The following is a 57,471-nucleotide window of genomic DNA, read 5'->3' as shown; positions in this document are numbered from 1 at the left end:
CGTCGAACTCAAGGCCCTGAGCCCGCAGGACTTCGAACGCATCCTCAGCGAACCGCATGCCTCGCTCACCGAGCAATACTGCGCGCTGCTGAAAACCGAAGGCCTGAACATCCAGTTCCAGCCGGAAGGTATCAAGCGTCTGGCGGAAATCGCCTGGCAGGTCAACGAGAAGACCGAGAACATCGGTGCCCGTCGCCTGCACACACTGCTCGAGCGTCTGCTGGAAGAGGTATCGTTCAGTGCCGGCGATCTGGCCAGCGCCCACGACGACAAGGCGATCCAGATCGACGCCGAATACGTCAACAGCCACCTGGGCGAATTGGCGCAGAACGAAGACCTGTCCCGTTATATTCTGTAGAGCTGCCAGCTCCGAGCTACAAGCGGCAAGCTGAGTTAAGCTTGCCGCTTGTAGCTTGCAGCTAAAGGCTTTTTTCTATGCTTCCCACCGACATCAAACTGCACAAAGCCTCGAAAACCCTGTCGCTCAAATACGCGTCCGGCGAGGAATACACCCTGCCCGCCGAATTCCTGCGCGTGCATTCCCCCTCCGCCGAGGTTCAGGGCCACGGCAAACCGATCCTGCAATTCGGCAAGCTGAACGTCGGCCTGACCAAGGTAGAACCGGCCGGTCAGTACGCACTGAAACTGACCTTCGACGACGGTCACGACAGCGGTCTGTTCACCTGGGATTATCTGTACGAGCTGGGGCGACGTTATGACGCACTCTGGGCGGATTATCTGGCCGAGCTCAAAGCCGCCGGCAAAACCCGCGACCCGGACCAGTCCGTCGTCAAGCTGATGCTCTAGTCCGCGCCCTGGACTGTTTAGAGGGCATTTTCTAGATTCATCTGTTTGAATGCTCCGCTAAAGCGGCCCGGGATCGGCTGCTTGCGAAAAAAATCAATCTCGGGTAACCAATGGAACTGGCAAGTTCCCTGCAGTGCTCTACGACTGTAAAGCAGCTATGCAGAATCAACGGTCACCCGAGCAGTAGTACCTGGCATTGGCTGTGGAACTGCACAGCAGAAAACCGGGTACTCGTCTCAGGACAATGGAGCGTCGTAGATGAGTAACAAGAATAACGATGATTTGAAGTACCAGGCCTCGGAAAACACCCTGGGGCTGAATCCTGTCGTTGGGCTTCGCGGAAAGGATCTGCTGGCCTCTGCTCGAATGGTGCTGACCCAGGCCATCAAACAACCGATCCATAGTGTCAAACACGTCACCCAGTTCGGCCTCGAACTGAAGAACGTGCTGTTCGGCAAATCCGACCTGCAACCGGCGGGCGATGACCGTCGCTTCGTCGATCCGGCGTGGAGTCAGAACCCGCTGTACAAACGTTATCTGCAAACCTACCTGGCATGGCGCAAGGAACTCCATGCCTGGATCGACGACAGCAGCCTCTCGCCCAAGGACATCGCGCGTGGCCACTTCGTGATCAACCTGATGACCGAGGCCATGGCCCCGACCAACACGGCAGCCAATCCGGCAGCGGTCAAACGCTTCTTCGAGACCGGCGGCAAGAGCCTGCTCGACGGCCTCTCGCATCTGGCCAAGGATCTGGTGCACAACGGCGGCATGCCGAGCCAGGTCAACATGGGCGCGTTCGAGGTCGGCAAGAGCCTTGGCGTGACCGAAGGCGCGGTGGTGTTTCGCAACGATGTGCTGGAGCTGATCCAGTACAAGCCGATCACCGAGCAGGTGCACGAGCGCCCGCTGCTGGTGGTGCCGCCGCAGATCAACAAGTTCTATGTATTCGACCTGAGCCCGGACAAGAGCCTGGCGCGTTTCTGCCTGCGCAACAATGTGCAGACCTTCATCGTCAGCTGGCGCAACCCGACCAAGGAACAGCGTGAGTGGGGCCTCTCGACCTACATCGAAGCCCTGAAGGAAGCGGTCGACGTGGTCACCGCGATCACCGGCAGCAAGGACGTCAACATGCTCGGTGCCTGCTCCGGCGGTATCACCTGCACCGCCCTGCTCGGCCACTACGCGGCGATCGGCGAGAACAAGGTCAACGCCCTGACCCTGCTGGTCAGCGTGCTCGATACAACGCTGGACAGCGACGTCGCGCTCTTCGTCGACGAGCAGACCCTGGAGACCGCCAAGCGCCATTCGTATCAGGCCGGCGTGCTCGAAGGCAAAGACATGGCCAAGGTCTTCGCCTGGATGCGCCCCAACGATCTGATCTGGAACTACTGGGTCAACAACTACCTGCTCGGCAACGAGCCGCCGGTGTTCGACATCCTGTTCTGGAACAACGATACGACTCGACTGCCGGCGGCGTTCCACGGCGACCTGATCGAGATGTTCAAAAACAACCCACTGATCCGCCCCAATGCACTGGAAGTGTGCGGCACGCCGATTGACCTCAAGCAGGTAACCGCCGACATCTTCTCGCTGGCCGGCACCAACGACCACATTACCCCGTGGAAGTCCTGCTACAAGTCGGCGCAGCTGTTTGGTGGCAAGGTCGAATTCGTGCTGTCCAGCAGCGGGCATATCCAGAGCATTCTGAACCCGCCGGGCAACCCGAAATCGCGCTACATGACCAGCGATGAAATGACCGCGAATGCCGATGACTGGCAGGAAAACTCGACCAAACACGCCGACTCCTGGTGGTTGTACTGGCAGGCATGGCAGGCCGCGCGCTCGGGCGAGCTGAAAAAGGCGCCGACCAAGCTGGGCAACAAAGCGTATCCGGCAGGCGAAGCTTCACCGGGCACTTACGTTCACGAGCGGTAACCGACACACCTCGCCCCACACTGTGGGAGCGAGCCTGCTCGCGATGGCGTCGACAGCCGGAACAATGTGCTGACTGATACACCGCTATCGCGAGCAGGCTCGCTCCCACAGGGGATTGAGGCTGACATAAAGATCGACCCACAGGGCCTTGAAGCATGCCGCACCCGTTCATCTTTCGAACTGTCGAGCTGGATGGCCAGACTATCCGTACGGCGGTCCGCCCCGGCAAGCCTCACTTGACGCCCTTGCTGATATTCAACGGCATCGGCGCCAACCTGGAGCTGGTGTTTCCTTTTGTCGCGGCGCTGGATCCGGACCTGGAAGTGATCGCCTTCGACGTGCCCGGTGTCGGCGGTTCCTCGACGCCGAGCCGACCGTATCGCTTTCCGGGACTGGCGAAACTCACCGCACGGATGCTCGATTACCTCGACTACGGACAGGTCAACGTGATCGGCGTGTCCTGGGGTGGCGCGCTGGCGCAGCAGTTTGCCTACGACTATCCCGAGCGCTGCAAGAAGCTGGTGCTGGCGGCGACCGCCGCCGGTGCGGTGATGGTGCCGGGCAAGCCGAAAGTGCTGTGGATGATGGCCAGCCCGCGGCGCTATATCCAGCCGTCCCATGTGATCCGCATCGCCCCGATGATCTACGGCGGCTCGTTCCGCCGCGATCCGACACTCGCCGCCAGCCATGCGGCCAAGGTGCGTTCGGCGGGCAAGCTCGGTTACTACTGGCAACTGTTCGCGGGCCTGGGCTGGACCAGCATTCACTGGCTGCACAAGATCCACCAGCCGACGCTGGTGCTGGCCGGCGATGACGATCCGCTGATCCCGCTGATCAACATGCGCATGCTCGCTTGGCGAATCCCCAACGCGCAGCTGCACATCATCGACGACGGGCATCTGTTCCTGATTACCCGGGCCGAGGCGGTGGCGCCGATCATCATGAAATTCCTCCAGGAGGAACGTCAGCGTGCGGTGATGCATCCGCACCCGACACCGCTGGGCGGATAACCGTCCCGGCACGGATTTATGGACAGCGTTTTGCAACGCGTCTGGACAGGTGCGTGGCAGGAGGCCACGCAGGCAGCAACCCGCAACAGCGTCTATGGTGTTCTGGTTCGGTGTGTTTGTTTTTGGCCTGAAGACGAAGGAGTGTTGAGTCATGCGTGACAAACCAGCGACGGGCGTCGTGCCCAGCCCCGCCGTGTTCATCAATGCACAGAGTGCCATGACCGGTCTGCGCGGCCGCGACCTGATCTCGACCTTGCGCAACGTTGCGGCCCACGGGCTGCGCAATCCGATCCACAGTGCAAAACACGCCTTGAAGCTGGGAGGCGCGCTCGGACGCGTGCTGCTCGGCGAAACCCTCCACCCGACCAATCCGCAGGACAGTCGCTTCGCCGATCCGGCGTGGAGCCTGAACCCGTTCTATCGGCGCAGCCTTCAGGCTTATCTGGCCTGGCAGAAACAGGTCAAGAGCTGGATCGACGAGAGCAGCATGAGCGACGACGACCGCGCCCGCGCACACTTCGCCTTCACCCTGCTCAACGACGCCGTGGCGCCTTCCAACACGCTGCTCAATCCGCTGGCGGTCAAGGAACTGTTCAACTCTGGCGGCCACAGTCTGGTGCGCGGTCTCAGCCATCTGATCGACGACCTGTTGCACAACGACGGCCTGCCGCGCCAGGTGACCAAACAGGCATTCGAAGTCGGCAAGACCGTCGCCACCACCACCGGCTCGGTGGTGTTTCGCAACGAAATGCTCGAGCTGATCCAGTACCGGCCGATGAGCGAAAAGCAGTATTCGAAACCGCTGCTGGTGGTGCCGCCGCAAATCAACAAGTACTACATTTTCGACCTCAGCCCGAGCAACAGCTTCGTCCAGTTCGCCCTGAAGAACGGCTTGCAGACCTTCATGATCAGCTGGCGCAACCCGGATGTGCGCCATCGCGAATGGGGCCTGTCGACCTACGTCGAAGCCGTGGAAGAAGCGATGAACATCTGCCGGGCGATCACCGGCGCCCGTGAGGTCAACCTGATGGGCGCCTGCGCCGGCGGGCTGACCATCGCGGCGCTGCAAGGGCATCTGCAGGCCAAGCGGCAGTTGCGGCGGGTCTCCAGCGCCACCTATCTGGTGAGCCTGCTCGACAGTGAGATGAATACCCCGGCCACCCTGTTCGCCGATGAGCAAACGCTCGAAGCGGCCAAGCGGCGCTCCTATCAGAAAGGCGTGCTGGACGGTCGCGACATGGCCAAGGTGTTCGCCTGGATGCGCCCCAACGATCTGATCTGGAGTTATTTCGTCAATAACTACCTGCTGGGCAAGGAGCCACCGGCGTTCGACATTCTCTACTGGAACAACGACAGCACCCGCCTGCCCGCCGCGTTTCACGGCGACATACTGGACTTCTTCAAGCACAACCCGTTGACCCACCCGGGTGGCCTGGAAGTGTGCGGCACGCCGATTGATCTGCAAAAGGTCACGGTCGACAGTTTCAGCGTGGCCGGCATGAACGACCACATCACGCCGTGGGATGCGGTCTATCGCTCGACGCTGTTGCTGGGCGGTGAGCGGCGCTTCGTGCTGTCCAACAGCGGCCACGTGCAGAGCATCCTCAACCCGCCGGGCAACCCGAAAGCCCATTACGTCGAGAACGGAAAGCTCAGCGGTGATCCGCGCGCCTGGTACTACGACGCCAAGAAAGTCGACGGCAGCTGGTGGCCGCAATGGCTGGAGTGGGTCCAGCAGCGCTCCGGCACCCTGCGCGAAACCCAGATGACCCTCGGCAACGCCAATTATCCACCGATGGAAGCGGCACCCGGCACCTATGTGCGTGTGCGCTGACTGACTCAAGCCCTTTTAAGAAGACTGGATGAAAACAAGCGAACGGATCCTCGAATGTGCCCTGCAGTTGTTCAATGAAAAGGGCGAGCCGAACGTCTCCACCATGGAGGTTGCCAATGAAATGGGGATCAGCCCCGGCAACCTCTACTACCACTTCCACGGCAAGGAACCGCTGATTCTCGGACTGTTCGAGCGCTTCCAGAACGACCTCGCCCCGCTGCTCGACCCGCCCGCCGATGTCGAACTGGCGCCGGAGGATTACTGGCTGTTCCTGCACCTGATCGTCGAACGGCTGGCGCAGTACCGTTTTCTGTTCCAGGACCTGTCGAACCTGGCCGGGCGCCTGCCGAAACTGGCCAAGGGCATTCGCCAGTTCCTCAACGTGCTCAAGCGCACGCTGGCGTCATTGCTGGCGCGGTTGAAGGCGTCGGGGCAGCTGGTCAGCGACACCCAGGCGCTGGGGCAACTGGTGGAGCAGATCACCATGACGCTGCTGTTCTCGCTGGACTATCAGCGGATTCTCGATCGCGAAGGGGAAGTGCGGCTGGTGGTGTACCAGATCATGATGCTGGTGGCGCCGCATTTGTTGCCGCCGGTGAAGGTGGCGACGGAGAGGATGGCTTTGCAGTACCTCGAAGATCACGAGTGAGTCAGGTAGATCGCTGCCCTCACCCTAGCCCTCCCGAAACGTCGGACCGCCCGTAGGGAGAGGGAACCTACGGAGTTGTCTTACGCTAGACATCGACCTGAAAGACCTTATCGATTATGGATTCAATGCTTCACTTTCAGGCCGACGTAAGACTGAAGCATCCCGCAATCGGCCCCCTCTCCCTCCGGGAGAGGGCTGGGGTGAGGGGCTCTTGGATCAGACATAAAAAACGCCCGACCTTCACAGGCCGGGCGTTTTTTTGAGCCCTGAAAAATCAGGACTGACTGGTTGGCGTCGACGGCGTCGATGCAGCAGTCGGAGCAGGCGCCGGGGTTGGAGCCGAGGCGGAGTTCGACGTGCTTGCCAGTGCTTGCGGTGTGGTCACCGGTTTTGGTGCTGCAGCTTTCGGTGCAGCGGCTTTCGGCGCGGCCGGTTTTTTCACTGCAGGCTTTTTCGCCGCAGCCGGTTTGGCGGCAGGCTTGGCGGCGGGTTTGGCTGCTGCGGTTTTCGCTGCTGGTTTGGCTGCTGGCTTGGCCGCAGGTTTAGCGGCTGATTTTGCAGCCGGCTTGGCGGCGGCCTTGGCAGCAACCGGTTTGGCCGCGGCTTTCGCTGCAGGCTTGGCGGCAGCAGTTTTGGCTGCTGGTTTTGCGGCCGGTTTGGCGGCGGCTTTAGCCAGTGGCTTGGCAGCGGTTTTGGCCGCAGGCTTGGCTGCTGCGGTTTTCGCCGCGACAGGCTGAGCTTTCAGGCCGGTGAGTTTTTCGATCTGCTTGGTCAGGGTATCGACCTTCTTGTGCAGATCCTTCACCTCGTTGCGGCTCGGTACGCCCAGGCGCGAAATCGCACTGTTCAGGCGCTTGTCGAAAGCCCCTTCCAGCTGATCCCAAGTGCCCAGTGCGCGATCTTTCACGCCGCTGATGCGCGATTTTGCCGAGCTTGCAGAATCCTTGGCAGCATCGACTTTCTTGCCGACTGCAGCCTTGGTGAGCTTCTCGGCTTTCTCGCCGTCTTTGACCAATGTATCGAAGAGCTTGCTGCCGTCAGTGTCGATCTTCGAGTACACGCCTAAACCAGCCAGCCAGATCTTGCGGGAATAGTCTTCGACTTTTCCGATCCACGAGCTGCCTTCTTTATCGGTGTTCTTTTTACCAGCCATCCCGTTCTCCTTAAGATTTACGCGCGACGCGTTCGAGCAATGCCGTCAGCTCATCGAGCTTAGCAGAGAGTGCCTCAACGTCATGTTTAGACGGAATGCCGATACGATTCAAGGCACTGGCGACACGCGTGTCGAACGCTTTCTCGACCTTGTCGAGCTGAACTTCGACCCGGCCTTTGAAAGAGCTGACTTCGCTCTTGGCTTCATCGATCTCGGCGTTGGCCGCTTCGAGTTTTTCGGTGACGGCTTTTTTGCCTTTCTTTTCAACAGTTTGACCAGCCTTGATCAACTCCTGAAAGTACTCGCTGCCCTCCTGACCGACCTTGGTGTAGGCACCCAGGCCTGCCAGCCAGATCTTGCGGGCATAGGACTTGACGTCGCTCAGAGCGGAAGTCGAAGCGTCGATTTTTTTCTTCAAAATGACTTTGGCCATGGTGCACCTCACGCGCAGAAGGTTTGAGGAACTGCCCTGACGAGTGTCGGGCTCAGGCACAAAGTAGGGAGAAAAATTAGAAACGGCACCCTAACAACTGACATAAAAGGCAGGTGCACGAGAAAAAAACGGGGAGCCCGAAGCTCCCCGTTTTGTCCTGATCAGACCAGCGCTTTATCCAGCGCCTTTTCGATCTCGGCTTTGATCATGCCGCTCATGGCCGACATCATCAGGCCCAGTTCCACGTCGACCCGGATCGAATCCTCGGCCACATGCACCGCGCCCTTCACGCCCGACCGCTTGAGGTTCAGGACATCGCCCGACCACTGCGGCTCCAGGCCATATTGATCGGAGAGTTTCTGCGCCAGTTTGTCGGCTTTCTCGCGGGCTGCTTCCTTGCCCAGGCTGTGGGCACGCTCAACACTGATATGGGCCATTGAATGACTCCTGCTTTTTGAATGGGGCTATGAATGCCTGCAACGAATCTTGACCGCCACTGCGGCAAATCGTCCCGAAGGTTGCCCATCTTACCTTTAGCCATTCCAAGACAAAGCATGGCTTGGGGATTAGAATGTCGCGCATTCTCTTTTGGTGACAGCGATATGACTGATCAGCGCAAAGGCAGCGATGCCGAACCCACCACTCACTTCGGCTTCAAAAACGTTCCGGAAAGCCAGAAAGCGGAAAAAGTCGCTGAGGTGTTCCACTCCGTGGCCGCCAAGTACGACCTGATGAACGACCTTCTGTCGGGCGGCATGCACCGTCTGTGGAAGCGCTTCGCGATCGAACTGTCGGGCGTGCGCGCCGGCAACCGCGTACTGGACATCGCCGGCGGCACGGGCGACCTGACCAAGAAATTCTCGCACCTGGTCGGCCCGACCGGTCAGGTGGTTCTCGCGGACATCAACGAATCCATGCTCAAGGTCGGTCGTGACCGCCTGCTGGACGTCGGTGTTTCGGGCAACGTCGAGTTCGTCCAGGCCGACGCTGAAAAGCTGCCGTTCCCGGACAACCATTTCGACTGCGTGACCATCGCCTTCGGCCTGCGCAACGTGACGCACAAGGAAGACGCCCTGCGTTCGATGCTGCGCGTACTCAAGCCGGGCGGCCGCCTGCTGGTGCTGGAATTCTCCAAGCCGACCAACGCGCTGATGTCCAAGGCCTACGACGCCTACTCGTTCGCCTTCATGCCGCTGATGGGCAAGCTGATCACCAACGACTCGGAAAGCTATCGCTACCTGGCCGAATCGATCCGCATGCACCCGAATCAGGAAACTTTGAAGTCGATGATGGTCGACGCCGGTTTCGACCGCGTGACCTATCACAACATGACCGCAGGCATCGTCGCCCTGCACCGCGGCATCAAACCCTGATGCTGCTGACCGGGCTGCTCGCCAGCGTCGAACTCGGCCTGAACCGCGTGCTGCGTCTCGACAGCACGGCGCTGCCGCGACTGGCGCATCTGACCGGCAAAGTGATTGCCGTGGATTGCCGCAGCCCGGCGCTGCAACTGTTCATCCTGCCGAGCGACGAAGGCCTGATGCTGGCGTCCCACTGGGAAACCGGCGTCGACTGCACCCTGCGTGCCCCCGCTTCGAGTCTGGTGAAACTGGCCCTGAGCAAGGACAAGACCGCGGTGCTGCACGCACCGGAAGTCGAACTCGACGGTGACAGCGGCGTGCTGCTGGAACTGGCGGGCGTGCTGCAGGATCTGGAGCTGGACTGGGAGTACGAACTCTCGCGCTGGCTGGGACCTGTCGCCACGCAACTGGTCGGCGGTCACCTACGCAGCCGCGCCCGCTGGTATCAACAAGGATTTGCCAGCCTCAACCAGAACCTCGCCGAATACCTGGCCGAAGAATCGCGCACCCTCGTCGGGCAGCGCGAAGCCGAAGCCCGCTTCAGCGAACTGGACCGGATCAAACTCGATCTGGAACGTCTCGAGGCGCGCTTCGAGCGCCTTTCCCGATCCCTCGACCCAAGCGATAACGCATGAAGCTGCTCGCCGTCCGCCGTCTGTTGCGCATCCAGCGCGTCGTGATCCGCTACCGCCTCGATGACCTGCTGTTCGATCTGCCTTTGCCGTGGTTTTTGCTGGCGCTGCGCTACGTCTTGCCGTGGCGCTGGTTCCCGCGCAAGCCGCTGGACCTGAGCCGTGGCGCACGCCTGCGCCTGGCCTTGCAGGACCTGGGGCCGATCTTCATCAAGTTCGGGCAGATCCTTTCGACCCGCCGCGACCTGCTGCCAGAAGACATCGCCGATGAGCTGATGCGGTTGCAGGACCGCGTGCCGCCGTTCGATTCGCAGCTGTCGGTCAAGCTGATCGAAGAGCAACTGGGCAAGAAGATCAGCGAAGTGTTCAGCCGTTTCGACGTCGAACCGCTGGCCTCGGCCTCGGTGGCGCAGGTGCATGCCGCGCAGTTGAAGACCGGTGAAGAAGTAGTGGTCAAGGTGATCCGCCCGGGCCTGAAACCGATCATTGCCCAGGATCTGGCGTGGCTGTTCATCCTCGCCCGCGCCGCCGAAAAGGTCTCCGCCGACGCTCGTCTGCTGCACCCGGTGGACGTGGTCAGCGACTATGAAAAAACCATCTACGACGAACTCGACCTGTTGCGCGAGGCAGCCAACGCCAGCCAGTTGAAACGCAACTTCGAAGGCTCGCCGCTGCTGTACGTGCCGCAAGTCTATTGGGACTGGTGCCGGCCGAAAGTGCTGGTGATGGAGCGCATCTACGGGATTCAGGTGACGGATCTGGCGACCCTCGCCGACCAGCGCACCGACATGAAGATGCTTGCCGAACGTGGCGTGGAGATCTTCTTCACCCAGGTATTCCGCGACAGTTTCTTCCACGCCGACATGCACCCGGGCAACATCTTCGTCAGCACCGTCAACCCGTGGAGCCCGCAGTACATCGCTATCGACTGCGGCATCGTCGGCAGCCTGACCCCGGAAGACCAGGACTATCTGGCGCGCAACCTGTTCGCCTTCTTCAAACGCGACTACCGCCGCGTGGCGCAATTGCACATCGATTCGGGCTGGGTGCCGGCGGAAACCAAGCTCAACGAATTCGAAGCGGCGATCCGTACCGTGTGCGAGCCGATCTTCGAAAAACCATTAAAAGATATTTCATTTGGCCAGGTGCTGATGCGCCTGTTCCAGACCGCGCGCCGCTTCAACATGGAAGTGCAGCCGCAACTCGTATTGCTGCAAAAGACCCTGCTGAACATCGAAGGCCTGGGCCGTCAGCTGTATCCGGATCTGGATCTGTGGAACACCGCGCAGCCGTTCCTCGAACGCTGGATGCGCGAGCGCGTCAGCCCGAAAGCCTTGATCGGCAACGTCCAGAGCCAGTTCGAACAACTGCCGCACCTGGCCAACATGGCCCGTGACCTGCTCGAACGCATGTCCCAACCTCACGCCAACGACCCGCCACCGCCGTGGAAAAAGCGCAAGGACGACTGGTTCCTGCGCCTGCTCGGCAGCGCCCATCTGGCGGGCGGTACGATCCTCGCCGCCGGTGGCCCGATGCACGAACTGGGGCATTGGCCCGCCGGGATCATGGTGGCCGTCGGCTTGTATCTGGTCGTTCGCCGATAGCCAGTTCCGTGATCGGCTGGCACACTGTTTCAACGCCTGAGCCCGACTATTGAAGTGTGGGTTCGCTGTCGGAGTCGAAGATGAAAAACTGGCTGGACGAGATCAAGTGGGACGCCGATGGCCTGGTGCCGGCGATTGCCCAGGATCACAAGACCGGACGCGTATTGATGATGGCCTGGATGAACCGCGAAGCCCTGGAGCTGACCGCGGCGGAAAACCGTGCCATCTATTGGTCACGTTCCCGTGGCAAGCTGTGGCGCAAGGGCGAAGAGTCCGGCCACGTACAGACGCTGCATGAGATGCGTCTGGACTGCGACGCCGACGTCATCATCCTGATGGTCGAACAGATCGGCGACATCGCTTGCCATACCGGTCGTCAAAGCTGCTTCTACCGCGTCTTCGAAAACGGCGACTGGAAAACGGTCGACCCGGTCCTGAAAGACCCGCACGCCATCTATTCCGCAGGACACAAACATGAGTGACACCCTGACCCGCCTTGCTCAGGTGCTGGAAGAGCGCAAGGGCGCAGCCGCCGACAGCTCGTATGTCGCCAGCCTGTATCACAAGGGTCTGAACAAGATTCTGGAGAAAGTCGGCGAAGAATCGGTCGAAACGATCATTGCCGCCAAGGACGCCGCCGTCAGCGGCGACTGCAGCGACGTGATCTACGAGACCGCCGACCTGTGGTTCCACAGCATGGTCATGCTCGCCCAGTTGGGGCAGCATCCGCAGGCGGTGCTGGATGAATTGGATCGCCGTTTCGGCCTGTCCGGACACGTCGAGAAAGCCTCGCGCCCGTCCGCCTGAACAACTATTAGAGAGGAACAGCAACATGGGCATTTTTGACTGGAAACACTGGATCGTCATCCTGGTGGTCGTGGTACTGGTGTTCGGTACCAAGAAACTGAAAAACCTCGGCACCGACGTCGGCGAGTCGATCAAGGGCTTCCGTAAAGCCATGAACGACGACGAGAAACCGGCCGATCCGACCGTCACGCCTGCGCAACCGGTGCCGCCGGTCCAGCCGCAAGCCACCGCTCAGGCCAACCCGCCGCACACCATCGACGTGCAGGCGCAGAAAGTCGAAGAGCCGATCCGCAAAGACGTGTGAGCACTGACTAATGTTTGGTATCAGCTTCTCTGAACTGCTGCTCGTCGGCCTCGTTGCCCTGCTGGTGCTGGGTCCCGAGCGTCTGCCGGGCGCTGCGCGCACCGCCGGCCTGTGGGTCGGACGGCTGAAGCGCAGCTTCAACGCGATCAAACAGGAAGTTGAGCGTGAAATCGGTGCCGACGAAATCCGTCGGCAACTGCACAACGAGCACATCCTGTCACTGGAGCAGGAGGCGCGGAAGATTTTCACGCCGGTTCAGCAGGAGCCGACGCCGGTCGAGCACGTGGGTGAGCAGACGATTCACAGCCCTGCAGCTCCAACGCCTGTGGCACCTGCTGTAGCGCCAACCGAACCAGCGCCTGTCGTCGCGCCAGCCCCGGTTGAACACGTAGCTCCAACCGCCGCGCCGACCACACCAGCGCCTCACGACACCACTCTGCCGCCGCGAGCCCCATGAGCGATCTCCCCGAAAACGACCAGCACATGCCGCTGGTTTCGCACCTCACCGAGTTGCGCACCCGCCTGCTGCGTTGCGTGGCGGCGATCTTCATCATCTTCGCCGGGCTGTTTGCCTTCACCCAGCAGATCTACACCTTCGTCTCGACGCCGCTGCGCGAATACCTGCCGGCCGGCGCGACGATGATCGCCACCGACGTGTCGTCGCCGTTCCTGACGCCGCTGAAACTGACGATGATGGTCTCGCTGTTCCTGGCGATCCCGGTGATCCTGCATCAGATCTGGGGCTTCATCGCGCCGGGCCTGTACAAGCACGAGAAGCGCGTCGCAGTGCCGTTGCTGATCTCCAGCATCCTGCTGTTCTACACCGGCATGGCGTTCGCCTACTTCTTCGTGTTCCCGCTGATCTTCAAGTTCTTCGCCTCGGCCACCCCGGCCGGCGTGGAAATGATGACCGACATCACCAGTTACCTCGATTTCGTCATGACGCTGTTCTTCGCTTTCGGCGTGGCGTTCGAAATCCCGGTGGCCGTGGTGCTGCTGGTGTGGATCGGCGTGGTCGACGTCAAATACCTGAAGAAGATTCGTCCGTATGTGATCATCGGCTGCTTCGTGGTCGGCATGATCCTGACCCCGCCGGACATCTTCTCCCAGACCCTGCTGGCCGTGCCGATGTGGATGCTGTTCGAAGTGGGCATCCTGTTCGGCAGTCTGGTCAGCAAACGCGAGCGCCCGGAAGAAACCGTCGACGATCACAACGACCAGCCGCCAGCGACTCAGCCATGAACCTGCTGCTGCTCGAAGAGGCCGACTTCATCGCGGCCGACCGCGTCGTGCTGCGTGATCGGCGCCTGACCCACATGCAGGAAGTCCACCGCTCGGAAGTCGGCGACAGCCTGCGGGTCGGGCGTATCAACGGGCTGATGGGCTCGGCCGAGCTGCTGCGTCTGGACGCGGGCGAAGCCGAGCTGCGAGTCACCCTCGATCAACCGCCGCCGGCCAAACTGCCGCTGACCCTGGTGCTCGCCCTGCCCCGGCCGAAGATGCTGCGCCGGGTGTTCCAGACCGTGGCGACCATGGGCGTGGCGAAGGTGATTCTGGTCAACAGCTACCGGGTCGAGAAAAGCTTCTGGCAGACGCCGTTCCTCGAACCGGAAGCGATTCGCGAACAACTGATCCTGGGCTTGGAACAGGCCCGGGACACGGTGCTGCCGGACATCATCATCGAGAAGCGCTTCAAGCCGTTCGTCGAAGACCGCCTGCCAGCCGTCACCGACGGCACCCTCGGCCTGGTCGGTCATCCGGGCAACTTCCCGCCCTGCCCCCGCGCCCTGAACGAACCGGTAACCCTGGCCATCGGCCCCGAGGGTGGCTGGATTCCCTACGAAATCGATCTGCTGACCAAGGCCGGCCTGCAACCGGTGCAACTGGGCGAGCGAATCCTGCGGGTCGAAACCGCCGTCACCGCGCTGCTGGCCCGGTTGTTCTGAGCGCTTCTGTTCTAAGCACTTCGCCGGACAAAAGGCGTTACAGATTGCCATCATCCGGCCGATACCCTCTCCATAAGTCCAATTAGTGGTCCGAGGGAGTCGTCGCATGTACCGTTGGTTAGCCGAGAGTCTTGGAAACGTCAGCGTTAAACGTAAGCTTGGAATCGGTTTCGGCCTGGTGCTGCTGCTGACCCTGTTGATCACCTTCACCGGCTGGACCGGCATGAGCGGGATCATCAGCCGGGGTGACAAGCTCGGGTTCATCTCCAGCCTCAACGAGCTGACCAAAGACCTGCGCCTGGCACGCCTGGACTATGAAGCCCGCCGTGGCGAACAGGGCCCTGGCGCGGTCAACGACCTGCTCGGCAAGCTCGACAGCGGCCTGCAAAGCGCGCGCGGCATGATCGAGCAACCGTCCGACGTGGCCATGATCGATCAGCAACTGGCGGCGGTCGCCGAGTACAAACGCGCCTTTGGCGACATGACTCAGGCCACCGTGCAGCGTGAAGACGCCCGCAGCAAACTCGGCGCCAGCGCCGACAATGCAGTGGCCAAGGTCAGTGAAGTCGAGAAATCCCTGCTGCAAGGCGACAGCGTCGCGCAATTCAACAGCGTGATCGAACTGAGCAAACTGCTGCAGCAGGCGCGCTATCAGGTGCGCGGCTACACTTACAGCGGCAAGGCCGAGGCCGAACAGCCGGCGCTGGATGCCATCGCCGCCGCCCTGAACAATCTGGAAAGCCTGCCGAGCAAACTGCCCGAGCAACACATCGCCAACCTGCAACAGGCCACCGAATCGCTGAAGGCTTACCGCGCTGCCGTCAGCCAGTTCCGCGACTCCCAGGTGAACAACGCCAAGGCGCTGGCTCGCATGTCGGCCCAAGGCGACATCCTGCTCGACGTCAGTAAGAAACTCACCGAATCCCAGACCATCGTCCGCGACACCGATGCCGCGCACGCCAAAAACATGCTGATGATCGCCACCCTGCTGGCCCTGGCCTTCGGTCTGCTCGCGGCTTGGGCGATCACCCGCCAGATCATCATCCCGCTGGAGCAGACCCTGAAAGTTGCCGAGCGTGTGGCCGCCGGTGACCTGACCCACAACCTGGTATCCCTGCGCCGTGACGAACTTGGCCAACTGCAACGCTCGATGCAGAGCATGACTCAAGGCCTGCGCGAATTGATCGGCGGCATCAGCGACGGCGTGACCCAGATCGCCAGCGCCGCCGAGGAGTTGTCCGCCGTGACCGAGCAGACCAGCGCCGGGGTGAACAATCAGAAAGTCGAAACCGACCAGGTCGCCACCGCCATGAACGAAATGGCCGCCACCGTGCAGGAAGTCGCGCGCAACGCCGAGGAAGCTTCGGAAGCAGCGGTCGCCGCTGACCAGCAGGCCCGTGAAGGCGACAAGGTGGTTGGCGAGGCCATCGCCCAGATCGAACGCCTGGCTGCCGAAGTCGGCCACTCCACCGAGGCCATGGGCGAGCTCAAGCGCGAAAGCGACAAGATCGGCAGCGTGCTCGACGTGATCAAGTCCGTGGCCCAGCAAACCAACCTGCTGGCCCTCAACGCCGCCATCGAGGCCGCCCGCGCCGGTGAAGCCGGACGTGGTTTTGCGGTGGTCGCCGACGAAGTCCGCAGCCTGGCCCAGCGCACTCAGAAGTCCACGGAAGAGATCGAAGAGCTGATCGTCGGTCTGCAGAACGGCACCCAACAAGTGGCGACGATCATGGACAACAGCCGCACCCTGACCGACAGCAGTGTCGAGCTGACCCGGCGTGCCGGTGGCTCGCTGGAAAGCATTACCCGCACCGTCTCGGCGATTCAGGCGATGAACCAGCAGATCGCCGCAGCGGCCGAGCAGCAGAGCGCCGTGGCCGAAGAGATCAACCGCAGCGTGCTGAACGTGCGGGATGTCTCGGACCAGACCTCGGCGGCCAGTGAAGAGACGGCGGCCTCCAGCGTCGAGCTGGCGCGTTTGGGCACTCACCTGCAAACACTGGTGGGCCGGTTCAAGGTGTAAGTGGACGCCCGATCGTTCCCACGCTCCGCGTGGGAATGCATCCTGTGACGCTCCGCGTCACGCTTGCGAAGGGACGCAGAGCGTCCTGGGCGGCATTCCCACGCAGACGGTTCGACGCCTCGACGTGGGAACGATCAGTGATAAAAAAACGCAGCCTGTGGCTGCGTTTTTTTGCCCTGCGTTTAGAGGACTTGCCGCAGGAACGCCTGGGCTCGCGGATCCTTCGGCGCATCGAAGAACTCCGCCGGCGAGGCGTCTTCCAACAGTTTGCCGTGATCGAAGAACAGCACCCGATCCGCCACTTCCCGGGCGAAGCCCATTTCGTGGGTCACGCAAACCATGGTCATCCCTTCCACAGCCAGGTTTTTCATCACGTCCAGCACTTCACCGACCATTTCCGGGTCGAGGGCCGAGGTCGGTTCGTCGAACAGCATTACTTTGGGGTCCATCGCCAGCGCCCGGGCAATCGCCACCCGCTGTTGCTGACCGCCGGACAGGCGCGACGGGTATTCGCGGGCCTTCTGGGCGATGCCGACCTTCTCCAGCAACGCCAGGGCCTTGGCCTCGCTTTCCTTCTGGCCGCGCTTGCGCACGACTTTCTGCGCCAGGCACAGGTTTTCCAGCACGGTCATGTGCGGGAACAGATTGAAATGCTGGAACACCATACCGACTTCGCGGCGATAGGCGTTGACGTCGGTTTTCGGGTCGGCCAGTTGCAGGCCGTCGATGCTCACCGAGCCGGAATCGAATTCTTCCAGACCATTGAGGCAACGCAGGAAGGTCGACTTGCCGGAACCGGACGGGCCGATCACCACCAGCACTTCGCCCTTGGCCACGGAAGTGCTGACGTTATCCACCGCGCGCACCACCTGCCCACGGGTGTCGAAGACTTTTACCAGATCGCGGACTTCAATCACTTTGCGCGAGCCTCCGCTCAAGCCGGCTGGCGATTTTCGACAGCGGCAGGTTGATCAACAGGTACAGGCCGGCGACGCAGAACAGGATCTCGAACGGCGAGAACGACGTGGTGATGACTTCACGGCCGCTTTTCAGCAACTCGGTGATGGCGATCACCGACACCAGCGAGGTGTCTTTGACCAGACTGATGAACTGCCCGGCCAGCGGCGGCAGCACGCGTTTGAACGCTTGCGGCAACACCACATGACGCATCGACTGGCCAGCGCTCAGCCCCAGCGAACGCGCTGCTTCGTTCTGGCCGCGGGCAATCGACTGCACGCCGGAACGGATGATTTCCGCCACGTAGGCGCCGGTGAACAGTGACAGCGCGGCGATCCCGGCGAACTCCCGGGACAGGTTCATTACCGTGCCGATGAAGAAATAGAAAATGAAGATCTGCACCAGCAGCGGCGTGCCGCGCACCAGTTCGACATAGATCGTCGACAGGTCGCGCAGGGTCGGGTTGCTCGACAGCCGGCACAGCCCGGTGGCCAGACCGATCAGCAGACCCAGCACGCCGGACACCACCGACAGCCAAAGCGTGGTCCACAGGCCCCACAACAGCGGACCTGCCGCCCAATGCCGCGTCACGCCCACGACGTCGCCTTCGGCCACATCGTCGCCCTGAGCGAATTGCAGGCTGTTTTCGTCGACGGTCAGGCGCTGCTCGTCACCGGCATCGTTGCGCAGGGTGACCTGCGCGCTGCCACTTTTGCGCACCAGTTCGCTGACGGTGGAAATGTCGGTCGCGCGCTGGGTTTCCTCGGCCTGATAGGCGAAGTACTGCGGCACGCGATTCCAGCGCCATTCGTAGGACATCAGCGACGTGGCGTAATACAACGCGCCAGCCAGGCCGACCAGCACCAGCACAGTCAGGACGTGCCAGGGCCATTGGGCTTTTTTCTGTTTCATTGAATGTTTCTCTGATTCGCTCGTTCCCACGCTCTGCGTGGGAATGCATCCTGTGACGCTCTGCGTCACGCTTGCTAAGGGACGCGGAGCGTCCCGGGCGGCGTTCCCACGCAAAGCGTGGGAACGATCAGCGGGCGGGCCTTATTCCATGTCCTTGAGCCACTCGGTGCTCTTGAACCACTTGTCATGGATGCGATCGTAGGTGCCGTCTTCGTGGATCTGGTGCAGGAAGTTGTTGATGAAGTTGATGCTGTCGTAGTCGCCCTTCTTCAGACCGAAGGCCAGCGGCTCGTAGGTGAACGGCTTGTCGAGGAACACCAGTTTGCCGGCGCCGACCTTGTTCACCGCGACCACGTTGTACGGCGCGTCGTAGATAAAGGCGTCAGCCTTGCCGTTGACCACGTCGAGCACGGCTTCCTGCTCGTTGTCGTAACCGTGGTACTTGGCCTTGGAGATCAGCTTCTTGGCGACCATCTCGCCGGTGGTGCCGAGCTTGGAAGTGATGCGGTAGTCGGCGGTGTTCAGGTCTTTGTAGGACTTGATGGTGCCTTCCAGCTCTTTACGGATCAGCAGGGTCTGGCCGACCACGATGAACGGTTCGCTGAAGTTCAGGCGCAGGTTGCGCTCCTGGGTCAGGGTCATGCCGCTGCCGATCATGTCGAACTTGTCGGTCATCAGCGCCGGGATGATCCCGTCGTAGCCGGTGGAGACCAGCTCCAGCTTGACGCCCATCGCCTTGGTCATGGCTTTGAGGATGTCGACTTCGAAACCGATGATTTCGCCGCGCTTGTTGGTCATTTCGAACGGCATGTAGGTCGGATCCATGCCGACTTTCAACGAGCCACGCTTGACCGCGTCGTCGATGGCGCCGGCCTGCGCCGCATTGACTGCAACCAGTGCCGTGACGCCGACCAGCAGCATCGACAGATACTTCTTCATCTTCAAGTCCCCAAAACCATTGCGTTTGCGGCGCGAAAACCGACAGAAATGGACAAGATTGTCCGGGTGCGCCAATTCGGGGACGGATGCTAACGCACTCGATTTTTTGCACAAGGTTTAATGGACGATTTGTTTAACATTCAAGGGCCGACCCTCACCCCAGCCCTCTCCCCAGAGGGGAGAGGGGGAAAGGGAGCCGATCTTCGTTGTCTTCCAGACCGGAGTTCAACTCGGTATCTCACGTCGGCGTAACTCGAGCATTCAACTCGGTCAGTCCCCTCTCCCTCCGGGAGAGGGTTAGGGTGAGGGGGGCTCTTTTTCTGGACATAAAAAACCCCGCTTTCGCGGGGTTTCTGCATCAGGCCGGTTGCGCCTGCAAGCTCACAGGCTTGAGCGGCAGCAGCGGTGCATGAGGATCAGCTTTCACCGAAGCCCGCCATGCGTCCAGCCACTCGGCATGACCTTCGGCCCACACCTGCTCGTGCAGACGGGCCAGGGCCACCGGATCGCTCAGCAGTTGCAGGCGATCATGGTTGTTCAGCCCGGCCGGGCCGACCTTGATCGCGTGACGCACACGTTCCTGACGTAGCCATTCGATCGGCTCGGCCTGACCGTGACGCGAGGTCGCCAGCGAGCACGCCAGGGCGTTCTGCTGCGGATCGACCACGGCGCGGACGAAGCCGTCGTTCAGTGCGTGCCAGCGGTTTTCGTGGGTGTACTGATCGGTGGCCAGCAGCTCCTGTGGCGGATTGTATTCCTCGGGGATGAGGAACAGGCTTTCGTCACGGGATTTGAGGCCCAGACCGACGCGGCTGGAAATCACCGACACCGGAATCGACAGCATCAGCGAACCGACGATCGGCACCAGCCACCACAGGAAGCTCGGGTTCAGCCAGATCACCAGCAGCGCCCAGAAGAAGCCCAGCAGGGTCTGCGGACCGTGACGCTTGACCGCTTCGCTCCATGGCGTCGAGTCGTCGTCACGCTGCGGAGAATTCCAGGTCGCGGCCCAGCCGAGGAACGCGGCCAGAACGAAACGGGTGTGGAAAATCATCCGCACCGGCGCCAGCAGCATGGAGAACAGCATCTCCAGCAGCATCGACAGGGTCACCTTGAACTTGCCGCCGAACTCTTTCGCGCCCTTGGCCCAGATCAGGATGATGCTCAACAGCTTCGGCAGGAACAGCAGCACGATGGTCGTCGAGAACAGCGCGATCGCCTTGTCCGGGTGCCATTGTGGCCACAGCGGATAGAGCTGACGCGGTTCGAGGAAGTACTGCGGCTCCATCAGCGTGTTCACCGCCAGCAGCGCGGTCGACAACACCAGGAAGAAGAACCACAGCGGCGCCGACAGGTAAGACATCACGCCAGTCAGAAACACCGCGCGGTGCACCGGGTGCATGCCTTTTACCAGGAACAGACGGAAGTTCATCAGGTTGCCGTGGCACCAGCGACGGTCACGCTTGAGTTCATCGAGCAGGTTCGGCGGCAGTTCTTCGTAGCTGCCCGGCAGATCGTAGGCAATCCACACGCCCCAGCCGGCACGGCGCATCAGCGCCGCTTCAACGAAGTCGTGAGAGAGGATCGCACCGGAGAACGCACCCTTGCCCGGCAACGGCGCCAGAGCGCAGTGGTCGATGAACGGCTTCATGCGGATGATCGCGTTGTGACCCCAGTAGTGGGATTCACCCAGCTGCCAGAAGTGCAGGCCGGCGGTGAACAGCGGACCGTACACGCGAGTGGCGAACTGCTGCATGCGTGCATACAGCGTGTCCATGCCCGAAGCGCGCGGCGCGGTCTGGATGATGCCGGCGTCCGGAGTGGCCTCCATCAGGCGCACCAGACTGGTCAGGCACTCGCCGCTCATGACCGAGTCGGCGTCGAGTACGACCATGTACTTATAGTCACCGCCCCAGCGACGGCAGAAGTCGTCGAGGTTACCGCTCTTGCGTTTGACGCGACGGCGACGGCGGCGATAGAAGATCTTGCCGAAGCCCTTCGCTTCACGGCAGACGTCCAGCCAGGCCTGCTGCTCGGCAACGCAGATGTCGGTGTCGTTACTGTCACTGAGGACGAAGAAGTCGAAACGGTCCAGGTCGCCGGTAGCGGCGACCGACTCGAAGGTCGCGCGCAGACCGGCGAACACCCGAGGCACGTCTTCGTTGCAGATCGGCATCACCAGTGCGGTGCGCGCGTCTTTCGGAATCGGCTCGTTGCCGGCACTTTTACCGGAGATCCGGTATTTATCGTGGCCGGTAAGCAATTCGAGGAAGCCCATCAGCGCGGTCCAGAAACCGGCCGACACCCAGCAGAACAGAATCCCGAACATGATCAGGATGCTGGTCTGCAGCGCATATGGCAGCACTTGCGTGGCGGTTTGCAGCAGCGGTTGATGCAGGACTTCTTCCAGATCGACGAACGACCAGCCCTGGTACGGCATGATGCCTTTCATGTACCAGCCGGCGACGATGGTCTGACCCAGCATCAGCACCAGCAGAATGTAGCGACGGATCGAACCGACCGTGCGCCACCGCGCCGCCGGCAGCACATTGGCGTCCTTCGGCGGTTGCGGCGGGTTGGTCCGGCCGGTCAGGCGGCGCCAGCCACGCACCAGAATGTTGGTGCGCCACGGCTCCGGCACGACCTTGGTCCGACGGATCGGCGGCGTGGCCTTCATGCTGACCCGGCCGCTGGCGTCGAGCACCAGCATTTCCGCGTCTTCCAGCTCTTCGGCGGTGCTCAGGGTCAGGCGCTTGCCCACCGAAGCCTGGGCGGCTTCGGTCGGCGCGTCAAAGGTCTTGGACGACAGGCGTTCATGCAATTCGCTGAAGGACTGGCAGCCCGCGAGTTCCGCGCGCTGCTCGTCGGTCATCGGCAGATGCGCCAGGTACTCGGACAGAGTCTCTGGCTGTACTTGAGAGTTACTCATCGGCAGGCAACTGATAGCTCCAGGTCTCGGTCAGGACTTCTTCAGTCGGTGCCGATTCCGGTGTGGCTGGGGCTGCGTCCGCAGCGGCTGGCTGCTTGGCGTCTTTGTTGGCCTTGTCCTTGGCATCTGCAACCGGCTTGGCGTCGGCCTGTTTGGCCTCGGCGGCCTTGGCTTCCTTGTCGGCTTTCTCTTGTTGCTTGGCGGCAACCTTGTCGGCCTTGGCTACCGACGAGTTGGACGTCGGCACCGAAGACTTGGCCAGATCAGCGGTGACCACTGGCTGCACCAGAGCTGCGCGCATCTCGGTGGACTTGCTCGGGTCCTTGATCTTCATCCGCAGGGTCAGGCGCCAGCCCTTGGTTTCCGGGTTGTAGCGCACGCTGTTCTCGACCAGTTCGGCGTTGTCGCCGACGCTGACCTGGCTGCGAACGTCTGCATCCGGGGCCAGGGCGGCCAGGGACGGGCCCTCGAAGTCGACCAGGTAGGCAACGCTGCCATCCGGCTGACGGATCAGGTTCGATTGCTTGACGTCACCGGTCGAACGCAGGGTCTGGTTGACCCAGGCGCTGTCCGGCGCGTGCAGCGCGGCTTCGTCGATGGTCCAGTGCATGCGGTAGGCGAAGTCCAGCGGCTGGCCTGGCTCCGGCAGTTTTTCCGGGCTCCAGAACGCAACGATGTTGTCGTTGGTTTCGTCGGCGGTCGGGATCTCGACCAGATCGACGGTGCCTTTGCCCCAGTCGCCCTTCGGCTCGATCCAGGCGCTTGGGCGCTTGTCGTAGCGGTCGTCGAGGTCTTCGTAGTGGCTGAAGTCACGGCCACGTTGCAGCAGACCGAAACCACGCGGGTTTTCGACGCTGAACTGGCTGACAGCCAAATGTTTCGGGTTGTTCAGTGGGCGCCAGATCCACTCGCCGTTGCCGGCATGGATCGACAGACCGCTGGAGTCGTGCAGTTCACGACGGTAGTTGAGCACTTTCGACGGCTGGTTGGCGCCGAACAGGAACATGCTGGTCAGCGGCGCGATGCCGAGCTTGCCGACCTTGTCACGCAGGTACATCTGGCCCTTGACGTCGACGATGGTGTCGCTGCCCGGACGCAGGATCAGACGGTAGGCGCCGGTCGCACGTGGCGAATCCAGCAGGGCGAAGATCACCAGGTGCTTGTCGCCCGGCTTCGGCTGCTGAATCCAGAACTCGCGAAAACGCGGGAATTCTTCGCCGGACGGCAAAGCGGTATCGATCGCCAGACCACGGGCCGACAGACCGTAGGTGTGACCCTTGCCGACAACGCGGAAGTAGCTCGCGCCCAGCATGGTCATGATTTCGTCTTGCTTGTCAGCCTTGTTGATCGGGTACAGGACACGGAAACCGGCGTAGCCCAGTTGTTCGGTGGCCTTAGGATCGAACTGCAGGTCGCCGAAATCGAAACGGCTAGGATCGTATTTGATCTCTTCGACGGTGTTCGCGGTGATTTCGTTGATTTTCACCGGCGTATCGAAGTGCATGCCCTGATGATAGAAGGACAGCTTGAACGGGGTCTTCTGGTCGGCCCATTCGGCTTTTTCGGTGCGGAAACGAATCTTTTGATAGTCCGCGAATTTCATTTCACGGAATTCGTTTGGCAGGTTGCTGCGCGGGGCTTCGAACTTCTGCCCGGCCAGCTCTTTGGCCTTGGCCGACACATCGTCAAGATTGAATGCCCAAAGCTGGCCGGCGCTGAGCAGGCAGAGTACTGCCGAGCCCGCTACCAGAGCGCTGCGCAAGCGTTTGGCAGACAATTTTGCTGCATTACAGGGACTAACAATCACGAGCAACCCTCGCCGAAAACAGATCAATAAACCAACGGCCAGATGAAGTGCCTGTGAGGGATTCGGTACAAAAAAACCGACCTTTCAGGGCACCCTTGCCAAGTTGGCGAGCATTGTTCCGACTCCGCTGGGTCAAAATGATTCCCCAATCGGATCCGGACAAGTCTCTACCTAAGTCAAAATGGACCAACGAACGCTGATCCCCGTAGCGCGCGATTATCTAGTAGCCCGCGTGACAACGCATCAGGGGTAACAAAGTATTTATCGCGAAAATTCCCTGTTTTCAGTCGAAAAGCCCTTAAAAAGATGTTTCAAGCGCTTTCATGTCTGTAACAGGAAGGTTACCGGGCCATCATTGACCAGGTGCACCTGCATATCCGCGCCGAATCTACCTGATGCCACTGTGCCATGCATCTGTTTCGCTCTGCTTAATAGATAGTCGAATAATTCTTCGCCCAGCGCCGGAGGGGCGGCGGTCGAAAAACTCGGGCGCAACCCGCTTTTGGTGTCGGCAGCGAGGGTGAACTGAGAGACCAGCAGCAACCCGCCGCCCACATCCGCCAGGGACAGATTCATCTTGCCCTCGGCGTCACTGAACACTCGATAGTTAAGCAGCTTATGCAGAAGTTTGTCGGCGCTGGCCGGCGTGTCGTCGGGTTCGACCGCCACCAGCACCAGCAAACCCTGATCGACACTGCCAACCACCTCGCCCGCCACTTCGACCCGCGCGCCTTTCACGCGCTGCAAAAGACCCTTCATGCTTCTTCGGGCGGCAGGTCGAGCAGACGACGGGCCATTTTGCTGGCGGCGCGCACCAGTGCATCGGTGATGCCCGGTTCGGACGCGGCGTGGCCGGCATCGCGGATCACCTGCAGCTCGCTGTTCGGCCAGGCCTGATGCAGTTCCCAGGCGTTGTCGAGCGGGCAGATCACGTCGTAGCGGCCGTGGATGATCACGCCCGGCAGATGGGCGATCTTGCCCATGTCGCGGATCAGCTGGTTCGGCTCAAGAAACGCATTGTTGGTGAAGTAGTGGCATTCGATCCGCGCGATCGACAAGGCGCGCTGCGGTTCGGAGAAACGGTCGACCACCAGCGGGTTCGGCCGCAGGGTCGCGGTGCGCCCTTCCCAGGTCGACCAGGCCTTGGCCGCGTGCATCTGGGCGATCTGGTCGTTGCCAGTCAGGCGTTTGTGGAAAGCGCTGAGCAGGTCGTCACGCTCGTCCAGCGGAATCGGCGCGAGGTAGTCCTGCCAGTAATCGGGGAACAGACGGCTGGCGCCGGCCTGGTAGAACCATTCGATTTCCTGCGGACGGCAGAGAAAGATCCCGCGCAGGATCAGCCCATGCACGCGTTCCGGGTGGGTCTGCGCGTAGGCCAGCGCCAGGGTCGAACCCCAGGAGCCGCCGAACAGCACCCATTTGTCGATGCCCAGGTGTTTACGAATACGCTCGAGGTCTTCGACCAGATCCCAGGTGGTGTTGTTTTCCAGACTGGCGTGGGGCGTGGAGCGACCGCAACCGCGCTGGTCGAAGGTGACAATGCGATACAGGTTCGGATCAAAATAGCGGCGACTCTGGGCGTCGCACCCGGCGCCGGGACCTCCGTGGATGAACACCACCGGCAAACCTTCCGGTGAACCGCTTTCGTCGACGTACAGCGTGTGGGTGTCATCGACGGCCAGATCGTGCCGTGCGTGAGGTTTGATCTGCGGAAACAAAGTCTGCATTGCGCGCTCCGTAAGGGGTCGAGGTCATCCCTGGGGGGACTTCTATTATTCTGCCGTCCGGCATCATAAACCCGATTTACGTCAATGAGCATGCCCGTGCGCTGTCACAATTTGTCAGCCATGAACCCCAGCAGGTTCTCAAAGAGACGATCGACCTCGGCGACCTGATGCCGCGCCCGCAGGCAGCCGTGAACCAGCCCTTCGCCGTAGTACAGCACCGCGTCGACTCCCGCCGCGTTCAGCCGTTCGGCGTAGCACACGCCGTCGTCACGCAATGGATCGAACTGCGCCACGGCAATCCAGGCCGGGGGCAAACCGCTGAAGTCCCCGGCCAGCAACGGCATCGCATAGGCGTTCGGCTTCGCGGTGCCGCGCAGATACAAGGCGTGATAGCAATCGACATCGCTGCTGGCGAGCAACGGCGCATCGGCGCATTCGCTGCGTGACGCTAACTGTGCGTCGCCTCCCATCCCCGGATAGATCAAGACCTGCGCGCCCGGCAGCGGCTCGCCGGCATCGCGCAGCGCCAGGCACAGCGCCGCCGCCAGATTGCCGCCGGCGCTGTCGCCCGCCACCAGCATCCGTCCGGGATCGAACCAGAACGGTCCGCTGCGCAACGCGCGCCAGACGCTCAGGCAATCCTCGAAACCGGCCGGGAACGGATGCTCCGGCGCCAGCCGGTAATCCACCGCCACCACCATTGCCCCGAGCGCCATCGCCAGCTCGCAGCAGATGAAGTCATGGGAATCCAGCCCGCCGACCACCCAACCGCCGCCGTGCAGATACAACACGCACGGCCAGCCACTGGCCGATGGCCGGACAGGCGGGCGATACGAACGCACCGCCACCCCGCTCAACTGGAAATCCACCACCTCCAGACCCGTCGGCCGTTCGGGCGTGAACGCGCGGCACATGGCGTCATAGGATTTGCGCAATCCGCCGAGGCTGCTGTCATCGCTGGCGAAGCTTTCGGTTCTGGCGACGAACGCCGCCATCGACGGCGAGAGTGGATAAGTGCCCATCAGTTTTTCAGGCTGGCCTGAACCGTGGCCACGCCGTCCTTGCCGTCAAAACTGCTGACACCCGCCAGCCAGCGTTGCAGATCTTCGGGATGCTCACGCAGCCAGGTCTTCGCCACTTCCTGAGGGGTCTTGCGCTCCATGATCGGCACCATCAACTGGCTTTCCTGGGCGGCGGTGAAGGTCAGGTTTTCCAGCAGTCGATGGACGTTCGGGCAGCGCTCGGCGTAGTCCGGCGCGGTGACGGTGGAAACGGTGGCGGCGCCTTCGTTCGGGCCGTAGACGTCTTCGCTGCCGGTCAGGTAGGTGATTTTCATGTTGATGTTCATCGGGTGCGGGGTCCAGCCGACGAATACCACGAATTCCTTGCGGTTTACCGCTCGTTGCACGGCGGCGAGCATGCCGGCCTCACCGGATTCAATGATCTTGAAATCCTTCAGGCCGAAGTGGTTGGTTTCGATCATGGTCTTGATCGTGGTGTTGGCGCCGCTGCCGGGCTCGATGCCGTAGATTTTGGCGCCGAGTTGATCCTTGAATTTCGCGATGTCGCCAAAGGTCTTCAGCCCCGCCGCCGCCACGTAATCCGGAACCGCCAGCGTCGCCTGGGCGTCGGCCAGGCTTGGTTTGTCCATGACTTTGACCTGATTGGCGGCGAGGAACGGCGCGATGTTCTTGTCCATCGCCGGTTTCCAGTAGCCGAGGAAGATGTCCAGACGCTTGTCGCGGATGCCGGCGAAGATGATTTGCTGCACGGCGCTGGTCTGTTTGCTTTCGTAGCCGAGGCCGTTGAGCAGCACGTCGGCCATGCCGCTGGTGGCGATCACGTCGGTCCAGTTGACCACGCCCATGCGCACGGTTTTGCAGGATGCATCGTCGGAAGCCAGGGCGCCGGCGCTGAGCAGCGCACTGCCGGTGAGGATTAACGCACAACGAGTGAACAGTTTTTTCATGAGGGATCGTCTCGTGCGGCAGCGGGTTATTGTTCGGATCGGTGTCTTCTTGCACCGTGGCCGAAACATTACGCAGCAGACGAGCGGGAAAAGCGAACTGTGGCGACCGGGATTTGCACGGTGGCGACCCAGGCCGTGCACAAACCTGTGGTCACCACAAAAACTGTGGGAGCGAGCTTGCTCGCGATGGCGTCGTGTCAGTCACCAGAACTTTCACTGTCAGACCGCTATCGCGAGCAAGCTCGCTCCCACAGAGTTTTATGCGGTGTAGTGGGTCTTGCCCCAGGCAAGCAGCCCTTGCAGCAATTCCTTCAGCACCACACGCGTCGGCTCCGCCAGATCGGCGCGGTAGCGGAACGGCTCGAACTCTTCCATGTAGGTGCACTGGCCCAGCTCCAGTTGCACGGCGTGGATGTTCTCGGCCGGGTTGCCGTAGTGACGGGTGATGTGGCCGCCCTTGAAGCGTCCGTTCAGCACATGGCTGTAAGCGTCGTGGCGGGCGCAGATCGCTTCCAGTTGTGTGGCCAGTTGTGGATCGCAACTGGCGCCATTGAAGGTGCCAAGGTTGAAATCCGGCAGCTTGCCGTCGAACAGGTGCGGGATGATCGAACGGATCGAGTGTGCATCGAACAGCAGCGCGTAACCGAACTCGACCTTCAGCCGCGCCAGCTCTTCCTGCAAGGTGCGGTGGTACGGCGTCCAGATCTGCTCCAGGTACGTCGCACGCTCTTCTTTCGACGGCTCTTTGCCTTCCTTGAGCAACGGAATGCCATCGAACAGCGTCGCCGGGAACAGACCGGTGGTGGCGCCGGCGTACAGCGGTTTGTCGTCGGACGGCCGGTTGAGGTCGATGACGAACCGCGAGTACTCGGCCGCCAGGGTGCTGGCGCCCAGTTCGGCGGCGAAGTCGTAGAGCTGCGGAATGTGCCAGTCGGTGTCCGGCAGGCTTTTCGCGTCCGGGATCAACCCGGCCTCGACCGCCGGAGTCAGGCGCACACCGGCGTGGGGCATGCTGATCAGCAGCGGCACGCGACCTTGTTTGAAGTTCAGAACCTTATCCACAACCGCTCTCCTACAGACTTGATTCAACGCCGTGACGGACGACGCGTTTATCCAGTTCACCACCCAGCCAGTACGCCAGATCCGCCGGGCGGTCGATCTGCCAGGCGACAAAATCCGCGACCTTGCCGACTTCCAGCGAACCGTGGGTATCGGCCATGCCCAGGGCTTGCGCCGCGTGAATCGTGGCGCCGGCCAGGGCTTCTTCCGGGGTCATGCGGAAACAAGTGCAGGCCATGTTCAGCATCAGGCGCAACGACAGCGCCGGCGAGGTGCCGGGGTTGAGGTCGCTGGCGATGGCGATTTTCACTTTGTGTTTGCGCAGGGCGTCCATCGGCGGCAACTGGGTTTCGCGCAGGAAGTAGAACGCGCCCGGCAACAGCACTGCGACGGTGTCGGATTCGGCCATGGCGATGGCGTCGGCTTCGTCCATGAACTCCAGGTGATCGGCGGACAATGCGTGATAGCGCGCGGCCAGGCTGGAGCCATGCAGCGACGACAATTGTTCGGCGTGCAGCTTCACCGGCAGACCGAGTTCTTGCGCGGCGATGAACACCCGCTCGACCTGCTCCGGGGAGAACGCCAGGTATTCGCAGAACGCATCCACCGCATCCACCAGGCCTTCGGCGGCCAGCGCTGGCAGCATTTCGGCGCAGATGTGATCGATGTAATCGTCGGCGCGATCTTTATATTCCGGCGGCAATGCGTGAGCAGCCAGACAAGTGCTGCGCACGCTGATCGGCAGTTCGTCGGCGAGGCGACGGATGACCCGCAGGATCTTGCGCTCGCTGGCCAGATCGAGGCCGTAGCCGGACTTCATTTCGACCGTGGTCACGCCGTCGCGCATCAGGCTTTTCAGACGTTTGGCGGCGCTGGCGAACAGCTCGTCTTCCGAGGCCTCACGCGTGGCACGCACGGTGCTGGCGATGCCGCCGCCGGCCGCTGCGATTTCGGCATAGCTGACGCCTTGCAGGCGCTTCTCGAACTCGCCGCTGCGGTTGCCGCCGAACACGGTGTGAGTGTGGCAATCGATCAGGCCGGGGGTGACCCACGCGCCTTGCAGGTCATTGACCGCCGGGTATTCGCCTGACGGCAATTGGCTGCGCGGGCCAATCCACTCGATGAGTGCACCGGACGTCACGATGGCCGCATCCTCGATGATCGAGTAGACGCCTTGCGCCATGGTTGCGACGTGGCAGTGTTGCCAGAGGGTTTTCACTGTGAGCCTCCGTTGGATTCTGTTTGGTGGGCAGCCTTCAAAAGCCCCCTCACCCTAACCCTCTCCCGGAGGGAGAGGGGACTGACCGGGTTGCTCTTTCGAGGTACATCGACCTGAAATTCTTGAGTCGAACTCAGGTTCTGAAAACGATGAAGATCTGCTCCCTTTCCCCCTCTCCCCCTTGGGGGAGAGGGCTGGGGTGAGGGGGATCGGTTTCCCGGACGACAAAAATCCCCCTGAAAAAACGCTTACAAACTAGGCAGCAACTTCGCCGGAACCAGTTCAGTCAGGACCCGCGAAGCCAACAGTTCGGTCGCCGCGTTGATATCCGGCGCGAAGAAGCGGTCCTTCTCGTAGAACGGCACTTCGCGACGCAGAATCCCTCGGGCCAGTTCCAGTTTGGCCGAAGTTTTCAGGCCGTTGCGCAGATCAAGCCCCTGCACCGCCGCCAGCCACTCCACCGCAAGAATCCCGCGGGTATTCTCAGCCATTTCCCACAGGCGCTTGCCAGCGGCCGGGGCCATCGACACGTGGTCTTCCTGGTTGGCGGAAGTCGGCAGGCTGTCCACCGAATGCGGATGGGACAGCGCCTTGTTCTCGCTGGCCAGGGCCGCAGCGGTCACCTGGGCGATCATGAAGCCGGAGTTCACGCCGCCATTGGCCACCAGGAACGGCGGCAGTTGCGACATGTGCTTGTCCATCATCAGCGAGATACGACGCTCGCTCAGGGAACCGATTTCGGCAATGGCCAGGGCCATGTTGTCAGCGGCCATGGCTACCGGCTCGGCGTGGAAGTTGCCGCCGGAAATCACGTCGCCTTCGGCCGCGAACACCAGCGGGTTGTCGGATACGGCGTTGGCTTCGACAGCCAGCACTTCGGCGGCCTGGCGGAACTGGGTCAGGCACGCACCCATGACTTGCGGCTGGCAACGCAGCGAGTACGGGTCCTGCACCTTTTCACAGTTCTGGTGCGAGTCGGAGACTTCGCTGCGTTCGCCCAGCAGATCGCGGTAAGCGGCAGCGGCGTCGATCTGGCCTTTCTGGCCACGGGCGGCGTGGATGCGAGCATCGAACGGCGAACGCGAGCCGAGCACCGCTTCCACCGTCAGACCGCCCAGCGCCAGTGCGCCAGCGAACAGGTCTTCACTTTCGAACAGACCACGCAACGCGAATGCGGTGGACACCTGAGTGCCGTTGAGCAGCGCCAGACCTTCTTTCGCCGCCAGCGTCAGCGGCGTCAGACCGGCGACTTTCAGGGCTTCGGTCGCTTCCATCCACTCGCCCTTGTAGCGCGCCTTGCCTTCGCCCAGCAGCACCAGCGACATGTGCGCCAATGGCGCCAGGTCGCCGGAGGCACCGACCGAACCTTTCAGCGGAATGTGTGGGTAAACCTCGGCGTTGATCAGGGCGATCAGCGCATCGATCACCACGCGACGGATGCCGGAGAAACCACGGCTGAGGCTGTTGACCTTGAGTACCATGATCAGGCGCACCAGCTCATCGCTGATCGGCTGGCCGACGCCGGCGGCGTGGGACAGCACCAGCGAGCGCTGGAGGTTTTCCAGGTCTTCGCTGGCGATGCGGGTGGAGGCCAGCAGGCCGAAACCGGTGTTGATGCCGTAGGCGGTGCGGTTTTCCGCGAGGATCTGCTCGACGCAGGCCACGCTGGCTTCGATCTGCGCGCTGGCGCTGTTGTCGAGGGTCAGCTTGACCGGGTTCTGATAAACGTCACGCAGTTGGGCCAGGCTCAGTTGGCCGGGGATCAGGTTCAGCGCAGTCATTTAAATGCTCCTTTTGAGGCATTGTTATTAACTACCAGTCGCTCCGGAGCATTCCGTTATCCGTCGCCTCTCGTCTTTTGGACGATCCGCGCCTTGGCACGCTGGTATGGGTAGTTGTCAGTGCAGATTGGGTAATGCGTTGTGCAGCAGATCCGGGTCTTTCAGAACGCCTGCAGCAGCGGCGATGTCCGGCGCCAGCCAGCGGTCCTGATCGTAGGCCGGGACTTTTTCGCGCAGCAGTCGCCAGGCGGTATCGGTGCCGGCGCCGAATCGCTGTTCCTTGAGGAATTCAAACGCCTGGGCCGCCAGCAGGTATTCGATGGCGAGGATCTGCGTGCAGTTTTCCAGCGCGCGGTGCAGCTTCAGCGCGGCGTTGGTGCCCATGCTCAAGTGGTCTTCCTGCAGGCCCGAGGTGACATAGTTGTCGAGCACCGCCGGTTGCGCCAACTGGCGGTTTTCCGCGCACAGCGACGCGGCGACGTATTGCACGATCATCATCCCGGAGTTCACCCCCGGATTGGCCACCAGAAACGCCGGCAGACCGCTGACGTGCGGGTTGATCAGGCGATCCAGACGCCGCTCGGCAATCGAGCCGATTTCGGCCATCGCAATCGCCAGCAGATCCGCCGCCAGCGCCACCGATTGCCCGTGCGGATTGGCCTGGGACATCACCCGGAAGTCATCCGGCGTGCCCAGCAGCAACGGGTTGTCGGTGCAGCCGTTGAGTTCGGTTTCGATCTGCTTGATCGCGTGTTCCAGCTGATCGCGGGCGGCGCCGTGCACCTGCGGGATCGAACGGATGCTCAGTGCATCCTGAGTGCGAATGCCTTTGCTCGACGCAATCACTTCACTGCCATCGAGCAAGGCGCGCAAATTGACGCCGACCTGCTGCATGCCCGGATGCGGCTTGAGCGCAATGATCTCGGCATCGAACGCGGCGATCTGGCCGCGCTGGGCCTCGAAGCTCATGGCGCCGATCACGTCGGCCCATTGCAGCAGACGCGTGGAGTCGGCGATCGCCAGGCAACCGAGGCCGGTCATGCACGGCGTACCGTTGACCAGACACAGACCGTCCTTCGCCCCGAGCTGAACCGGTTGCAGGCCCTCTTCGGCCAGCGCCTGCTGCGCAGAAACCACCTGCCCGCGATAGCTGACATTGCCCACGCCCAGCAGCGCGATGCCGATGTGCGCCATGTGGGTCAGGTAACCCACCGAACCCTGCGACGGCACTTGCGGGGTGATGCCGCGATTGAGCAGCGCCAGCAGCGCTTCGACCACCCGACGATGAATGCCGGATTTGCCGTGGCTGTAGTTGCGGATCGCGGCGCACATGATTGCGCGGGTCTGCTCGTCGGCCAGTACCGGACCAACGCCGCAGGCATGGCTGAGCAAGGTGTTGCGCGACAGCTGACTGAGCTGCTCGTCTTTCAGCGAAACGTTGCACAGCGCACCGAGACCGGTGTTCACACCATAGGCGCGCTCGCCGCTGGCAACGATACGCTGGACGATGCCCTGCGCGTTTTCAATGCGCGCCCAGGTCTGCGCCGACAGCTCGAGCTGCGCTCCGTGACGGGCGACTGCGACCACATCCTGCCAACGCATCGTAGCGTCGGCGATAACGACTTTTTCAGCCTGGGACATCACTTACCTCAACCATAATTTTGATGCAGCTTCACCGGCCTCATCGCTGGCAAGCCAGCTCCCACAGAATCTCCGCTGCTCACACAATCCCTGTGGGAGCGGGCTTGCCCGCGATGAGGCCAGTCTGTGCACTGCAAAACTCAGATCAGACCACCGCCGCCCGCCGCTGCACGAAGCGGTCGACATATTCGTCCGCCGGCGAGTGCAGGATCTCTTTCGGCGTGCCGACCTGGATCAGGCGGCCGTCCTTGAGGATCGCGATGCGGTTGCCGATGCGCACGGCCTCGTCGAGGTCGTGGGTGATGAAGACGATGGTCTTGTGCAGGGTCTTTTGCAGCTCCAGCAACTGGTCCTGCATCTCGGCGCGGATCAGCGGATCCAGCGCACTGAACGCTTCGTCCATCAGGATGATGTCGGTGTCCGCCGCCAATGCCCGGGCCAGACCCACACGCTGGCGCATGCCGCCGGAGAGCTGGTGCGGGTATTTGTTTTCGTAGCCCTTGAGACCCACGGTGTTGATCCAGTGCAGCGCGCGTTCGGCGCACAGCTGCTTGGTCTCGCCACGCACTTTCAGGCCGTAGGCGACGTTGTCGAGCACGGTCTTGTGCGGCAGCAGGCCGAAGCTCTGGAACACCATGCTGATCTTGTGCCGACGAAATTCGCGCAAGGCGTCCATGTCGTATTGCAGGATATCCACGCCGTCCACCAGGATCGCGCCGCTGGTCGGGTCGATCAGGCGGTTGAAGTGGCGCACCAGCGTCGATTTTCCGGAGCCGGACAGGCCCATGATCACGAAGATTTCGCCGGTGCCGATGCTCAGGGACAAGTCGTTGACCCCGACCACGCAACCGGTTTCGTTCAGCACCTGATCCTTGGTCTTGCCCTGGCCGACCATCGCCAGGGCGTCCTTGGCGCGGCTGCCGAAAATCTTGAAGACGTTTTTGACTTCGATCTTGCTCACGGTTGCGTTGCTCATTTGCTCACCTCATGCCGTGGCCGACCATACGCCTGGGTAATGCGGTCGATGACCACTGCGAGAATCACGATCGCCAGACCGGCTTCCAGGCCACGTCCGACGTTGAGGGTCTGAATGCCCACCAGCACATCTTCACCCAGGCCACGGGCGCCGATCATCGAGGCGATCACCACCATCGACAGGGCCATCATGGTGGTCTGGTTGATCCCGGCCATGATGCTCGGCAGGGCCAGCGGCAGTTGCACGCCGAACAGTTGCTGCCAGCGGTTGGCGCCGAAGGCGTTGATCGCTTCCATCACTTCGCCGTCGACCTGGCGGATGCCCAAATCGGTCAGGCGGATCAGCGGCGGCGCGGCGTAGATCACGGTGGCGAAAATCGCCGGCACCTTGCCCAGGCCGAACAGCATCAGCACCGGAATCAGGTACACGAAGCTCGGCATGGTCTGCATGATGTCGAGCAGCGGCATCAGCACCGAACGCAGGCGATTGCTGCGCGCCGAGAGAATCCCCAGCGGTACGCCGATCAGCACCGAAATGACCGTCGCCACCATCATCAGCGCGAGGGTCTGCATCAACTTGTCCCACAGACCGACAGCGCCGACCAGGAACAACAGACCGACGATCACGGCGGTGGTCACGACTTTGCGCGTCGCATGCCAGGCCACGACGCCGACGATGGCCAGCATCAACCACCACGGCGCGGCGCGCAGCAGGCCTTCAAGATTGACGATGGCCCACAGCAGGGTGTCGGAGATATGGCGGAACACATCGCCGTAGTTGGTGACCAGCGCATCGACCCAACCGTTGACCCAGTCGGCGATGGAAAAGGTAAAGCTTTCGGGAAACATAAGCGGCTCTCAATCAGGAAACTCAATCAAGCGATTGCGGCGAACACCCCGGCCAGCCTCTCGGTTGGCCGGGAGGAATTCGACCTACAGCGCCGCGTCGATTTTCTTGGCAGCGTCTTCACTCACCCACGCATGCCAGACCTCAGGATGTTCCTTGAGGAAGATTTTCGCCAGTTTTGGCGACTCGATACGTTCCTTCGCCATGCGGCCCAGGTTCTGGTTCAGCAGGTCGATCGGCAGGTTGACCTTTTCCAGCACGGCCACCAGCTCCGGCGCTTGCTCGTGGAAGGTCTTGGACAGACCGACCTTGATGGTCACGGTCTTGTCGACGCCCGCTTTTTCTTCCAGTTTGACTGCGTCGATCTGGCCCATCAGCGGGGTTGGCGACCAGTAGTAGAACAGGATCGGCTCGCCACGCTTGTAGCTCGACAGCACCGCCGCATCCAGCGCCGGACCGGTGCCCGGGCGGAAGTTGGTGTAGCTGTTTTCCAGGCCGTAGCTTTTCAGCATTTCGCTGTTGTCCAGCTCGCAGGTCCAGCCGGCCGGGCAGTTGTAGAAGCGGCCCTTGGAAGGCTCTTCGGCGTCCTTGAAGATGGCGGCGTATTTGCCCAGGTCGGCGATGTTTTTCAGGTCCGGCGCCTTGGCTTCGAGTTTGCGTTTGGCGTCGCCTTCGATCACGTAACGCGGCACGTACCAGCCTTCGATCGCCCCCACCACCGGGGCGCCGACACCGACGACCTTGCCGGCCTTCTCGGCCTTGTTCCAGACCTCGCTGCGGCCAACCCATTCTTCGGCGAAGATCTGGATGTCGTTGCTGCTCAGGGCGTTTTCCATGGTGATGGAATTGCCTGGCAGGCTGTCGGTCTTGCAGTCGTAACCTTTCTCCAGCACCACTTGCAGAACGTCGGTCAGCAGCATGCCGCTTTCCCAGTTCAGGCCGGCGAATTTCACCGGTTTGCCGGACTCGCACCAGCCGGCGGCCTGGGTCGCGCCGGCGCTGGCCAGCAGGCCCATGGAAAGCAATGTGGTCAGCAGGGTCTTGTTCGATTTCATTGTTGTGACGCTCCTAATCATGAATTGGCTTACGGCAGTCAAGAGGCATCCAGCCCTGTCCACGTCCAAATCAGGCCTGCGCCGCAGCGCGACCGGCCCCGCTTGTTTTAGGTTGTACAACGCTGTCCTGCTCGACGGGCAGAATCAGTCGATCGGGTACGGTGCCGTGCCATTTTTTCGCGCAGACGTAGTACAGCGCTGCGGGCAGCACGAGACCGATGATCCAGGAAATATCCACATCCCCCAGGGCCGCTACCAATGGACCGGTATAGAACTTGGTGGAAATGAACGGCAGTTGCACCAGCACCCCGAACACGTAAACGCTGATACCGAGGATGTTCCAGCGGCCGTAGCGACCGTTCGGATCCGCCAGCGCCGGTACGTCATAGCGCTCGCGGGTGATGCAGTAGTAGTCCACTAGGTTGATCGCGCTCCACGGCGTGAAAAACGCCAGCAGGAACAGGATGAAGGACTTGAACGCACCGAGGAATGAATGCTGGCCGAGCAGCGCGATCAGGGTCGCCGCGCCGACGATCACCAGCACGAACACCAGACGCTGCATGCGGGTAACCGTCAGGTGGCCACGGAAGCCGCTGATGATGGTCGCGATGCACATGAAGCTGCCGTAGGAGTTCAGGGTGGAGATGGTGACCTTGCCGAACGCGATGCTGAAATACAGCAGCGCGGCGGTGGCACCGGTCCCGCCCAGACCGACGATGTAAGCGACTTCATGACCGGCGAATTGCCCGTTGGCCGAAGCGGCCGCGAACACACCGAGGATCATCGCCACCTGCGCACCAATTACCGAACCGGCACCGGCGGCGAAGAAGGTTTTCACCGAAGACACCTTGCTCGGCAGGTAACGCGAGTAGTCCGCCACGTACGGGCCGAAAGCGATCTGCCAGGAGGCCGCGAGCGACACCGCCAGCAGGAAACTGCTCCAGCTGAAGTGACGGATTTCCAGAAGTGCGCCGACGTCCACCTGACTCATCAGACGGCTGAACAGGTAAACGAAAGCAATCACGCCAATGGCACTGGCGATGCGGCCGATCCAGTGAATCACCCGATAGCCGAGCACCGTGACCACCACGATGACGCTGGCGAAAAGCAGGATGCCGACGGTGTCGCTGACCCCGAACAACTGGCCCAGCGCCTGACCGGACAACACAGTCCCGGTGGCGGTGAAGCCGAGGTACATCAGGCACACCAGCACGATCGGAATCGCCGCGCCGTAAACGCCGAACTGCACCCGGCTGGAAATCATCTGCGGCAGGCCAAGCTTCGGCCCTTGCGCCGCATGCAGCGCCATCACCCCGCCGCCCAGCAGTTGACCGATCAGCAGACCGATCAACGACCAGAACACATCGCCGCCCAGCACCACGGCCAGAGCCCCGGTGACAATCGCGGTGATTTGCAGGTTGGCACCCATCCACAGGGTGAACTGACTGAACAGACGACCGTGTCTTTCCGCTTCCGGGATGTAGTCGATCGAACGCCTTTCGATCAACGGTTTACTGCCTGCACGATCGGTGTTGCCCGCCATGATTCAACCTCTGTGGATTGTTCTGGTTATTGTTGTTGTGGCCCTGCGGGAGCGAGGGTGCCCGCTCCCGCAGATGTTCACTTGCCGGTGATCATCGGCAGGTTCAGCCCTTGTTCCTTGGCGCAGTCGATGGCGATCTGGTAACCGGCATCGGCGTGACGCATGACCCCGGTGCCCGGGTCGTTGTGCAGCACGCGAGCGATACGCTCGGCCGCTTCGTCAGTACCGTCGCAGACAATCACCATGCCCGAGTGCTGGGAGAAGCCCATGCCGACGCCGCCGCCGTGGTGCAGGGACACCCAGGTCGCACCGCTCGCGGTGTTCAGCAGCGCGTTGAGCAGCGGCCAGTCGGAGACTGCATCGGAGCCGTCCTGCATCGATTCGGTTTCGCGGTTCGGGCTGGAGACCGAGCCGGAGTCGAGGTGGTCGCGACCGATCACGATCGGTGCCGACAGCTCGCCGCTGCGGACCATTTCGTTGAACGCCAGACCGAGCTTGGCGCGCAGGCCCAGGCCAACCCAGCAGATACGCGCCGGCAGACCCTGGAAGCTGATGCGCTCGCGGGCCATGTCCAGCCAGTTGTGCAGGTGGGCGTCATCCGGGATCAGCTCTTTGACTTTGGCGTCGGTCTTGTAGATGTCCTGCGGGTCACCGGACAGCGCAGCCCAGCGGAACGGGCCGATGCCACGGCAGAACAGCGGACGGATGTAGGCCGGTACGAAGCCAGGGAAATCGAATGCGTTTTCGACGCCTTCTTCCTGAGCCATCTGACGGATATTGTTGCCGTAGTCAAAGGTCGGCACGCCCATTTTCTGGAAGTCGAGCATGGCTTTGACGTGGACGGCCATTGATTGCTTGGCGGCCTTGACCACAGCAGCTGGCTCGGTCTTGGCGCGGGCGCGGTATTCGTCCCAGGTCCAGCCGGCCGGCAGGTAACCGTTGAGCGGATCGTGGGCGCTGGTCTGGTCGGTGACCATGTCCGGGCGCACGCCGCGCTTGACCAGTTCCGGAAGGATTTCAGCGGCGTTACCGCACAGGGCGATGGAAACGGCCTTGCCTTCGGAGGTGTATTTGGCGATGCGGGCCAGCGCGTCGTCGAGGTCTTTGGCCTGCTCGTCGACGTAACGGGTCTTGAGGCGGAAATCGATGCTGATCTGCTGGCATTCGATGTTCAGCGAGCAGGCACCGGCGAGGGTCGCTGCCAGTGGCTGGGCGCCGCCCATGCCACCGAGGCCGGCGGTCAGGACCCACTTGCCGGTGAGGTTGTCGTTGTAGTGCTGGCGACCGGCTTCAACGAAGGTTTCGTAGGTGCCCTGGACGATGCCTTGGCTGCCGATGTAGATCCAGCTGCCGGCGGTCATCTGGCCGTACATGGCCAGGCCTTTGGCGTCGAGTTCGTTGAAGTGTTCCCAGGTCGCCCAGTGTGGCACCAGGTTGGAGTTGGCGATCAGTACGCGCGGGGCGTTGCTGTGAGTCTTGAACACGCCGACCGGCTTGCCCGATTGCACCAGCAGGGTTTCGTCTTCGTTGAGGTTGGTCAGGCTCTCGACGATCTTGTCGTAGCACTCCCAGTTACGCGCAGCGCGACCGATGCCACCGTAGACCACCAGCTCTTTCGGATTCTCGGCGACTTCCGGGTCGAGGTTGTTCATCAGCATGCGCAGCGGCGCTTCGGTCAGCCAGCTCTTGGCGGTCAGCTTGTTGCCGCGGGCGGCACGGATTTCGACGTCACGAAACTTAGTGGTTTTGTTGTCAGTCACGAAAAAGACTCCTCAGCGATCAATTCAAACCAACCCTGGCAGTGGGCAAGCAGCCTGTGCGCATCAGTGCGCGACAAGCGAATCAGTGGACGCTGCGGAGAGTCTCGATCGACTCATACGCATACGTCTTTACTTGTACATACAAGCATATGCAATCAAGCGGCCAACTTGTTGGAGGGTCGTTCAACAAAAATCCCGGACAGGGCTGCAGAGCGCCTGATTCAAGGGTTCAGGCGCTCATGAAATTTTTCGCGGGGTGGATTGAGGGTAGCGAGAGGTTGTTACGAAAGCGTGGTTTTGCGCCACACTGGGGCGTTCGGTAACAAGTTGGTGCGCATTTCGGGAACGTCGGGACGAAAAAAAACCGCTGCGTTCAAAGCAGCGGTTTTTGATCGTTCCCACACAGAGCGTGTGAAGGAATCAGCGTGAGGACAGTTCGATCACGCAGCAGCCGGCATTGACGGCAATCTCGGTCAGCCCGGTGTTACCGTCCAGTTGCAGGCAGTCATGGCGGCCGAGTTGCGAGGCGCTGTCACCGACCGTGACCTCCAGCAGTTCACTGACGCTGAAGACCAGCACGGTGCTCGCCGAACTGAAAAACCGCTGTTCGCCGTCCAGCCATTGCAGGCGTGCGCTGTAACGCTGGGGTGAGTAGATCAGGTTGAAGTCGCGGATTGCGCCACCGAGCAAGGTGCAGGACACCTGGCTCTCGCCGCTGAAGGCAAACGGGTCGAGGGGTAACAACGGCCGGGTATCGTCGCCATCGACACACAGGGTCATGCCGTCGCCCTGCAATACCGTGATCACTCGCTGGTAACCGGCGAAGGTCGAAAAGCCGCCGGATTCGGCGATGTCGGCAATCGACAGACGCCAGCCAAAACCGTCGAGACCGGCGCTGGCGTCACGGGTGATTTCCTCGGTGCTGCCGCCGCCGTTTTTCCACGGCATGCGCGGGTAGCCTTCGGCGCGTAATACCTTCAACTCTTTCATTTATGAAACCGACCTTCCAGACGATGACGAGAACCGGGGTGGATCAGGCGCGCCGCCGTCACCGGCTGACGACCCGACCACGTACGACGGCGGATCAGCAGGCACGGCTCGCCTTTTTCGATCTGCAGCAATTTGCATTCGGACGCTTCGGCAAGGATCGCTTCGACCACGTGCTCGCCTTCGGTCAGCGGCGCGACCTGGTTCAGATAGGCGTAAGGCGTTTGCAGGGTGAAGTCCTGCTTGAGGTATTCCGGGGCGACCAACGCGTTGACGAAACGGTCTTCGATCTGCACCGGAATGTCGTTTTCGTAATGCACGATCAGCGAGTGAAAGACCTTCTGCCCTTCGCGCATGTCCAGCGCCAGCGCACGTTCGGAACCGGCGGCCTCTTCTTCCAGTGTGATGACCTGACAGGTGTGGCGATGGCCACGGGAGGCGATTTCGTCCGCGATGTTGTGCACTTCGAACAGCGCCGACTGGCTCTTCGGTTCGGCGACAAAAGTGCCGACGCCTTGCATGCGCACCAGCAGACCGTCGGCGGTCATTTCCCGCAGCGCGCGGTTGATGGTCATGCGGCTGAAACCCAACTGGCTGACCAGCTCGCTTTCCGACGGCACGCGGTAATGCGGCGGCCAGTTACCGCTGTCGATCTGCTGGGTGATCATCTGTTTGACGCGGGCGTACAAGGGCGCCGGACTGTCGCCCATGTTCGCGGCCAACGGGGAGACTGGAGGCGGAGTCGGCACGGTGGATCCCTGTTCATTGGATGAAAGTTGCTAGCTTGCCGGAGTTTACCGGGCAGGCAAACGTCTGTATATGTATATACAAATAACACACGATGGGGTGCTGAACCATGTCCGCCTTCTTTGCCGAACGCGCGCTGCTGCCTAACGGATGGGCCAACAATGTACGTCTCGAGGTCAGCGCCGATGGCGTGCTGACCCGAATCCAGGCCGATTCCACCGCAGATGGCGCCGAACGGCTGAGCGGTCCGCTGCTGCCGGGGATGCCGAATCTGCACTCCCACGCGTTTCAGCGAGCGATGGCGGGACTGGCGGAAGTGGCCGGCAATCCCAACGACAGTTTCTGGACCTGGCGCGATCTGATGTACCGGCTCGTCGGAAAAATCAGCCCCGACCAGCTCGGTGTGATTGCCCGTCAGCTGTACATCGAAATGCTCAAGGCCGGTTACACCTCGGTCGCCGAATTCCATTACGTCCACCACGATCACAACGGCCAGCCATACGCCGACCCGGCCGAACTGGCGTTACGCATCAGCCAGGCGGCCAGCTCGGCCGGCATCGGCCTGACCTTGCTGCCCGTGCTCTACAGCCACAGCGGTTTCGGTGGCCAGACCCCGAACGAAGGCCAGCGCCGCTTCATCAACAGCACCGAAAATTACCTGAATCTGCAATCGCGTCTGCAACCCCTGCTGGCGCAGCAAAAGGCGCAGTCGCTGGGCCTGTGCTTCCACTCGTTGCGCGCGGTCACGCCGCAGCAGATCAGCGAAGTGCTGGCGGCCAGCGACCAGCAATGCCCGGTGCACATCCACATCGCCGAGCAGCAGAAGGAAGTCGATGACTGCCTGAGCTGGAGCGGTCGTCGTCCGCTGCAATGGCTGTACGAAAACACCGAAGTCGATCAGCGCTGGTGCCTGGTGCACGCGACCCACGCCAATCCGGAAGAAGTCACGCTGATGGCCAAAAGTCGCGCCATCGCCGGCCTGTGCCTGACCACCGAGGCCAACCTCGGCGACGGGATTTTCCCGGCGGTGGATTTCATCGCTCAGGGCGGGCGCATGGGAATTGGTTCCGACAGCCATGTGTCGTTGAGCGTGGTAGAGGAATTGCGTTGGCTGGAATACGGCCAGCGTCTGCGCGATCAGCGACGCAATCGCTTGTATGGCGCGGATCAGCCGATGGTCGGCCGTACGCTGTATGACGCGGCGCTGGACGGTGGCGCTCAGGCGCTGGGCCAGCCGATCGGCGCGCTGGAAGTCGGCAAGCGTGCCGACTGGATTGTGCTCGATGGCAGCGATCCCTATCTGGCCACGGCCAGCGGTGACGGGATTCTCAATCGCTGGCTGTTTGCCGGTGGCGATCGCCAGGTGCGCGACGTGCTGGTCAACGGTCAGTGGGTCGTGCGCGAGGGGCGACATGCCGGGGAAGAGGACAGCAATCGCGCCTTTACCCAGGTCCTGCGAGACCTTTTGGGCTGACACAAAAAAACCTGTGGGATTGTCCTCCACAGGTTTTTTTCACCTCTGTTACTGATCGTTCCCACGCTCTGCGTGGGAATGCAGCCCGGGACGCTCCGCGTCCCAAAAGCGGACGCAGAGCGTCCATTGAGGCATTCCCACGCGGAGCGTGGGAACGATCAGAACAGGAGAAGTCAGTTGGACGTCTTGGCCATCTGCTGATCCGAAGTACGCCAGATCAGGCGCGTGGTGTCATAACCCTGCTGACGCGCCTTGCTCAGCAGTTCCTCACGCACCACACCGTTGACGGTCGGCGTGCGGGACAACAGCCACAGGTAGCGACGACTCGGGTCGCCCACGAGGGCGGTCTTGTAGTCATCGCTGACGTACAGCACCCAGTATTGACCCTTCGCCACACCCGGAATCAGACGCGAGAACCAGGTATCAAATTCGACCCACAGCTTGTCGGTCTTGCCCGGCACCTGTGGATAAGCCGTGCCTTTGACTTCTTCCCACGTCCAGTCCGCCGTCAGGCAGCGGTTGTACACCGCGATATTGCCGTCGGGCTTTAGGGAATAACGGGCTTCGGATTGCGCGCAGTTGCGCTGGAAATACATCGGCAGACGCGCCAGTTCGTACCAGGTGCCCTGGTAACGCTTGAGATTGACACTGTTGACCGTCTTCGGCGCCAGCGGATCTTCACCGGACGTGGCGCAGCCGGCCAATACCAGGCCGGCCAAAAGGACAAGCAATAACCGCTTCATTGTTTTTCTCCCGTGGGCGCGTAGCCCCGGTTTACTTCAGGCCTTGGCCGGAAAACATCAGCACTTTGTCACCGGCGTACTGCACGCTGATAAAGCTGTTCTTGTCGCCCCAGGTGCAACTGGACATGCCGAGCGCGCCCGAGCAATCGGTGGGCTTGCCAAGCAGCGTCTCCACTTCGGCCTTGGCCATGCCGGCCGAGAGCTTCGAATAGTTTTCCTGATTGACCTTGCTGCATGCGGCCAACAGCACGCAAAACGACAGAAGGGCGATAGATCGCAGCGACATGGTGTAACTCCTGGAACGGAAGGGGGATGGCATGGCGCCAACCAGAAGCTTAGAAGAGAAAACCCCTGTCTGGTTCCCTGGGAGGATGGCTATTTGTTAGCCCGCTCGTCCGTCTTTCGCCGGTAAATCAGACAGTTTGTAAGGCTATCGAGCATTTCGTCGCTTTTAGCAAAAAGCGCCTAATCTTTGGCGCGCGGCGGTCGAAATAAGAGCAGCGCAAAGCCCCAGAGTGTGGCAAATTGCCACCCTTTCTTGACCAGCCCCTTCGCGGTAGCTCACTTAATGACCAGAAACATGAAATTCAGCCACAAGATCTTGTTGGCTGCCGCCCTCGTGGTGGCCGTTGCGTTCGCCTGTTTCATTTTGTTCAACGACTATCGCCAGCGCGAAGCCCTGCAAAGCAGCACCGAAGCGTCGATGCAGGAACTGGGCAGCCTGACCACCAGCAACATCCAGACCTGGCTGGAAAGCCGCATCCAGTTGCTGCAATCGATGGCGCAACAGGTTGTCGCCGACGGCAACGCCCCGGCCAGCCTGAAACGCATCATCGACCTGCCCGCCTACACCGGCAATTTCCAGCTCAGCTACTTCGGCGGCGCCGACGGCGTGATGTTCTCGGTCCCGGCCGGCAACCGCGCGCCGGATTACGATCCGCGCGCCCGTGGCTGGTACAAGGCGGCCAACGCTGCGCAACAGACCATCGTCACCGAACCGTACATCGCCGCCTCGTCGGGCAAACTGGTGATCACCGTCGCTACCCCGGTGCAGCGCCAGGGCCAGATGATCGGTGTGGCCGGCGCCGACATTGATCTGTCCAGCGTCAGCGCGATCATCAACTCGCTGAACTTCGGCGGCCACGGTCACGCGTTCATCGTCGGCGCCGACGGCAAGATCCTGATCCACCCGGACAGCAAACTGGTGCTCAAGACTCTGGCCGAGGCCTATCCCAACGGTGCGCCGAAAGTCAGCCCGGGCCTGAAAGAAGTCGAGTTCGACGGCAAGACCCAGTTGATCTCCTTCACCCACGTCAACGGCGTGCCGTCGGCCGACTGGTACGTGGCGCTGGTGCTGGACAAGGACACCGCGTTCTCGATGCTCAGCGAATTCCGCACCTCGGCGCTGATCGCCATGGTCATTGCCGTGGTGATCATCATCGCCCTGCTCGGCATGCTGATCCGCGTGCTGATGCAGCCGCTGCTCACCATGGGCCGCGCCATGCACGACATCGCCGAAGGCGAAGGTGACCTGACCAAACGCCTGACCATCCACGGCCATGATGAATTCGGTGCGCTGGGGCTGTCGTTCAACCGTTTCGTCGAGCGCATCCACACCTCGATCCGCGAAGTCTCCTCGGCCACCGGCCAGGTCAACGAAGTCGCCCTGCGCGTGGTCGCGGCGTCCAACTCGTCGATGTTCAACTCCGACCAGCAGGCCTCGCGCACCAACAGCGTGGCCGCCGCGATCAACCAGCTCGGCGCCGCCGCCCAGGAAATCGCCCAGAACGCTGCCCTCGCCTCGCAACACTCAAGCGACGCGCGCAGCCTGGCCGAAGACGGCCAGCAGGTTGTGGATAAAACCATCCACGCGATGCAGCAGCTGTCGGCGAAGATCAGCGACTCCTGCGGCAACATCGAAACCCTGAACAGCAACACCGTGAACATCGGGCAGATTCTGGAAGTGATCACCAGCATCTCCCAGCAGACCAACCTGCTGGCGCTCAACGCCGCCATCGAAGCGGCCCGTGCCGGTGAAGCCGGTCGCGGATTCGCCGTGGTCGCCGACGAAGTGCGCAACCTGGCACACCGCACCCAGGATTCGGCGCAGCAAGTGCAGAAGATGATTGAAGAGCTGCAAGTCGGCGCGCGTCAGGCGGTCGGCATCATGACCGAGAGCCAGCGTGAGAGCGAAAGCAGCGTCGGCATCGCCAACCAGGCCGGCGAACGTCTGGGCAGCGTGACCCAGCGCATCGGCGAGATCGACGGCATGAACCAGTCGGTGGCGACGGCGACTGAAGAGCAGACGGCGGTGGTCGAGTCGATCAACGTCGATATCAACGAGATCAACACGCTGAACCAGGAAGGCGTGGAGAACTTGCAGGCGACGTTGCGGGCTTGTGCGGATCTGGAGCAGCAGGCTGCTCGGCTGAAGCAGTTGGTGGGTAGCTTCAGAATCTGAAGATCAAGAGCTTACCCCCTCACCCCAACCCTCTCCCCCAAGGGGGCGAGGGGAAAGGGAGCCGATCTCTGTCGCTTTCCAGACCTGAGTTCAACTCGGTATTTCAAGTCAGCGTAACTCGAACATCCAACTCGGTCAGTCCCCTCTCCCTCCGGGAGAGGGTTAGGGTGAGGGCTGGTTTTTGAGGTTGCCGAAAATCGCCCTAAAACCGCGACCCCGGCTCTTTCAAAAACGCCAACTCCTCAACCGTAGACTCCCGCCCCAACACCGCATTGCGATGCGGAAACCGCCCAAACCGCGCAATCACCCGCTGATGCCGCTCGGCATAATCCAGGTTGTCGGCAAACACCCCGCGCTCCGCTTCCGGCTGTTCCGCCACCAGCTCGATGAATCGGGAGACCGCTTCATTCTGCACCGCGAGGTTTTCGCAGTGTTCGAAGACGAGGTAGATGAAGAGTCGCTGGATCGGTTTCAACTGCCGATCGAAGTCTGCGGCAATCCCCTGAGCCACCAGTTTCTGTGCCCGTAGATCACCGGAAAAAGCCTTGGGCGTATCGCGAAAAATCATTCGCGGGAGTTGGTCGAGCAACAGCACCACCGCCAGCCAGCCTTCGGGACGTTGCGTCCACTCGGTCAATTCGCCAGCGAGAGCCTGATCGACAAAGACCCCGAAACGCTCACGCGCTTCGAGGTCCTGGCTGCCTTTCTTGCCGAACCACAACTTGCCCTGTTGCGCCGAAACTTCAGTGGCTGATTCGGCATGACCGAACCACCAATCGAGCAACGGCTGCCAGGGCGCGTTCATGGTTTATTCCTTGTGGTAAGCCGTGGCGCGGGCGACTTCTTCTTTCGAGCCGAGGAACACCGCTACGCGCTGGTGCAGGCCTTCAGGCTTGATGTCGAGAATGCGCTGGTGACCGTCGGTGGAAGCGCCGCCCGCCTGTTCCACCAGGAACGACATCGGGTTGGCTTCGTACATCAGGCGCAGCTTGCCTGGCTTGGACGGCTCGCGGCTGTCGCGCGGGTACATGAACAGACCGCCACGGGTCAGGATGCGGTGCACGTCGGCAACCATCGCCGCAACCCAACGCATGTTGTAGTTCTTTTTCAGCGGGCCTTCTTCACCGGCCAGCAGTTCCGAAACATAGCGTTGTACCGGAGCTTCCCAGTGGCGCTGGTTGGACATGTTGATGGCGAATTCCTGGGTGGATTCAGGAATGGTGATGTCTTCGTGGGTCAGGACGAAGCTGCCCATTTCGCGGTCCAGGGTGAAGCCTTTGACACCGTGGCCCAGGGTCAGCACCAGCATGGTTTGCGGGCCGTAGATCGCATAACCGGCGGCAACTTGCTGAGTGCCTGGCTGCAGGAAGGCCTTTTCATCCAGGGCTTCGTTCTGGCTCAGGTATTCGTTCGGGCAACGCAGCACGGAGAAGATGGTGCCGACCGGGGCGTTGATGTCGATGTTCGACGAACCGTCCAGCGGGTCGAATACCAACAGGTAGGCGCCTTTCGGGTATTTGCCCGGGATCTGGTAGGCGTTGTCCATTTCTTCGGACGCCATGCCGGCCAGGTGACCGCCCCACTCGTTGGCTTCGAGCAGGATTTCGTTCGACAGCACGTCGAGCTTCTTCTGCACTTCGCCTTGCACGTTTTCCGTGCCCATGCTGCCCAGAACACCGCCCAGGGCGCCTTTGGACACGGCGTGGCTGATCTCTTTACAGGCACGCGCCACCACTTCGATCAGGAAGCGCAGATCGGCAGGAGTGTTGTTGCTGCGGGTCTGCTCAATCAAATAGCGACTCAGGGTAACGCGGGACATGGACGGCTCCGGTGGAATGGGGGGCTAAAAACCCGCGCAGTTTACAGGGAGTCTGAAACCGTAGCGAGCAATGACGCCCGGTAACGTGCGTCGGGTGCAATTCCTGCTATCAGACGTGATCGAACCGAGAGAGTTCAGGCACCGGATTCAGCGTAGTTGGAAACCCGACGGGTGTAGAGGCCACACCCGTCCTATTCAGGACTTGGCCGGCGGCTTGCGCAGCAGACTGAAAGCCATTGCCGCCAGAAACAGCACGCTGAGCAGCAACACCGCCCACAGGCCGAATTTCTTCCAGTTGGTATCCGCCGTGGCCGAGGTGGTGGCCGTCGAAGTCTGGGTCGCCAGCGCTTCGCCCTGCACCGTGGCCTTGCCCAGCGTGGCCAGTTTCTCCGGTTTGAAATCGGGGATCAGCGTGGTCAGCGGCAGGTTCGCCGTCTTCACGGTCGGATTGCCCAGCGCCAGGCTGTACGGCCCGTCACCCCGGGCGAGGAAGATAACCTGAGTGGCGCGCATCGCGTATTTCACGCTCGGCGCCTGCTCGCCGAGACCGCCGCCGCGTTCGTCGACCGTCAGTTTCAACTGCTGCACGGTCTGCCCGTACAGCTGCAATTCGTTCTGCACCACGTCCTGGCCGTTCTGGGTCAGGCGATAGAGCAAGCCGCTGCTCAGCGGTTGCCACGGCAGACTGTTTTCGCGACGCCCCGACAACGTCACCGGTGCCAGGCTGTTGGCCTGTTTCAGTTCGACCTGCACCCGCTCGATGTTCAGCCCCATCGGCAACTGCCAAGTGTATTCGCCGGGCTTGCCGCTGCTGCCGGCCAGCGCCGGCGACCAGACCAATGGCAGCGGCAGGTTGCGCGGGTCGCTGCTTTTCAGTTGCACCGACGTCAGGACCGGCGCCGAGGCCGGTGAATCCCACAGCAGACGCAGATACCGCGCCGATTGCCCCGGCAGCGCCACTTCATGCTGCTCGACCCGTTCGTCGGCAAAGGTCAGGCGCGCGACCTGGCCTTCGCCCCAGGCCTGCCAGTGCTGCAAGTCGTCGCTGGCCTCGATGCTGAAACGCTGGAAGCCGTCGCGCTCGCTGGTCCAGTCGAGGATCAATTGCTGCAACGGCGCCTTGATCGCGCTGGCATCGAGCAGCCAACCGCGCAGCACTTCCTCGCCCGCTTCCAGTTGGCTGGACGGCTGCACTTCCACCAGCGTACCGGTGGTGGTGGATTGCACGCGGACGCTCGGCGCGCGCTCGGTGGCATCCGCCGAGTTGTAAAGCGGAAACCACTTCACCTCATGCAACTGGCCGTCATCGCGGGTCTGCGCTGATTCCCGGGCCAGCGCATAGGCCTGCGGCTCTCCAGCAGCGTTGAACACCCGCAGGTCGCTGAGATCAGTCTGGCGCGCCTGCAACTGCACGCTCAGCGGCAGTTCGAGGCGATACCAAGGGCCGGAACCACTGACCGCCAACGGCACCTGCGCGGCGAAGTCCGCCGGTTTTTCCTGGGCGCCGGCCGCCATGGCCACGCCCAGCAACAGCCACCCGAGATTAAGCTTGCGACTCAAGACGACACTCCTTCGGTTTCCGGGGCCGGTTGGTCCGCCTCCGGTGCAGCTTCGACGCGTTTGGGCGGCAGCGGCGCAAAATAGCCCACCACCAGCAGCAACACGCCGACGCCGATGAACGAGACAATCCGGGCCAGTCCGCCACGGTTGCTCAATTCGACAAAAATCAGTTTGGCCACCACCAGCGCAATCAGCGCTGCGCCGATCAACCACACTTCGCGGCGATGACGCAGGTGCCCGCCGATCATCAGACCCAGCGCCATCAGCGTCCAGACGATGGACAGACCGGCCTGCACCAGCATCGATTCGAGCAGCAGATCGAGCTCGAACGGAATCCCCGCCCAATGGTGCGCGGCGCGGGTGACCAGCGCAGTGCAGAACGCGAACAGCGAAACGCCGGCGATCAGTTGCGTCGCGTAAGCCGCGTAGTCCTGGCGGATCGACAGCTCGGCCACGGCGCTACGCGACCAGACGTAGACACCGAACAACGCAAACAGCAGACCCAATTCCAGCGGGTTGAGCAGCGGCACATAAGGCAGCGGCTCGGCATTGCCATCGCTGACGCCATTGGCCAGCCAGAACCAGACCAGCATCAGCACCGCCAGCGGCGCCGCCGCGTACAGGCGATATTCACGAGGGAACGCTGCCACCGGCCATGGCCATTGACGCGGTGCAGCCATCAGCAACAGATACACGCTCGGCAGAATCGCCCAGCCCAGCCAGCGCCAGGCGTTGTACTGCTCGGACAACAGCAGCAGGCCGTAGCGCAACTCCAGCGCCAGCACGCCGATCAGCAGCCAGCAACCGAGCACATGGGCCGTGCTCAAGGCCCGCGCCGGCAGCATCGGTGCCAGACGCCGCAGGCTGATGAAATGCACGACGAACACCGCAGCCCAGGCCAGCCAGCCGAAATCCGCCGCCGGGTGATAACGCAAGTGCCACGCGCCGAGCAACACCAGTCCGGCCGCCGGAATCAGCACGGTGCAGAGCAACCCGAGCGAAGGCCATTTCAGACGCAAGACCAACAACGTCCACAACGCGACGCTCAGCGCGGCGACCAGCAGCAACAGCGTCGCCTGCAGATTCAGCGGCGCAAACCGCATCACTTCGCTGAACCACGCCAGCGCCCACCAACCGGCACCCCACACCAGTAACACTTCAGACAGGCGATGCAGGCTCAGCACATCGAACGCCGAGGCGTGATTGCCCAGTTGCAGGCGCCACGCTCCGATCATCGCCGCCAGGCCCAGCACCAGTGGCGTCCAGAATCCGCCATGGGCCAGCGGTCGCAGCCCCTCGCTGGACAGCGGCCCGAGCAACTCGGGGCCGGCCAGCAAAGACGCTGCGCCGCCGATCAGTTGCAACAGCAGACCAAAAACAAAACTCACGCGCTGTTTGAGGTACAGACTGAGCCAGATGATCAGCAAGCCACTGGCCGCCCACACCGCGCTCGCGGTCTGCCACGGCAGCACGAACAACACCGCCAGATTGATCAGCACCAGACCTGCCAGCAGCACCACCGACAACCCGCGCAGCAGACGAACATCGCTGCGCACCATCTCGTCGCGCGCCGCCAGCAGCATGCCGGCAATCAACGCCAGACCGATCAACGAGGCGCTGAGCAGACCGCTCCAGCCGGCGCTGAACACGGCCGCCGAATCCTCGCCCGCCCCTTGCAGGCGCAACAGGAATAACGCCCCGCCAAGCAACTGCACGGCAAACGCGGTGAACAGGAACGTGCGCGATTGCAGGCGCAAGCCAACGAACAAGGTCGCCAGCCCGGCCAATGCCCAACTGATCGCCGTGCCGTGGGTGAAGAAAAACAGCGGCGCCAGCAGATACAGGAAGGTCAGCCCCAGACTCGCCAGCACTGGCAGCCCTTGGCGCTCCCACGGCGAGGTTTGCTCCGGCAACGCCTTGCGCAATTGGTAGAAGCTGAACAGCAACGCCGCGCCGAGCATCAATGCGCCCAGCGGCGCTCCGTCGAGCAGGCTGCTTTCGTCGACACGTAACTGGCTGAGAAACGCCAGCGCCGAACCGAGTTGCAGCAGTAATGCGAAGGCCCGGGCCAAGGGCCGTTGCTGACGCAAGCCCAGCCAGAAAATCCCCGCACCCTCCACCGCCCAGGCCGCGGACGTCCAGCGCGCATCCAGCCCCAGCGGAATCGCCAGGCTGGCGAAAATCACCCCGAGCGCCAGGCAAGTCTCACCCAGCAACAACGCCCGGCCGCCCATCAGCACTTTGGCGAGGGCCATGTAGATCATGCCCAGCGCCAGTGCGCTGAACGCCGCCGCAAACTCAAGATGCTGAACCAGCGCGAATTGCAGGCCGAAACCCACCAGCGGCGGACCGAACAGCATCGTGCCGTCGACGTAATCGCCCTTGCGCGCCGACCAATGCAGCAGCGCCTGGCGATCGTCATCCGCCGGGGCGTCCGGCATGTCCAGCAACTTGCGTCGGGCGAACAGCAGGCCGATGGCCAGGTACATCAGGAAGAACAGAATCAGGAACGGTTCGGTGCTCCACAGCAGTTCCGGCGTGTACGAACGCAGGCCCCAGGCGAAACCGATGCCGAAGGTGCCAACGAAGCCGATCAGGTTGAGCAGGCGCCAGGCCTTGAACCAGGCGATGGCCAGGATGCCGGCGTTGAGCAGCGCGAAATAACTGAATAGCGCGACGTGGTTGCCGGCGCCGGTGGAGGTCAGGATCGGCGCGGCGAAACCGCCCAGTGCGGCGACGCAGGCCAGGGCCAGGGAATCCTGGGTGATGGCCAGAATGGCCGAAAACACCGTCACCGCCACCAGCAAGCCCAGCGCAGCAGACGGATCGAGCAGCGGGTGCAGACGCATCGCCGCAAACACCGTCAGGTACAGCACCGCGATCCCGGTGCCTTGCAGCATCAAGGCGTAGCTGTTGTTGCGATGGCGCAACCACCAGCCCAGCGCCAGCAAGCCCAGCGCTGCCGCTGCGACCCCGGCGTAACGCAATTCGATCGGCACCACCATGCCTTCGGTGGCGTAGCGCAGCAGGAACGCCAGACCGAAGAACAACAGCGCCACACCGACCCGCAGCACGGTATTGCCACCGAACAGCCAGTTGCGCGCAGCGCTGATGCCGCGTTCGATAAGGTTCGGGCCACGAGGTTCGGCGGGTTGTCGGGGTTCAGGTTCAGGCGTAACGGCGTCCAGACGCCAGACATCGACCGGCAACGGCTGACCGGGTTCGCTGGCGGCGACGGCGACAGGTTCGAGTTCGGGTGGCAGTTCCCAGACCAGCTCGGGTTCTGCGGCAGCGGGTTGTTCAAATACCGTGACGGGTTCAACGATCGTTTCGCTGGCCGGCGCGACACTCGGCGGCGCTGGCGAATGCGCCGGAGCGCCCTCCAGCAGAAACAGTCGCTGTTCGACGCCCTGCAACGCAATCTTCGCGTGATCCAGCTGACGCTGTTGCTCGGCAGCCTGCGAACCGAGCCGGGCAATGCGCATCGCCTGCCCGATGGCAAGCCCCAGCAACGCGCCCAACAGCGCATCGCTGAACGACTCGTCGAGCAGCCAGCCGAGCAGCAGCCCGATCAACATGAACATCCATTGCATGGTCGATATCCCTGAGCAGCCCCGTGGCGGGGCGGAACCAAGGCTCAGTATATCGGCCCGGCCCAACAATCGTGGGGCCGGGCGCACATTTGTCGCTAAAAGTTACTCGAGTGCCTTCCAGATATCCGTGGCGTACTCGCGGATTGTCCGGTCGGACGAGAACCAGCCCATACGCGAGGTGTTCAGCACCGCCGAACGCCACCAGTTGTTGGCGTCGTGCCAATGCGCATCGACACGCATCTGCGCCTCCCAGTAGGAGTCGAAATCGGCGCAAACGAAGAACCGGTCGTAATCCACCAGCGAATCGATCAGCCCGGTGTAGCGCGACGTGTCGTCCGGCGAGAACACCCCGCTGCGGATCGCCTGCAACACATCGTTGAGGCGATGGGACGCGGCAATGTCCGGCACCGCGCTGAACTCGTGGTTCTGCTTGCGCGCCTCGACCTGCTGGGCGCTGAGACCGAAGATGAACATGTGCTCGGCGCCGATGTTTTCGCACATTTCCACGTTGGCACCGTCGAGGGTGCCGATGGTCAGCGCACCGTTCAGGCCGAACTTCATGTTGCTGGTGCCCGAGGCCTCGAAACCGGCGGTGGAGATCTGCTCCGACAGGTCCGCTGCTGGAATGATGCTCTCCGCCAGGCTGACGTTGTAGTTGGGCAGGAACACCACTTTGAGCAGACCGCGCACGGTCGGATCGTTGTTCACCACCCGGGCGATGTCGTTGGTCAGCTTGATGATCAGCTTGGCCTGGTGATAACTCGCCGCGGCTTTGCCGGCGAAGATTTTCACCCTCGGCACCCAGTCGATTTCCGGCTCGGCGCGGATCGCCTGATACAGCGCGACGGTGTGCATCAGGTTGAGCAGTTGGCGTTTGTATTCGTGGATCCGTTTGACCTGCACGTCGAACATCGCCGCCGGGTTGACCGCGATCCCCAGCCGTTCATGGATCAGGTAAGCGAGGGCTTTTTTGCTGTGCAGCCGCTGCTCGGCGAAGGCTTTGCGGAAGGCGGGTTTCTCGGCGAACGGTTCAAGATCGAGCAGTCGCTGTTCGGGGTTATCCAGAACATCCGCGCCGAGGGAATCGACCAGCATCGACGTCAGTTCCGGGTTGGCCTGATACAGCCAGCGGCGGAAGGTGATGCCATTGGTCTTGTTGTTGATCCGCTCCGGATACAGCTTGTGCAGTTCGGCGAACACGGTTTTGCGCATCAGCTGCGTGTGCAGCCCGGACACGCCGTTGACGCTGTGGGAACCGAGAAACGCGAGATTGCCCATGCGCACCCGGCGGCCGTTGTCTTCCTCGATCAGCGACACCGCGCGCAGCACGTCGAAATCGTGGATGCCCTTGGCCCGCAGCGAATCGATGTGCTGGGCGTTGATCAGATAAATGATCTGCATGTGCCGCGGCAGCATGCGTTCCATCAGCCCCACCGGCCAGGTTTCCAGCGCTTCGGGCAGCAGCGTGTGGTTGGTGTACGACAGCGTATCGACGGTGACTTGCCACGCCGCGTCCCAGGCCACGTCGTAGACATCGACCAGTTGGCGCATCAGTTCGGCGACAGCGATCGAGGGGTGGGTGTCGTTGAGCTGGATTGCCGCGTGATCGCCGAGGGTCAGCACCGAGGTGTGCATGTTGCGATGACGGCGCAGCAAATCCTGAAGCGACGCGGCGACGAAGAAGTATTCCTGACGCAGGCGCAGTTCCTGCCCGGCTTCGGTGCTGTCCGCCGGGTAGAGCACGCGGGAGATACTCTCGGCCCGGGCCACTTCGGCGACGGCGCCCAGGTGGTCACCGGCGTTGAAGCGCTCCAGATGCAGGTCCTCCATCGCCCGCGCCCGCCACAGGCGCAAGGTGTTGACGCTCGCCCCGCGCCAGCCGACCACCGGGGTGTCGTAGGCAATCGCCCGGACGGTTTCCGCCGGGTGCCAGACTTGCCGGGACTTGCCGCTGGCGTCGGTGACGGTCTCGACGCTGCCGCCAAAGCCGATCGGATAGACCACCTCTGGCCGCTCGAACTCCCAGGGGTTGCCGAAATCCAGCCAGTGCTCGGTCTGTTCCTGTTGCCAACCGTCGACAATCGCCTGACGGAACAACCCGTGCTCATAACGAATGCCGTAGCCGTGGCCAGCGATACCGAGGGTCGACATGCTTTCCATGAAGCACGCCGCCAATCGTCCGAGGCCACCGTTGCCCAGCGCCGCATCCGGCTCCAGGATGCGGATGCGCTCCAGATCGACGCCCAGCTCGGTCAAGGCTTCACGGGCGACGTCCAGCAAACCGAGGTTGCTCAGGCTGTCGTAGAGCAAACGGCCGATGAGGAATTCCAGCGAGAGGTAATACACCCGCTTCTGGCCTTTGCGGTAGATCTGCCGGGTATGGTCCATCCAGTGCTCGACCATGTGATCGCGCGCCGCCAGGGCGATGGCTTCGAACCAGTCATGGTCGAAGGCGTGATCCGGGTCTTTGCCCACCGCGTAGGTGAGTTTGGTCAGGACGGCGTCGCGGAATGCGGCCACCTCTGCTTCGCGAACTAGTGGTTCTTGAGTCATCGATAGGACCTCGAGCGAGCGGGGAGTTGTCAGAGCCTAGACGGTCTGACCGACGGTAAGGGCTCTGGTTCGGCAGTTTTTACCGAGAGTGTGAGATCGACCGGCAATACTCTGGCGAATGCCTCAATGAATGCAGGGGCCGTGCCGAATTGTCGGACGATGCGGGTGCATGAAGAAAAAATCTGGCGAAAGGTTGTTCAAAAATCCACCAGTCCCGGTATGATCGCGCGCCCTGACGCACACGCCTGGTAAACACCGATGATGAAGCCAAACCTGATCGCCGCCGCCGAGATCGACCGTCTCGATACCTGGGCCAAATATTCGGCCCCGATGTGCGGCTCGTGCGTTTCCAGCTGCTGCACGCTGCCGGTCGAGGTCAAGATCAAGGATCTGGTGCGCATCGGTGTGGTCGACGAGTTCGAACTGGGCGACCCGCCGAAGAACATCGCCAAGCGTCTGCAAAAGGAAGGTCTGGTCGAGCGATTCAATCAGAAGTCGGGGATCTTCACGCTCCAGCGCATGAGCAACAACGATTGCTACTACCTGGATCGTAAGAGCCGCCTGTGCACCATTTATGACAAGCGTCCGGACACCTGCCGCAACCACCCGAAGATCGGCCCGCGCCCGGGTTACTGCGCGTACAAGCCGAAGGAAGTGGAGCGGGTGCAGAATTCGCGGTCGATCGAGCGGTTCTAAAAGCCGACCCTCACTCCAACCCTCGAACCTCGCCCCCTCACTGTAGAGACCGGTACATCCTTTACACATTAGACCGGGGACATCGTTTACACCTTTTACAGGCTTGATACGCGGTTGGCACCGCGCTCAAGCCTGCCTAAACAGAAGTTGCAAAGGTACAGCTCCCACACGTCATCAGCCACTTCCTTCAGCGCGATGTCCTCGCCGATCAGCGCCTCGCCCAAAAACATTCGTTGCCCCTTCCACTTGAACTCGCCGTTCGAACGAACCTTGCGTACCTCAACCTCAGGGCCATATTCGACCGCGGGCAAGTAGCCCGGATACGGGCGCAACGAAGGTCTGTATACGGAAGCCGGCGGTTTCATGCCCAGTGCGGTGTGTGGTCGATCATGGTTGAAGTCCTGAACGAACTCTTCAAAGGCCAGCTGCTGGCGTACGAGATTTTCCGCAGGTGTTCGCAGTACCGCTGCTTTGAGGGTGCGGTGCATCCGTTCGTGTCGACCGTTCTGGTCAGGACGCCCTGGTGTGATTGTCTCGATATGGATGCCATGCCTGATGAACCAGACGGACAGCTTCGACAGCCGCGCCAAACCGGTCGATGCGAAAGGCGCCCCGTTATCTGTGCGGATTACGTCCGGCAATCCAAACTCCCGGAAAGCCCATTCGAATCCCTGTCGCGTCGGCTCGCTGTGCGTGCCGGGCAGCGCCCGGCAGAGCAGCAGATAGCGGCTCATCTGATCGGTAATGGTCAGCGGATAGCACCAATTGCCGTCCTGCATCCTGAACTACCCTTTGAAGTCGGCACATCAGGTCTGGTTGGGTTCATCGGCCGGGCGTAAATGCGTCGGAGCACGCGGGCGCAAAGGATAAGGGCGCCGCGCAATGACCAAGCCAGCCTTCTTCAACCACTCACCAGCAGTGCTCGCGGCCGGCCATGGGATCTGTGGATCGGACTTTCGCAGGCGATCAATGATCTGTTTGGGACCTCGATCCGGATGCTCGTTTTTCTTGGCCAGCAATGTGGCGATGATTTCATCCGGGGTTTGATGAGGGCAGTTCAAAGGCTTGCGGGATTGCTCTTTCAAGCCATCCACACCGAGCGCTGCATACCGATCCAGCCACTTATCGACGGTTGGCCGGCTGACCCCATAACGCCGGCTCAATTGGCTCTTGGTGTAGCTGCCACTGAGCCAGTCACTGACTAATTTCACTCGTTG

General features: G+C 61.8%; 51 protein-coding genes (2 of these 51 running past the window's edge). 19 read left to right on the top strand and 32 right to left on the bottom strand.

The features are described 5' to 3' along the window. The 6 genes from hslU to ABFB52_RS03025 all read left to right on the top strand — a co-directional run. Window positions 1-358, top strand: the 3' end of a protein-coding gene (gene hslU, locus ABFB52_RS03050; RefSeq protein ID WP_007952406.1) for an ATP-dependent protease ATPase subunit HslU. Its footprint begins 980 nt before the window's first position; the window shows 358 of its 1,338 coding nt (coding positions 981-1,338); the start codon falls outside the window, past its left edge; the stop codon is at window positions 356-358. A 77-nt stretch (window positions 359-435) separates the two neighbouring features. Beyond that, window positions 436-807 carry a DUF971 domain-containing protein gene (locus tag ABFB52_RS03045; RefSeq protein ID WP_102718297.1) on the top strand — a complete coding sequence of 124 codons (372 nt, stop codon included), beginning with the start codon at window positions 436-438 and terminating at the stop codon, window positions 805-807. Window positions 808-1,065: 258 nt separating this feature from the next. Then, window positions 1,066-2,745 carry a class II poly(R)-hydroxyalkanoic acid synthase gene (phaC, locus tag ABFB52_RS03040; RefSeq protein WP_039772445.1) on the top strand — a complete coding sequence of 560 codons (1,680 nt, stop codon included), beginning with the start codon at window positions 1,066-1,068 and terminating at the stop codon, window positions 2,743-2,745. Between the two features lie 155 nt (window positions 2,746-2,900). Then, on the top strand, window positions 2,901-3,755 hold the full coding sequence (gene phaZ, locus ABFB52_RS03035) for a poly(3-hydroxyalkanoate) depolymerase (RefSeq protein ID WP_007952412.1): 855 nt from the start codon (window positions 2,901-2,903) through the stop codon (window positions 3,753-3,755). A 151-nt stretch (window positions 3,756-3,906) separates the two neighbouring features. Further along, the gene (gene phaC, locus ABFB52_RS03030; protein ID WP_085746408.1) at window positions 3,907-5,589 is read left to right on the top strand and encodes a class II poly(R)-hydroxyalkanoic acid synthase; all 1,683 of its coding nucleotides are present in this window, start codon (window positions 3,907-3,909) and stop codon (window positions 5,587-5,589) included. Window positions 5,590-5,617: 28 nt separating this feature from the next. After that, on the top strand, window positions 5,618-6,238 hold the full coding sequence (locus ABFB52_RS03025; RefSeq protein ID WP_007952414.1) for a TetR/AcrR family transcriptional regulator: 621 nt from the start codon (window positions 5,618-5,620) through the stop codon (window positions 6,236-6,238). A 274-nt stretch (window positions 6,239-6,512) separates the two neighbouring features. Here ABFB52_RS03025 and ABFB52_RS03020 read toward each other — a convergent pair whose 3' ends face one another. The 3 genes from ABFB52_RS03020 to ABFB52_RS03010 all read right to left on the bottom strand — a co-directional run bounded on the left by ABFB52_RS03020 (window position 6,513) and on the right by ABFB52_RS03010 (window position 8,261). Continuing rightward, the gene (locus ABFB52_RS03020; RefSeq protein ID WP_102718296.1) at window positions 6,513-7,391 is read right to left on the bottom strand and encodes a phasin family protein; all 879 of its coding nucleotides are present in this window, start codon (window positions 7,389-7,391) and stop codon (window positions 6,513-6,515) included. Between the two features lie 10 nt (window positions 7,392-7,401). Further along, window positions 7,402-7,824 (bottom strand): phasin family protein, encoded by a 423-nt coding sequence (locus tag ABFB52_RS03015; protein WP_007952416.1) that lies wholly within the window; start codon window positions 7,822-7,824, stop codon window positions 7,402-7,404. A gap of 161 nt (window positions 7,825-7,985) precedes the next feature. Beyond that, window positions 7,986-8,261: a polyhydroxyalkanoic acid system family protein gene (locus ABFB52_RS03010; RefSeq protein WP_007952417.1), complete on the bottom strand. Its 276-nt coding sequence runs from the start codon at window positions 8,259-8,261 to the stop codon at window positions 7,986-7,988. Between the two features lie 165 nt (window positions 8,262-8,426). On the opposite strand from ABFB52_RS03010, the gene ubiE reads away from it, so the two are divergent. The 10 genes from ubiE to ABFB52_RS02960 all read left to right on the top strand — a co-directional run bounded on the left by ubiE (window position 8,427) and on the right by ABFB52_RS02960 (window position 16,501). Further along, the gene (ubiE, locus tag ABFB52_RS03005; RefSeq protein WP_007952418.1) at window positions 8,427-9,197 is read left to right on the top strand and encodes a bifunctional demethylmenaquinone methyltransferase/2-methoxy-6-polyprenyl-1,4-benzoquinol methylase UbiE; all 771 of its coding nucleotides are present in this window, start codon (window positions 8,427-8,429) and stop codon (window positions 9,195-9,197) included. Then, window positions 9,197-9,820 carry an SCP2 domain-containing protein gene (locus ABFB52_RS03000; RefSeq protein ID WP_007952419.1) on the top strand — a complete coding sequence of 208 codons (624 nt, stop codon included), beginning with the start codon at window positions 9,197-9,199 and terminating at the stop codon, window positions 9,818-9,820. The genes ubiE and ABFB52_RS03000 overlap by 1 nt, the downstream gene beginning before the upstream one ends. Continuing rightward, window positions 9,817-11,421: a ubiquinone biosynthesis regulatory protein kinase UbiB gene (gene ubiB, locus ABFB52_RS02995; RefSeq protein ID WP_007952420.1), complete on the top strand. Its 1,605-nt coding sequence runs from the start codon at window positions 9,817-9,819 to the stop codon at window positions 11,419-11,421. Before ABFB52_RS03000 ends, ubiB begins: the two co-directional genes overlap by 4 nt. Window positions 11,422-11,501: 80 nt before the next feature. Beyond that, entirely contained in the window at window positions 11,502-11,903 is a 402-nt protein-coding gene (gene hisI / locus ABFB52_RS02990; protein WP_007909357.1) for a phosphoribosyl-AMP cyclohydrolase, read from the top strand. Continuing rightward, a complete protein-coding gene (locus tag ABFB52_RS02985) occupies window positions 11,896-12,228 on the top strand; it encodes a phosphoribosyl-ATP diphosphatase (protein ID WP_007952422.1) in 333 nt (110 codons plus the stop codon). The genes hisI and ABFB52_RS02985 overlap by 8 nt, the downstream gene beginning before the upstream one ends. Before the next feature lie 25 nt (window positions 12,229-12,253). Continuing rightward, window positions 12,254-12,532, top strand: coding sequence for a twin-arginine translocase TatA/TatE family subunit (locus ABFB52_RS02980; protein WP_007952423.1), 279 nt, complete (start codon window positions 12,254-12,256; stop codon window positions 12,530-12,532). A gap of 10 nt (window positions 12,533-12,542) precedes the next feature. Continuing rightward, window positions 12,543-12,989 (top strand): Sec-independent protein translocase protein TatB, encoded by a 447-nt coding sequence (gene tatB / locus ABFB52_RS02975; RefSeq protein ID WP_085608403.1) that lies wholly within the window; start codon window positions 12,543-12,545, stop codon window positions 12,987-12,989. Next, window positions 12,986-13,774 carry a twin-arginine translocase subunit TatC gene (gene tatC, locus ABFB52_RS02970; RefSeq protein WP_085608402.1) on the top strand — a complete coding sequence of 263 codons (789 nt, stop codon included), beginning with the start codon at window positions 12,986-12,988 and terminating at the stop codon, window positions 13,772-13,774. Before tatB ends, tatC begins: the two co-directional genes overlap by 4 nt. Next, window positions 13,771-14,478 carry a 16S rRNA (uracil(1498)-N(3))-methyltransferase gene (locus ABFB52_RS02965; RefSeq protein WP_129972284.1) on the top strand — a complete coding sequence of 236 codons (708 nt, stop codon included), beginning with the start codon at window positions 13,771-13,773 and terminating at the stop codon, window positions 14,476-14,478. The genes tatC and ABFB52_RS02965 overlap by 4 nt, the downstream gene beginning before the upstream one ends. Window positions 14,479-14,584: 106 nt before the next feature. Further along, a complete protein-coding gene (locus ABFB52_RS02960) occupies window positions 14,585-16,501 on the top strand; it encodes a methyl-accepting chemotaxis protein (protein WP_129972283.1) in 1,917 nt (638 codons plus the stop codon). A gap of 182 nt (window positions 16,502-16,683) precedes the next feature. On the opposite strand, the gene ABFB52_RS02955 is transcribed toward ABFB52_RS02960, so the two are convergent. From ABFB52_RS02955 to hutC, 20 genes are all read right to left on the bottom strand, one after another. Continuing rightward, window positions 16,684-17,418 (bottom strand): amino acid ABC transporter ATP-binding protein, encoded by a 735-nt coding sequence (locus ABFB52_RS02955; RefSeq protein WP_064592877.1) that lies wholly within the window; start codon window positions 17,416-17,418, stop codon window positions 16,684-16,686. Continuing rightward, entirely contained in the window at window positions 17,411-18,370 is a 960-nt protein-coding gene (locus tag ABFB52_RS02950; protein WP_129972282.1) for an amino acid ABC transporter permease, read from the bottom strand. The genes ABFB52_RS02955 and ABFB52_RS02950 overlap by 8 nt, the downstream gene beginning before the upstream one ends. A 141-nt stretch (window positions 18,371-18,511) precedes the next feature. Next, a complete protein-coding gene (locus ABFB52_RS02945) occupies window positions 18,512-19,309 on the bottom strand; it encodes a transporter substrate-binding domain-containing protein (protein WP_039772466.1) in 798 nt (265 codons plus the stop codon). Between the two features lie 358 nt (window positions 19,310-19,667). Beyond that, the gene (mdoH, locus tag ABFB52_RS02940) at window positions 19,668-22,238 is read right to left on the bottom strand and encodes a glucans biosynthesis glucosyltransferase MdoH (protein WP_102687887.1); all 2,571 of its coding nucleotides are present in this window, start codon (window positions 22,236-22,238) and stop codon (window positions 19,668-19,670) included. Then, entirely contained in the window at window positions 22,231-24,045 is a 1,815-nt protein-coding gene (locus tag ABFB52_RS02935) for a glucan biosynthesis protein G (RefSeq protein ID WP_129972281.1), read from the bottom strand. The genes mdoH and ABFB52_RS02935 overlap by 8 nt, the downstream gene beginning before the upstream one ends. 321 nt (window positions 24,046-24,366) lie before the next feature. Continuing rightward, window positions 24,367-24,804: a D-aminoacyl-tRNA deacylase gene (gene dtd, locus ABFB52_RS02930; RefSeq protein ID WP_129972280.1), complete on the bottom strand. Its 438-nt coding sequence runs from the start codon at window positions 24,802-24,804 to the stop codon at window positions 24,367-24,369. Then, window positions 24,801-25,772 (bottom strand): prolyl aminopeptidase, encoded by a 972-nt coding sequence (gene pip / locus ABFB52_RS02925; protein WP_007952436.1) that lies wholly within the window; start codon window positions 25,770-25,772, stop codon window positions 24,801-24,803. The genes dtd and pip overlap by 4 nt, the downstream gene beginning before the upstream one ends. 104 nt (window positions 25,773-25,876) lie before the next feature. Further along, complete coding sequence (locus ABFB52_RS02920) at window positions 25,877-26,794, bottom strand: alpha/beta hydrolase (protein ID WP_129972279.1); 918 nt, start codon at window positions 26,792-26,794, stop codon at window positions 25,877-25,879. Continuing rightward, a complete protein-coding gene (locus ABFB52_RS02915; RefSeq protein WP_085746399.1) occupies window positions 26,794-27,741 on the bottom strand; it encodes a choline ABC transporter substrate-binding protein in 948 nt (315 codons plus the stop codon). Before ABFB52_RS02915 ends, ABFB52_RS02920 begins: the two co-directional genes overlap by 1 nt. Before the next feature lie 258 nt (window positions 27,742-27,999). Continuing rightward, window positions 28,000-28,803 (bottom strand): N-formylglutamate deformylase, encoded by an 804-nt coding sequence (gene hutG / locus ABFB52_RS02910; protein ID WP_129972278.1) that lies wholly within the window; start codon window positions 28,801-28,803, stop codon window positions 28,000-28,002. Between the two features lie 10 nt (window positions 28,804-28,813). Further along, on the bottom strand, window positions 28,814-30,019 hold the full coding sequence (hutI, locus tag ABFB52_RS02905; protein ID WP_129972277.1) for an imidazolonepropionase: 1,206 nt from the start codon (window positions 30,017-30,019) through the stop codon (window positions 28,814-28,816). A 248-nt stretch (window positions 30,020-30,267) separates the two neighbouring features. Continuing rightward, window positions 30,268-31,800, bottom strand: a complete 1,533-nt coding sequence (gene hutH / locus ABFB52_RS02900) for a histidine ammonia-lyase (protein ID WP_129972276.1) — start codon at window positions 31,798-31,800, stop codon at window positions 30,268-30,270. 117 nt (window positions 31,801-31,917) lie between these two features. After that, window positions 31,918-33,441, bottom strand: a complete 1,524-nt coding sequence (hutH, locus tag ABFB52_RS02895; protein ID WP_129972275.1) for a histidine ammonia-lyase — start codon at window positions 33,439-33,441, stop codon at window positions 31,918-31,920. A gap of 145 nt (window positions 33,442-33,586) precedes the next feature. Beyond that, window positions 33,587-34,417 (bottom strand): glycine betaine/L-proline ABC transporter ATP-binding protein, encoded by an 831-nt coding sequence (locus ABFB52_RS02890; RefSeq protein WP_102687879.1) that lies wholly within the window; start codon window positions 34,415-34,417, stop codon window positions 33,587-33,589. Next, complete coding sequence (locus ABFB52_RS02885) at window positions 34,414-35,265, bottom strand: proline/glycine betaine ABC transporter permease (RefSeq protein ID WP_007952475.1); 852 nt, start codon at window positions 35,263-35,265, stop codon at window positions 34,414-34,416. The genes ABFB52_RS02890 and ABFB52_RS02885 overlap by 4 nt, the downstream gene beginning before the upstream one ends. Window positions 35,266-35,349: 84 nt before the next feature. Next, a complete protein-coding gene (locus tag ABFB52_RS02880) occupies window positions 35,350-36,318 on the bottom strand; it encodes an ABC transporter substrate-binding protein (RefSeq protein WP_085746394.1) in 969 nt (322 codons plus the stop codon). Window positions 36,319-36,388: 70 nt separating this feature from the next. Continuing rightward, entirely contained in the window at window positions 36,389-37,861 is a 1,473-nt protein-coding gene (locus tag ABFB52_RS02875; RefSeq protein ID WP_074689534.1) for a cytosine permease, read from the bottom strand. A 77-nt stretch (window positions 37,862-37,938) separates the two neighbouring features. Beyond that, window positions 37,939-39,621, bottom strand: coding sequence for a urocanate hydratase (gene hutU / locus ABFB52_RS02870; protein WP_039764719.1), 1,683 nt, complete (start codon window positions 39,619-39,621; stop codon window positions 37,939-37,941). Between the two features lie 420 nt (window positions 39,622-40,041). Further along, the gene (locus tag ABFB52_RS02865) at window positions 40,042-40,611 is read right to left on the bottom strand and encodes a HutD family protein (protein WP_129972274.1); all 570 of its coding nucleotides are present in this window, start codon (window positions 40,609-40,611) and stop codon (window positions 40,042-40,044) included. Continuing rightward, window positions 40,608-41,318, bottom strand: coding sequence for a histidine utilization repressor (gene hutC, locus ABFB52_RS02860; protein WP_170844914.1), 711 nt, complete (start codon window positions 41,316-41,318; stop codon window positions 40,608-40,610). The genes ABFB52_RS02865 and hutC overlap by 4 nt, the downstream gene beginning before the upstream one ends. Window positions 41,319-41,464: 146 nt before the next feature. Between hutC and ABFB52_RS02855 the strand changes: the two genes are divergently transcribed. Further along, entirely contained in the window at window positions 41,465-42,829 is a 1,365-nt protein-coding gene (locus tag ABFB52_RS02855) for a formimidoylglutamate deiminase (RefSeq protein ID WP_129972273.1), read from the top strand. A gap of 173 nt (window positions 42,830-43,002) precedes the next feature. On the opposite strand, the gene ABFB52_RS02850 is transcribed toward ABFB52_RS02855, so the two are convergent. Further along, entirely contained in the window at window positions 43,003-43,572 is a 570-nt protein-coding gene (locus tag ABFB52_RS02850; protein WP_085746391.1) for a lipocalin family protein, read from the bottom strand. A gap of 31 nt (window positions 43,573-43,603) precedes the next feature. After that, window positions 43,604-43,858, bottom strand: coding sequence for a hypothetical protein (locus ABFB52_RS02845; protein WP_007952486.1), 255 nt, complete (start codon window positions 43,856-43,858; stop codon window positions 43,604-43,606). A 282-nt stretch (window positions 43,859-44,140) separates the two neighbouring features. Between ABFB52_RS02845 and ABFB52_RS02840 the strand changes: the two genes are divergently transcribed. After that, complete coding sequence (locus ABFB52_RS02840) at window positions 44,141-46,033, top strand: methyl-accepting chemotaxis protein (RefSeq protein ID WP_207252705.1); 1,893 nt, start codon at window positions 44,141-44,143, stop codon at window positions 46,031-46,033. Between the two features lie 202 nt (window positions 46,034-46,235). Here the strand turns inward: ABFB52_RS02840 and ABFB52_RS02835 are convergent, their stop codons facing one another. The 5 genes from ABFB52_RS02835 to ABFB52_RS02815 form a co-directional block, all read right to left on the bottom strand. After that, window positions 46,236-46,838, bottom strand: coding sequence for a DUF924 family protein (locus tag ABFB52_RS02835; RefSeq protein WP_129972272.1), 603 nt, complete (start codon window positions 46,836-46,838; stop codon window positions 46,236-46,238). A gap of 3 nt (window positions 46,839-46,841) precedes the next feature. Next, a complete protein-coding gene (locus ABFB52_RS02830) occupies window positions 46,842-47,852 on the bottom strand; it encodes a class 1 fructose-bisphosphatase (protein ID WP_007952492.1) in 1,011 nt (336 codons plus the stop codon). Window positions 47,853-48,047: 195 nt separating this feature from the next. Continuing rightward, entirely contained in the window at window positions 48,048-49,412 is a 1,365-nt protein-coding gene (locus ABFB52_RS02825; protein ID WP_129972271.1) for a DUF3999 domain-containing protein, read from the bottom strand. After that, complete coding sequence (locus tag ABFB52_RS02820; protein WP_129972270.1) at window positions 49,409-53,005, bottom strand: DUF2339 domain-containing protein; 3,597 nt, start codon at window positions 53,003-53,005, stop codon at window positions 49,409-49,411. Before ABFB52_RS02820 ends, ABFB52_RS02825 begins: the two co-directional genes overlap by 4 nt. A 102-nt stretch (window positions 53,006-53,107) precedes the next feature. Then, window positions 53,108-55,558 (bottom strand): glycogen/starch/alpha-glucan phosphorylase, encoded by a 2,451-nt coding sequence (locus tag ABFB52_RS02815; protein WP_085746386.1) that lies wholly within the window; start codon window positions 55,556-55,558, stop codon window positions 53,108-53,110. A 258-nt stretch (window positions 55,559-55,816) separates the two neighbouring features. Here ABFB52_RS02815 and ABFB52_RS02810 point away from each other — a divergent pair, with 258 nt between their 5' ends. Further along, window positions 55,817-56,254, top strand: coding sequence for a YkgJ family cysteine cluster protein (locus tag ABFB52_RS02810; protein WP_007952500.1), 438 nt, complete (start codon window positions 55,817-55,819; stop codon window positions 56,252-56,254). A gap of 95 nt (window positions 56,255-56,349) precedes the next feature. On the opposite strand, the gene ABFB52_RS02805 is transcribed toward ABFB52_RS02810, so the two are convergent. After that, complete coding sequence (locus ABFB52_RS02805) at window positions 56,350-57,033, bottom strand: integrase core domain-containing protein (RefSeq protein WP_346836117.1); 684 nt, start codon at window positions 57,031-57,033, stop codon at window positions 56,350-56,352. Between the two features lie 27 nt (window positions 57,034-57,060). Then, on the bottom strand, window positions 57,061-57,471 hold the 3' portion of the coding sequence (locus tag ABFB52_RS02800) for a helix-turn-helix domain-containing protein (protein ID WP_346836116.1). It continues 30 nt past the right edge of the window; only the last 411 of its 441 coding nucleotides appear in the window; its start codon lies off the right edge, out of view — the gene reads right to left on this strand; it ends in the stop codon at window positions 57,061-57,063.

The sequence above is a fragment of the Pseudomonas sp. 9.2(2024) genome (assembly GCF_039695385.1).
GTDB lineage: Bacteria > Pseudomonadota > Gammaproteobacteria > Pseudomonadales > Pseudomonadaceae > Aquipseudomonas > Aquipseudomonas paraglycinae.
The sequence above is the reverse complement of the archived record's forward strand: the minus strand, read 5'-3'. Positions and strand labels throughout refer to the sequence as shown.

Coding starts and splice junctions, on each gene's coding strand:
- ABFB52_RS03045 (WP_102718297.1), top strand. CDS start 436: ATGCTTCCCACCGACATCAAACTGCACAAAGCCTCGAAAACCCTGTCG.
- phaC (WP_039772445.1), top strand. CDS start 1,066: ATGAGTAACAAGAATAACGATGATTTGAAGTACCAGGCCTCGGAAAAC.
- phaZ (WP_007952412.1), top strand. CDS start 2,901: ATGCCGCACCCGTTCATCTTTCGAACTGTCGAGCTGGATGGCCAGACT.
- phaC (WP_085746408.1), top strand. CDS start 3,907: ATGCGTGACAAACCAGCGACGGGCGTCGTGCCCAGCCCCGCCGTGTTC.
- ABFB52_RS03025 (WP_007952414.1), top strand. CDS start 5,618: ATGAAAACAAGCGAACGGATCCTCGAATGTGCCCTGCAGTTGTTCAAT.
- ABFB52_RS03020 (WP_102718296.1), bottom strand. CDS start 7,391: ATGGCTGGTAAAAAGAACACCGATAAAGAAGGCAGCTCGTGGATCGGA.
- ABFB52_RS03015 (WP_007952416.1), bottom strand. CDS start 7,824: ATGGCCAAAGTCATTTTGAAGAAAAAAATCGACGCTTCGACTTCCGCT.
- ABFB52_RS03010 (WP_007952417.1), bottom strand. CDS start 8,261: ATGGCCCATATCAGTGTTGAGCGTGCCCACAGCCTGGGCAAGGAAGCA.
- ubiE (WP_007952418.1), top strand. CDS start 8,427: ATGACTGATCAGCGCAAAGGCAGCGATGCCGAACCCACCACTCACTTC.
- ABFB52_RS03000 (WP_007952419.1), top strand. CDS start 9,197: ATGCTGCTGACCGGGCTGCTCGCCAGCGTCGAACTCGGCCTGAACCGC.
- ubiB (WP_007952420.1), top strand. CDS start 9,817: ATGAAGCTGCTCGCCGTCCGCCGTCTGTTGCGCATCCAGCGCGTCGTG.
- hisI (WP_007909357.1), top strand. CDS start 11,502: ATGAAAAACTGGCTGGACGAGATCAAGTGGGACGCCGATGGCCTGGTG.
- ABFB52_RS02985 (WP_007952422.1), top strand. CDS start 11,896: ATGAGTGACACCCTGACCCGCCTTGCTCAGGTGCTGGAAGAGCGCAAG.
- ABFB52_RS02980 (WP_007952423.1), top strand. CDS start 12,254: ATGGGCATTTTTGACTGGAAACACTGGATCGTCATCCTGGTGGTCGTG.
- tatB (WP_085608403.1), top strand. CDS start 12,543: ATGTTTGGTATCAGCTTCTCTGAACTGCTGCTCGTCGGCCTCGTTGCC.
- tatC (WP_085608402.1), top strand. CDS start 12,986: ATGAGCGATCTCCCCGAAAACGACCAGCACATGCCGCTGGTTTCGCAC.
- ABFB52_RS02965 (WP_129972284.1), top strand. CDS start 13,771: ATGAACCTGCTGCTGCTCGAAGAGGCCGACTTCATCGCGGCCGACCGC.
- ABFB52_RS02960 (WP_129972283.1), top strand. CDS start 14,585: ATGTACCGTTGGTTAGCCGAGAGTCTTGGAAACGTCAGCGTTAAACGT.
- ABFB52_RS02950 (WP_129972282.1), bottom strand. CDS start 18,370: ATGAAACAGAAAAAAGCCCAATGGCCCTGGCACGTCCTGACTGTGCTG.
- ABFB52_RS02945 (WP_039772466.1), bottom strand. CDS start 19,309: ATGAAGAAGTATCTGTCGATGCTGCTGGTCGGCGTCACGGCACTGGTT.
- mdoH (WP_102687887.1), bottom strand. CDS start 22,238: ATGAGTAACTCTCAAGTACAGCCAGAGACTCTGTCCGAGTACCTGGCG.
- dtd (WP_129972280.1), bottom strand. CDS start 24,804: ATGAAGGGTCTTTTGCAGCGCGTGAAAGGCGCGCGGGTCGAAGTGGCG.
- pip (WP_007952436.1), bottom strand. CDS start 25,772: ATGCAGACTTTGTTTCCGCAGATCAAACCTCACGCACGGCACGATCTG.
- ABFB52_RS02920 (WP_129972279.1), bottom strand. CDS start 26,794: ATGGGCACTTATCCACTCTCGCCGTCGATGGCGGCGTTCGTCGCCAGA.
- ABFB52_RS02915 (WP_085746399.1), bottom strand. CDS start 27,741: ATGAAAAAACTGTTCACTCGTTGTGCGTTAATCCTCACCGGCAGTGCG.
- hutH (WP_129972276.1), bottom strand. CDS start 31,800: ATGACTGCGCTGAACCTGATCCCCGGCCAACTGAGCCTGGCCCAACTG.
- hutH (WP_129972275.1), bottom strand. CDS start 33,441: ATGTCCCAGGCTGAAAAAGTCGTTATCGCCGACGCTACGATGCGTTGG.
- ABFB52_RS02890 (WP_102687879.1), bottom strand. CDS start 34,417: ATGAGCAACGCAACCGTGAGCAAGATCGAAGTCAAAAACGTCTTCAAG.
- ABFB52_RS02885 (WP_007952475.1), bottom strand. CDS start 35,265: ATGTTTCCCGAAAGCTTTACCTTTTCCATCGCCGACTGGGTCAACGGT.
- ABFB52_RS02880 (WP_085746394.1), bottom strand. CDS start 36,318: ATGAAATCGAACAAGACCCTGCTGACCACATTGCTTTCCATGGGCCTG.
- ABFB52_RS02875 (WP_074689534.1), bottom strand. CDS start 37,861: ATGGCGGGCAACACCGATCGTGCAGGCAGTAAACCGTTGATCGAAAGG.
- ABFB52_RS02865 (WP_129972274.1), bottom strand. CDS start 40,611: ATGAAAGAGTTGAAGGTATTACGCGCCGAAGGCTACCCGCGCATGCCG.
- hutC (WP_170844914.1), bottom strand. CDS start 41,318: ATGGGCGACAGTCCGGCGCCCTTGTACGCCCGCGTCAAACAGATGATC.
- ABFB52_RS02855 (WP_129972273.1), top strand. CDS start 41,465: ATGTCCGCCTTCTTTGCCGAACGCGCGCTGCTGCCTAACGGATGGGCC.
- ABFB52_RS02850 (WP_085746391.1), bottom strand. CDS start 43,572: ATGAAGCGGTTATTGCTTGTCCTTTTGGCCGGCCTGGTATTGGCCGGC.
- ABFB52_RS02845 (WP_007952486.1), bottom strand. CDS start 43,858: ATGTCGCTGCGATCTATCGCCCTTCTGTCGTTTTGCGTGCTGTTGGCC.
- ABFB52_RS02840 (WP_207252705.1), top strand. CDS start 44,141: ATGACCAGAAACATGAAATTCAGCCACAAGATCTTGTTGGCTGCCGCC.
- ABFB52_RS02835 (WP_129972272.1), bottom strand. CDS start 46,838: ATGAACGCGCCCTGGCAGCCGTTGCTCGATTGGTGGTTCGGTCATGCC.
- ABFB52_RS02830 (WP_007952492.1), bottom strand. CDS start 47,852: ATGTCCCGCGTTACCCTGAGTCGCTATTTGATTGAGCAGACCCGCAGC.
- ABFB52_RS02820 (WP_129972270.1), bottom strand. CDS start 53,005: ATGCAATGGATGTTCATGTTGATCGGGCTGCTGCTCGGCTGGCTGCTC.
- ABFB52_RS02815 (WP_085746386.1), bottom strand. CDS start 55,558: ATGACTCAAGAACCACTAGTTCGCGAAGCAGAGGTGGCCGCATTCCGC.
- ABFB52_RS02810 (WP_007952500.1), top strand. CDS start 55,817: ATGATGAAGCCAAACCTGATCGCCGCCGCCGAGATCGACCGTCTCGAT.
- ABFB52_RS02805 (WP_346836117.1), bottom strand. CDS start 57,033: ATGCAGGACGGCAATTGGTGCTATCCGCTGACCATTACCGATCAGATG.